The organism is Streptomyces sp. NBC_00005, from assembly GCF_045160215.1.
Lineage (GTDB): Bacteria > Actinomycetota > Actinomycetes > Streptomycetales > Streptomycetaceae > Streptomyces.
On the sequence record NZ_CP108316.1, the window covers coordinates 4,330,708 to 4,386,147 of the forward strand.

The 55,440-nt window shown below is 71.0% G+C and carries 54 protein-coding genes (2 of these 54 cut by a window edge); 29 read left to right on the forward strand and 25 right to left on the reverse strand.

Annotated elements, in window-relative coordinates; translation table 11 throughout:
• The 3 genes from OG303_RS19810 to OG303_RS19820 all read left to right on the forward strand — a co-directional run.
• A protein-coding gene (locus tag OG303_RS19810) for an ABC transporter substrate-binding protein (RefSeq protein WP_405877368.1) crosses the window boundary here: on the forward strand, positions 1-985 show its 3' portion. 50 nt of this gene lie to the left of the window's left edge; only the last 985 of its 1,035 coding nucleotides appear in the window; the start codon falls outside the window, past its left edge; the stop codon is at positions 983-985.
• A gap of 16 nt (positions 986-1,001) precedes the next feature.
• Positions 1,002-1,988 (forward strand): FecCD family ABC transporter permease, encoded by a 987-nt coding sequence (locus tag OG303_RS19815; protein ID WP_405877370.1) that lies wholly within the window; start codon positions 1,002-1,004, stop codon positions 1,986-1,988.
• Positions 1,989-2,194: 206 nt separating this feature from the next.
• On the forward strand, positions 2,195-3,253 hold the full coding sequence (locus tag OG303_RS19820; RefSeq protein WP_405869737.1) for a FecCD family ABC transporter permease: 1,059 nt from the start codon (positions 2,195-2,197) through the stop codon (positions 3,251-3,253).
• A gap of 54 nt (positions 3,254-3,307) precedes the next feature.
• Here OG303_RS19820 and OG303_RS19825 read toward each other — a convergent pair whose 3' ends face one another.
• Positions 3,308-4,348 (reverse strand): NAD(P)-dependent alcohol dehydrogenase, encoded by a 1,041-nt coding sequence (locus OG303_RS19825; protein ID WP_405869738.1) that lies wholly within the window; start codon positions 4,346-4,348, stop codon positions 3,308-3,310.
• Between the two features lie 171 nt (positions 4,349-4,519).
• Between OG303_RS19825 and OG303_RS19830 the strand changes: the two genes are divergently transcribed.
• Positions 4,520-5,437, forward strand: coding sequence for a helix-turn-helix domain-containing protein (locus tag OG303_RS19830; protein WP_405869739.1), 918 nt, complete (start codon positions 4,520-4,522; stop codon positions 5,435-5,437).
• Between the two features lie 36 nt (positions 5,438-5,473).
• On the opposite strand, the gene OG303_RS19835 is transcribed toward OG303_RS19830, so the two are convergent.
• From OG303_RS19835 to OG303_RS19865, 7 genes are all read right to left on the reverse strand, one after another.
• Positions 5,474-5,986, reverse strand: a complete 513-nt coding sequence (locus OG303_RS19835; RefSeq protein ID WP_405869740.1) for a hypothetical protein — start codon at positions 5,984-5,986, stop codon at positions 5,474-5,476.
• A 76-nt stretch (positions 5,987-6,062) separates the two neighbouring features.
• Positions 6,063-6,833, reverse strand: a complete 771-nt coding sequence (locus tag OG303_RS19840; RefSeq protein ID WP_405869741.1) for a group II truncated hemoglobin — start codon at positions 6,831-6,833, stop codon at positions 6,063-6,065.
• A gap of 87 nt (positions 6,834-6,920) precedes the next feature.
• Complete coding sequence (locus tag OG303_RS19845) at positions 6,921-10,238, reverse strand: S8 family peptidase (RefSeq protein WP_405877372.1); 3,318 nt, start codon at positions 10,236-10,238, stop codon at positions 6,921-6,923.
• 175 nt (positions 10,239-10,413) lie between these two features.
• Positions 10,414-11,097 (reverse strand): ABC transporter ATP-binding protein, encoded by a 684-nt coding sequence (locus OG303_RS19850; RefSeq protein WP_405869742.1) that lies wholly within the window; start codon positions 11,095-11,097, stop codon positions 10,414-10,416.
• A 155-nt stretch (positions 11,098-11,252) separates the two neighbouring features.
• The gene (locus tag OG303_RS19855; RefSeq protein WP_405869743.1) at positions 11,253-12,731 is read right to left on the reverse strand and encodes an ABC transporter permease; all 1,479 of its coding nucleotides are present in this window, start codon (positions 12,729-12,731) and stop codon (positions 11,253-11,255) included.
• Positions 12,732-12,888: 157 nt separating this feature from the next.
• The gene (locus OG303_RS19860; RefSeq protein WP_405869744.1) at positions 12,889-14,151 is read right to left on the reverse strand and encodes an Ig-like domain-containing protein; all 1,263 of its coding nucleotides are present in this window, start codon (positions 14,149-14,151) and stop codon (positions 12,889-12,891) included.
• A 205-nt stretch (positions 14,152-14,356) separates the two neighbouring features.
• Positions 14,357-14,710, reverse strand: coding sequence for a hypothetical protein (locus tag OG303_RS19865; protein ID WP_405869745.1), 354 nt, complete (start codon positions 14,708-14,710; stop codon positions 14,357-14,359).
• A gap of 109 nt (positions 14,711-14,819) precedes the next feature.
• Between OG303_RS19865 and OG303_RS19870 the strand changes: the two genes are divergently transcribed.
• The gene (locus OG303_RS19870) at positions 14,820-15,134 is read left to right on the forward strand and encodes a hypothetical protein (protein ID WP_405869746.1); all 315 of its coding nucleotides are present in this window, start codon (positions 14,820-14,822) and stop codon (positions 15,132-15,134) included.
• A gap of 42 nt (positions 15,135-15,176) precedes the next feature.
• Entirely contained in the window at positions 15,177-15,983 is an 807-nt protein-coding gene (locus tag OG303_RS19875; RefSeq protein ID WP_405869747.1) for a hypothetical protein, read from the forward strand.
• A 78-nt stretch (positions 15,984-16,061) separates the two neighbouring features.
• Here the strand turns inward: OG303_RS19875 and hutH are convergent, their stop codons facing one another.
• The 3 genes from hutH to OG303_RS19890 all read right to left on the reverse strand — a co-directional run bounded on the left by hutH (position 16,062) and on the right by OG303_RS19890 (position 19,826).
• A complete protein-coding gene (gene hutH / locus OG303_RS19880) occupies positions 16,062-17,600 on the reverse strand; it encodes a histidine ammonia-lyase (RefSeq protein WP_405877374.1) in 1,539 nt (512 codons plus the stop codon).
• Positions 17,601-17,762: 162 nt separating this feature from the next.
• Positions 17,763-18,914: a diguanylate cyclase domain-containing protein gene (locus tag OG303_RS19885; protein WP_405869748.1), complete on the reverse strand. Its 1,152-nt coding sequence runs from the start codon at positions 18,912-18,914 to the stop codon at positions 17,763-17,765.
• A gap of 102 nt (positions 18,915-19,016) precedes the next feature.
• Positions 19,017-19,826, reverse strand: a complete 810-nt coding sequence (locus tag OG303_RS19890; protein WP_405869749.1) for an enoyl-CoA hydratase/isomerase family protein — start codon at positions 19,824-19,826, stop codon at positions 19,017-19,019.
• A gap of 176 nt (positions 19,827-20,002) precedes the next feature.
• Between OG303_RS19890 and OG303_RS19895 the strand changes: the two genes are divergently transcribed.
• Entirely contained in the window at positions 20,003-20,536 is a 534-nt protein-coding gene (locus OG303_RS19895; protein ID WP_405869750.1) for a hypothetical protein, read from the forward strand.
• A 7-nt stretch (positions 20,537-20,543) separates the two neighbouring features.
• Here the strand turns inward: OG303_RS19895 and OG303_RS19900 are convergent, their stop codons facing one another.
• Both OG303_RS19900 and OG303_RS19905 read right to left on the reverse strand, forming a co-directional pair.
• Complete coding sequence (locus OG303_RS19900; protein ID WP_405869751.1) at positions 20,544-21,668, reverse strand: adenylate/guanylate cyclase domain-containing protein; 1,125 nt, start codon at positions 21,666-21,668, stop codon at positions 20,544-20,546.
• A gap of 122 nt (positions 21,669-21,790) precedes the next feature.
• A complete protein-coding gene (locus OG303_RS19905; RefSeq protein ID WP_405869752.1) occupies positions 21,791-22,651 on the reverse strand; it encodes a biotin--[acetyl-CoA-carboxylase] ligase in 861 nt (286 codons plus the stop codon).
• A 111-nt stretch (positions 22,652-22,762) separates the two neighbouring features.
• Here OG303_RS19905 and OG303_RS19910 point away from each other — a divergent pair, with 111 nt between their 5' ends.
• The 4 genes from OG303_RS19910 to OG303_RS19925 all read left to right on the forward strand — a co-directional run bounded on the left by OG303_RS19910 (position 22,763) and on the right by OG303_RS19925 (position 25,450).
• The gene (locus OG303_RS19910; RefSeq protein WP_405869753.1) at positions 22,763-24,355 is read left to right on the forward strand and encodes an acyl-CoA carboxylase subunit beta; all 1,593 of its coding nucleotides are present in this window, start codon (positions 22,763-22,765) and stop codon (positions 24,353-24,355) included.
• Positions 24,356-24,363: 8 nt separating this feature from the next.
• On the forward strand, positions 24,364-24,573 hold the full coding sequence (locus OG303_RS19915) for an acyl-CoA carboxylase epsilon subunit (RefSeq protein WP_405869754.1): 210 nt from the start codon (positions 24,364-24,366) through the stop codon (positions 24,571-24,573).
• Between the two features lie 96 nt (positions 24,574-24,669).
• Positions 24,670-24,798, forward strand: a complete 129-nt coding sequence (mmpB, locus tag OG303_RS19920) for a morphogenic membrane protein MmpB (protein ID WP_351351856.1) — start codon at positions 24,670-24,672, stop codon at positions 24,796-24,798.
• A 31-nt stretch (positions 24,799-24,829) separates the two neighbouring features.
• Positions 24,830-25,450 (forward strand): Maf family protein, encoded by a 621-nt coding sequence (locus tag OG303_RS19925; RefSeq protein WP_405869755.1) that lies wholly within the window; start codon positions 24,830-24,832, stop codon positions 25,448-25,450.
• Here the strand turns inward: OG303_RS19925 and OG303_RS19930 are convergent.
• Positions 25,419-25,916: a hypothetical protein gene (locus OG303_RS19930; protein ID WP_405869756.1), complete on the reverse strand. Its 498-nt coding sequence runs from the start codon at positions 25,914-25,916 to the stop codon at positions 25,419-25,421. The two genes, OG303_RS19925 and OG303_RS19930, sit on opposite strands and share 32 nt — an antisense overlap.
• Positions 25,917-26,299: 383 nt before the next feature.
• On the opposite strand from OG303_RS19930, the gene OG303_RS19935 reads away from it, so the two are divergent.
• Complete coding sequence (locus tag OG303_RS19935; RefSeq protein WP_405869757.1) at positions 26,300-28,072, forward strand: acetyl/propionyl/methylcrotonyl-CoA carboxylase subunit alpha; 1,773 nt, start codon at positions 26,300-26,302, stop codon at positions 28,070-28,072.
• Between the two features lie 290 nt (positions 28,073-28,362).
• Positions 28,363-28,911, forward strand: a complete 549-nt coding sequence (locus OG303_RS19940; RefSeq protein WP_405877376.1) for a TetR/AcrR family transcriptional regulator — start codon at positions 28,363-28,365, stop codon at positions 28,909-28,911.
• Between the two features lie 124 nt (positions 28,912-29,035).
• Here OG303_RS19940 and OG303_RS19945 read toward each other — a convergent pair whose 3' ends face one another.
• On the reverse strand, positions 29,036-30,007 hold the full coding sequence (locus tag OG303_RS19945) for a DeoR/GlpR family DNA-binding transcription regulator (RefSeq protein ID WP_405869758.1): 972 nt from the start codon (positions 30,005-30,007) through the stop codon (positions 29,036-29,038).
• A 166-nt stretch (positions 30,008-30,173) separates the two neighbouring features.
• Positions 30,174-31,622: an NAD(P)H-quinone dehydrogenase gene (locus tag OG303_RS19950; RefSeq protein ID WP_405869759.1), complete on the reverse strand. Its 1,449-nt coding sequence runs from the start codon at positions 31,620-31,622 to the stop codon at positions 30,174-30,176.
• A gap of 106 nt (positions 31,623-31,728) precedes the next feature.
• Between OG303_RS19950 and OG303_RS19955 the strand changes: the two genes are divergently transcribed.
• From OG303_RS19955 to OG303_RS19965, 3 genes are all read left to right on the forward strand, one after another.
• The gene (locus tag OG303_RS19955) at positions 31,729-32,166 is read left to right on the forward strand and encodes a gamma-glutamylcyclotransferase (RefSeq protein WP_405869760.1); all 438 of its coding nucleotides are present in this window, start codon (positions 31,729-31,731) and stop codon (positions 32,164-32,166) included.
• A 143-nt stretch (positions 32,167-32,309) separates the two neighbouring features.
• Positions 32,310-33,146, forward strand: coding sequence for a purine-nucleoside phosphorylase (locus OG303_RS19960; RefSeq protein ID WP_405869761.1), 837 nt, complete (start codon positions 32,310-32,312; stop codon positions 33,144-33,146).
• An 81-nt stretch (positions 33,147-33,227) separates the two neighbouring features.
• Positions 33,228-34,859: a phospho-sugar mutase gene (locus OG303_RS19965; protein ID WP_405869762.1), complete on the forward strand. Its 1,632-nt coding sequence runs from the start codon at positions 33,228-33,230 to the stop codon at positions 34,857-34,859.
• Between the two features lie 65 nt (positions 34,860-34,924).
• On the opposite strand, the gene OG303_RS19970 is transcribed toward OG303_RS19965, so the two are convergent.
• The 3 genes from OG303_RS19970 to OG303_RS19980 form a co-directional block, all read right to left on the reverse strand.
• The gene (locus OG303_RS19970) at positions 34,925-35,266 is read right to left on the reverse strand and encodes a hypothetical protein (RefSeq protein WP_405869763.1); all 342 of its coding nucleotides are present in this window, start codon (positions 35,264-35,266) and stop codon (positions 34,925-34,927) included.
• Positions 35,267-35,352: 86 nt separating this feature from the next.
• Positions 35,353-37,020 carry a hypothetical protein gene (locus OG303_RS19975; RefSeq protein WP_405869764.1) on the reverse strand — a complete coding sequence of 556 codons (1,668 nt, stop codon included), beginning with the start codon at positions 37,018-37,020 and terminating at the stop codon, positions 35,353-35,355.
• 878 nt (positions 37,021-37,898) lie between these two features.
• A complete protein-coding gene (locus OG303_RS19980; RefSeq protein WP_405869765.1) occupies positions 37,899-38,618 on the reverse strand; it encodes a PH domain-containing protein in 720 nt (239 codons plus the stop codon).
• Between the two features lie 124 nt (positions 38,619-38,742).
• Here OG303_RS19980 and deoC point away from each other — a divergent pair, with 124 nt between their 5' ends.
• Genes deoC through OG303_RS19995 form a run of 3 tightly spaced genes read left to right on the forward strand, consistent with a single transcriptional unit; the run spans position 38,743 to position 42,056 of the window.
• Positions 38,743-39,702 carry a deoxyribose-phosphate aldolase gene (deoC, locus tag OG303_RS19985; RefSeq protein WP_405877378.1) on the forward strand — a complete coding sequence of 320 codons (960 nt, stop codon included), beginning with the start codon at positions 38,743-38,745 and terminating at the stop codon, positions 39,700-39,702.
• Between the two features lie 5 nt (positions 39,703-39,707).
• Positions 39,708-41,165 carry an aldehyde dehydrogenase family protein gene (locus OG303_RS19990; RefSeq protein WP_405869766.1) on the forward strand — a complete coding sequence of 486 codons (1,458 nt, stop codon included), beginning with the start codon at positions 39,708-39,710 and terminating at the stop codon, positions 41,163-41,165.
• Positions 41,166-42,056: an aldehyde dehydrogenase family protein gene (locus tag OG303_RS19995; protein WP_405869767.1), complete on the forward strand. Its 891-nt coding sequence runs from the start codon at positions 41,166-41,168 to the stop codon at positions 42,054-42,056.
• A gap of 120 nt (positions 42,057-42,176) precedes the next feature.
• Here the strand turns inward: OG303_RS19995 and OG303_RS20000 are convergent, their stop codons facing one another.
• Entirely contained in the window at positions 42,177-42,554 is a 378-nt protein-coding gene (locus OG303_RS20000; protein WP_405869768.1) for a hypothetical protein, read from the reverse strand.
• Between the two features lie 127 nt (positions 42,555-42,681).
• Between OG303_RS20000 and OG303_RS20005 the strand changes: the two genes are divergently transcribed.
• Complete coding sequence (locus OG303_RS20005) at positions 42,682-43,359, forward strand: uridine kinase (RefSeq protein ID WP_405869769.1); 678 nt, start codon at positions 42,682-42,684, stop codon at positions 43,357-43,359.
• 222 nt (positions 43,360-43,581) lie between these two features.
• On the opposite strand, the gene OG303_RS20010 is transcribed toward OG303_RS20005, so the two are convergent.
• Positions 43,582-44,325, reverse strand: a complete 744-nt coding sequence (locus OG303_RS20010) for a SigE family RNA polymerase sigma factor (protein WP_405869770.1) — start codon at positions 44,323-44,325, stop codon at positions 43,582-43,584.
• Positions 44,326-44,578: 253 nt separating this feature from the next.
• Here OG303_RS20010 and afsQ1 point away from each other — a divergent pair, with 253 nt between their 5' ends.
• The 5 genes from afsQ1 (at position 44,579) to OG303_RS20035 (ending at position 48,410) form a co-directional block, all read left to right on the forward strand.
• A complete protein-coding gene (gene afsQ1 / locus OG303_RS20015) occupies positions 44,579-45,256 on the forward strand; it encodes a two-component system response regulator AfsQ1 (RefSeq protein ID WP_046261189.1) in 678 nt (225 codons plus the stop codon).
• On the forward strand, positions 45,253-46,836 hold the full coding sequence (locus OG303_RS20020) for an ATP-binding protein (RefSeq protein WP_405869771.1): 1,584 nt from the start codon (positions 45,253-45,255) through the stop codon (positions 46,834-46,836). Before afsQ1 ends, OG303_RS20020 begins: the two co-directional genes overlap by 4 nt.
• A complete protein-coding gene (locus OG303_RS20025; protein WP_405869772.1) occupies positions 46,833-47,435 on the forward strand; it encodes a hypothetical protein in 603 nt (200 codons plus the stop codon). Before OG303_RS20020 ends, OG303_RS20025 begins: the two co-directional genes overlap by 4 nt.
• A gap of 126 nt (positions 47,436-47,561) precedes the next feature.
• On the forward strand, positions 47,562-48,113 hold the full coding sequence (locus tag OG303_RS20030; RefSeq protein WP_405869773.1) for a VanZ family protein: 552 nt from the start codon (positions 47,562-47,564) through the stop codon (positions 48,111-48,113).
• A gap of 93 nt (positions 48,114-48,206) precedes the next feature.
• Positions 48,207-48,410 carry a PspC domain-containing protein gene (locus OG303_RS20035; RefSeq protein ID WP_405869774.1) on the forward strand — a complete coding sequence of 68 codons (204 nt, stop codon included), beginning with the start codon at positions 48,207-48,209 and terminating at the stop codon, positions 48,408-48,410.
• 77 nt (positions 48,411-48,487) lie between these two features.
• On the opposite strand, the gene OG303_RS20040 is transcribed toward OG303_RS20035, so the two are convergent.
• Both OG303_RS20040 and OG303_RS20045 read right to left on the reverse strand, forming a co-directional pair.
• A complete protein-coding gene (locus tag OG303_RS20040) occupies positions 48,488-48,832 on the reverse strand; it encodes an ATP-binding protein (RefSeq protein ID WP_405869775.1) in 345 nt (114 codons plus the stop codon).
• 140 nt (positions 48,833-48,972) lie between these two features.
• The gene (locus OG303_RS20045) at positions 48,973-50,136 is read right to left on the reverse strand and encodes an adenosine deaminase (RefSeq protein ID WP_405869776.1); all 1,164 of its coding nucleotides are present in this window, start codon (positions 50,134-50,136) and stop codon (positions 48,973-48,975) included.
• 113 nt (positions 50,137-50,249) lie between these two features.
• Between OG303_RS20045 and OG303_RS20050 the strand changes: the two genes are divergently transcribed.
• A complete protein-coding gene (locus tag OG303_RS20050) occupies positions 50,250-51,011 on the forward strand; it encodes a prolyl oligopeptidase family serine peptidase (RefSeq protein ID WP_405869777.1) in 762 nt (253 codons plus the stop codon).
• A gap of 32 nt (positions 51,012-51,043) precedes the next feature.
• Here the strand turns inward: OG303_RS20050 and OG303_RS20055 are convergent, their stop codons facing one another.
• Positions 51,044-52,006: a LysR substrate-binding domain-containing protein gene (locus tag OG303_RS20055; protein WP_405869778.1), complete on the reverse strand. Its 963-nt coding sequence runs from the start codon at positions 52,004-52,006 to the stop codon at positions 51,044-51,046.
• 63 nt (positions 52,007-52,069) lie between these two features.
• On the opposite strand from OG303_RS20055, the gene OG303_RS20060 reads away from it, so the two are divergent.
• Together OG303_RS20060 and OG303_RS20065 are read left to right on the forward strand one after the other, a co-directional pair.
• On the forward strand, positions 52,070-53,365 hold the full coding sequence (locus OG303_RS20060; RefSeq protein ID WP_405869779.1) for an MFS transporter: 1,296 nt from the start codon (positions 52,070-52,072) through the stop codon (positions 53,363-53,365).
• A gap of 175 nt (positions 53,366-53,540) precedes the next feature.
• The gene (locus OG303_RS20065) at positions 53,541-54,569 is read left to right on the forward strand and encodes a sigma-70 family RNA polymerase sigma factor (protein ID WP_405869780.1); all 1,029 of its coding nucleotides are present in this window, start codon (positions 53,541-53,543) and stop codon (positions 54,567-54,569) included.
• On the opposite strand, the gene OG303_RS20070 is transcribed toward OG303_RS20065, so the two are convergent.
• On the reverse strand, positions 54,453-54,839 hold the full coding sequence (locus OG303_RS20070; protein ID WP_405869781.1) for an STAS domain-containing protein: 387 nt from the start codon (positions 54,837-54,839) through the stop codon (positions 54,453-54,455). The genes OG303_RS20065 and OG303_RS20070 overlap by 117 nt on opposite strands.
• Before the next feature lie 161 nt (positions 54,840-55,000).
• On the opposite strand from OG303_RS20070, the gene OG303_RS20075 reads away from it, so the two are divergent.
• Positions 55,001-55,440, forward strand: the start of a protein-coding gene (locus tag OG303_RS20075) for an AEC family transporter (protein ID WP_405869782.1). The gene runs 481 nt beyond the window's last position; only the first 440 of its 921 coding nucleotides appear in the window; it begins with the start codon at positions 55,001-55,003; the stop codon falls past the right edge of the window.

Consider the following 55,440-nt stretch of genomic DNA (forward strand, 5'->3'; position numbering starts at 1 on the left):
CTCGACCGCGAGCAGCGGCGCGGGTGATGCCAAGAAGGGGGACGGCTCGCGCAACCAGGTCATCGGCGCCTCCGAAGGGCCGTCCGCCGCGCCCAGCGCGCTCGCCGACGGCATGGGCGCGGACACGGACAAGGACGGGGCGTTCCCCCGGACCGTCACGCACTTCGAGGGGAAGACGACCATCAAGGCCGCCCCGAAGAAGATCGCCGTGCTCAGCACCGGGCAGCTCGACGACCTGCTCTCCCTCGGGATCGTGCCGACGGCCACCACTCGCGCCGACAACGCGGGCCTCGTCCCCGACTACTTGGCGGACGCCTTCCCGATGTACAAGTCGAAGCTCGCCGGCATGACCGACGCGGGCACGCGGCAGGCGCCCAATCTGGAGACGCTCGCGGCGGCCCAGCCGGACCTGATCCTGGCCAACGACTCGCTCGGCGACCTCTATCCCAAGCTGTCGAAGATCGCGCCCACGGTGATCACCGCCGGCAACGGCGTCAACTGGAAGCGCGACCTGCTGCTCGTCGGCGAGGCGGTCGGCAAGGGGCAGCGGGCGCAGGGGCTGCTGGATGACATCGTTGCCGACGCGGCGAAGAAGGGGCAGGGCGTCGAAGGCGATCCGGTGGTCTCCATGGTGCGGTTCACCCCGGACCGTACGCGCATGTTCGGTGTCTCGTCCTTCACCGGGTCCATCGCCGTGGACATGGGGCTGAAGCGGCCCAAGTCGCAGCAGTTCAAGGCGATTTCGCAGGACATCGGTGCGGAGAGCATCGACACCGCGGACGGGGACTGGATCTTCTACTCGGTGCAGGGGGACGCGGGCAGGACGGATGCGGCGAGCGTGGTGGCCGGGCCGCTGTGGAAGTCGATGAAGGCCGTGAAGGCGGGGCACGCGGTGAAGGTCGACGACGACCCGTGGTACCTCAACGCCGGTCCGGCCGCCGCGCGTCTGGTCGTACGTCAGCTCGCCGAGCGCCTCGGCAAGTGAGGCGTCCGTGAGGCTTGTGAGCCGGCGTCTCGCCTGGCCCGCGGCCGTCCTGGCACTGGTGGTCGCGGCGCTGCTCAGCCTCGCCGTCGGCACCCGTTCCGTGCCGCCGTCCGCCGTGCTCGACGCCCTGCTGCACGGCGGGAGTTCGCCGGACGCGCTCGTCGTACGGTCGCTGCGGCTGCCGCGCACGGAGGTCGGGCTGACGGCGGGCGCCGCGCTGGGGGTCGCGGGAGCCGCACTGCAGGCCGTCACCCGCAACCCGCTCGCCGACCCGGGGATCCTGGGACTGAGCCAGGGTGCGGCGGCGGGCGTCGTGGCAGCCATCGCCCTCGGCCTCGCGAACGGCTTCGGCGGCTACGTCTGGTACGCCTTCGCCGGCGCCGTCGTCGCCGCGTGCCTGGTGTACGGGATCGCCGCGCGCGGGCGGGGCGGGGCGTCGCCGGTGAAACTGGCGCTCGCCGGGACCGCGTTGTCCGCGATGACGGCCGGCGGGACGACCGTTGTGCTGACGTCGAGTTCGGCGACGCTGGACCAGTTCCGGTTCTGGCAGGTGGGGGCGTTGAGTGGCCGGGACGCCGACACCGTCGTACGGATGCTGCCGTTTCTGGCGGTCGGCGCGGTGCTGGTGCTGGCCTGTGCACGGGGGTTGGACGCGCTGGCCCTCGGCGACGAGACGGCGCGGGCGCTGGGGCATCGGGTGCATCTCGTACGAGGGTGTGCGGCGCTCGGGGCGACGCTGCTGACGGCGGCCGCGGTCGCCGCCGCCGGACCGATCGCGTTCGTGGGGCTCGCGGTGCCGCATCTGGCTCGGCGGCTGGTGACCGGGGGGCAACGGGTGGTGCTGCCCCTGTCCGGGTTGCTCGGGGCTGCGCTGCTGCTGGGAGCGGATGTGGCGGGGCGGGTGGTGCGGGCTCCCGCGGAGGTGCCGGCGGGGGTCATGACGGCGTTGGTGGGAGTGCCGGTGCTGGTGGTGCTGGTGCGGCGGAAGGGGGCCGTCGCGTGAAGAGGACCCGGCGGCGGGGCTGGGCGGGAGTGGGTTCCGCTCGCCCGCACCCGCGGGGTGCCGCTCGCTCGGGGACGGGCGCCACCACGGCGGCACGACCGCCCACAGCTGCGGAACCTCTGGCGGACCACGACCCGGGAGCGGCGACTGCCCGCACCGCGACGGCATCGGCCGGCCTCGGCCTGCGAGCAGCGACCGTCTCCGGCGTGACGGCACCGGCCACCCGTAGCCTGGCCGGCGGCCACACCGTCCTCCGTCCCCACTCCCGCGTCTCCCTCCTCCTTCACCGCCGCTCAGCCGTCGTCGCCGTCGGGCTCCTCGTCCTCCTCGCAGCCCTCATGCTCGCCTCCGCCTGTCTCGGGCAGACGTACATCTCGCCGGGCGAGGTGTGGCGCACGATGCGTACCGGAGCGGGGCCGTACGAACTCGTCGTCGGTGAGCTGCGCGTCCCCCGGATCGTGCTCGGGGCCCTCGTCGGCGCTGCCCTCGGGCTCGCCGGAGCGCTGGTGCAGAGTGTCACGCGGAATCCGCTCGCCAGTCCCGACGTGATCGGTGTCGGGCACGGGGCCGCCGCCGCGACCGTGCTGGCGCTCGCCACCGGGGCCGTCGCCTCGCCCGGTGCGCTGCCCGTCGTGTCCGTCGCGGGCGGGCTCGCGGCGGCCGCGCTCGTCTATGTGCTGGCCTGGCGGCGCGGGATGCAGCCGAGTCGGTTCGTGCTCATCGGGGTCGGGATCGGCGTCGCGCTGTCCGCCGTCGTGCAGCTGTATCTCACCGACAGCGAGCTCGAGGCCGCCGAGCAGGTCAAGCTGTGGCTGACCGGCAGTCTCAACGGACGGGGCTGGGAGCAGGCGGGGCCCCTGGGCGTCGTACTCCTGCTGTCGGTGCCCGCGCTGGTGTGGGCCGGGCGGATGCTGCGGCCCCTCGGGCTCGATCCCGAGACCGCTGCCGGGCTGGGGGTCCGCGTCGACCGGGTGCGGCTCGGGCTCACCGTCCTCGGTGTCGTCCTCGCCGCCACCGCGACCGGCGCCGCGGGACCCATCGGGTTCGTCGCGCTCACCGCGCCGCAGCTGGCCCGTCGGCTCACCCGGACAACCCAACTACCGCTTCTCAACGCCGCGTTGACGGGTGCTGTGGTGCTCGTCGCCGCCGATCTCGCCGCCCGTACGCTGCTGCCCCCGCTGGAGATCCCGGTCGGGGCGCTCACCTCGCTCGTCGGCGGGCCGTATCTGCTGTGGCTGCTGGGGCGGCGTACGGCGACGCGCTGAGGGGCCCCGACAGCCGTCGCGTCGGGGCCCCTCAACCACCATGGACCGGATGGATCAGATCGTCGCGGTGTCGATCACGAAGCGGTAGCGGACGTCGCTGGAGAGCACGCGCTCGTACGCCTCGTTGATCTCGTCCGCGCGGATCAGCTCGATCTCGGAGCCGAAGCCGTGCTCGGCGCAGAAGTCCAGCATCTCCTGGGTCTCCTGGATGCCGCCGATGCCGGAGCCGGCGAGGGTCTTGCGGCCGCCGATCACCGAGAACAGGTTGAGCTTGACGGGCTCCTCGGGGGCGCCGACGTTCACGAACGCGCCGTCCGTCCTCAGCAGGGACAGGAACGCGTCCAGGTTCAGCGGGGCCGAGACCGTGGAGAGGATGAGGTCGAAGGTGCCCTTCAGCTCCTTGAAGGTGTCCTCGTCGCTGGTCGCGTAGTAGTGGTCGGCGCCCAGCTTCAGGCCGTCGTCCTTCTTGCGCAGGGACTGCGAGAGGACCGTGACCTCCGCGCCCAGCGCGTGCGCGATCTTGACGCCCATGTGGCCGAGACCGCCCATGCCGAGGATCGCGACCTTCTTGCCGGGGCCGGCGTTCCAGTGCTTCAGCGGGGAGTACGTGGTGATGCCGGCGCAGAGCAGGGGCGCGGCCACGTCGAGCGACAGGCCCTCGGGGATGCGGACGACGAAGTTCTCGTCGACGACGATCTTCTCCGAGTAGCCGCCGTAGGTGGGCTCGCCCTGCTTGTCGAGGGCGTTGTACGTGCCGACGCTGCCGCCGGTGCAGTACTGCTCCAGGCCGGCCTTGCAGTTGTCGCACTCACGGCAGGAGTCGACGAGGCAGCCGACGCCCACGCGGTCGCCGACGGCGTGCTTGGTGACACCGGAGCCGACCTCGGAGACGATGCCCGCGATCTCGTGGCCCGGGACCATCGGGAAGATCGCCTTGCCCCAGCCCTCCTGCGCCTGGTGGATGTCGGAGTGGCAGATGCCGGCGAACTTGATGTCGATCAGGATGTCGAACTCACCGACCGCGCGGCGCTCGATCGTGGTGCGCTCCAGCGGAGCCTTCGCGGCGGGGGCGGCGTACGCAGCAACAGTGGTCATGCCGAGGGGTCTCCTAGCAGTGGTTACGCGCCCGGCTGCCTTCTGACCGGGCATGTCGCCCAGCTTGCCGGACCGTACGGGATTCACCCAGCCCCCGCCTCTGCGTACGTCCGCTGTGCCTACTACTGGCGGGGTCAGGATGGTGGACGTACGACGGTGAATACTTGAGCCATGGACGAACAGCCCGATCGCATACATGAGCCGACCGGGGCTCTGGACCGGCGTGCCGAGCTCAGCGAGTTCCTGCGCACCCGGCGTGCCCGGCTGAAGCCGGAGGACGTGGGGCTGCCGGACTTCGGGCGGCACCGCCGGGTGCCCGGGCTGCGGCGCGAGGAGCTGGCGCAGCTGGCGGGCGTCTCGGTGGCGTACTACACGCGCCTGGAGCAGGGCAACGGGCGGAACGTGTCGGCGGAGGTGCTCGACTCCATCGCGCGCGCCCTGCGGCTGACGGACGCCGAGCAAGCGCACCTCACACACCTCGCCAAGCCGAAGCAGCACAAGAAGAAGCCGGCGGGGCGGACCCAGCAGGTGCGCGGGGCGCTGCGGCAGCTGCTGGACACGATGGACGGGGTGCCGGCGTACATCGTGGGGCGGCGCTCGGACATCCTGGCGTGGAACAGGATGGCGGCCGCGGTCTTCGGCGACTGGGCGGAGCTGCCGGTGCAGGAGCGGAACTGGGCGCGGCTGGTGTTCCTGCGGCCCGAGTACCGGGACCTGTACCTGGAGTGGGAACAGAAGGCGATCGACATCGTGTGCGCGCTGCGCATGGACGCCGGCTGCCATCCGGACGACCCCCGGCTGTCGGCTCTCGTGGGCGAACTGTCCGTGAAGAGCGAGGACTTCCGGCGGCTGTGGGCGACGCACGACGTCAAGGAGAAGAGCCACGGCATCAAGCGCCTGCGCCATCCGCTGGTGGGGGAACTGTCCCTGAACTTCGAGTCGTTCAAGGTCAACGACGACCGGGACCAGTCACTGGTCGTCTACCACCCGGAACCGGGCTCCCCGTCCGCCGACGCGCTGCGCCTGCTGGCGAGCTGGGGGACGGACGCGACGCGCGCGGGCACGGGGTCGGCGACCGGGCAGGTGTGACCGGCCGCCGGGTCGTGCACCGGATCGGTCGCCGGATCAGTCCGCGACGCCCAGGTCCTCCCGCATCAGCAGCCGCATCGCCGACAGCCGGGGCTCGGCGTCCTTCAGGTCGAGCAGGGCCTGCTCGGCGCTCTCGCCCTCGCGGGCCAGCCCCCTGTCGAGCCGCTTGAGCTCGGCGTCGATGCCGGCGAGGACCGAGTTCAGGGTCCGCGAGGCGTCCAGGATGCGCTCGGGCACCACCATCTGCGCCTCCGCGTACCGGTCCCGGTAGTCCCGGCGCGCCTCCTCCAGCTGGTCGCGGTCCTGCTCCGTGTAGACGCCGTCGCGGAGCCGGTGCAGCCCGTCCTTGAGGAGGGTGTGGAACTGGCGTGAGGCGCGGTTCATCGCCGTGTACGCGGACCGCCGGTCCTCGAACCCCCGCCTGTGCTCGGCGAGTTCGGCCTCGTCCGCCCGCTGCCGTGCGGTGAGCCGCTGGCTGAGGACCGGGGCGAAGAGGGTACCGAGGACACCGACGACGGCGGTGATCATGGCGGTGACGGCGGCGGTCATGCGGCGACCCTAATGGACCGGCCGCGGCCTCCGGTATGACGGATCACCCCTGATGCGGATCACGCTCCGACACGGATCACCCCTGATACGGCGGCATCGCCCCCCAGTTCCACCTCGGCACCGGCTGCTCGGCGGGCGGCTTCGCGTCCGGGCCGGAGAAGTACACCGCGAGCCTGGTCCCCCACTCCACGTAGGCGACGAACGCCGAGCGGAACTCCGCGTCCGTCGGCAGGCCGGCCTCGTCCGCCGCGTCCTGGATGAGGTTGACCCAGCGGCGGCGCTGGGGCTCGGTGATGTTCTTGCCGAAGTGCTTGGCGACCATGTGGCCGTGGCCGCCCTGGGTCAGGGAGTAGGAGGCGGGGCCGCCGAAGACCTCGCCGAGCCAGAGCGCGACGTGTTCCGCGTGCTCGGGGGCCAGGTCCGCGAAGAGCGGTGCCAGGAGGTCGTCCTTGAGGACCTTGTCGTAGAAGGCCTCGGTGAGTCGGGAGAAGGCCTCCGCGCCGCCCGCCCAGTCGTACAGCGTGGGGACCGACGCGCCCGTGCCGCGGACCGTGGTCGGCTTGTAGTGGCGCATCTCGTCGATGTTGTCGATGTACGGGCGGATCTCCGCGAGGAAGTCGGGGAACAGCTCCGACGTGCGGAAGCCCTCCGTGTGGGCCTGCGAGGACGTCCAGGTGATGCGCAGGACGTAGTGCTCGAAGTCCTCCTCGCAGCGCGCCAGTTCGTAGTCCACGCACTGCGGTGCCGCCGCCAGCTGGACCGCGGCGCGCGTGTAGGCGGCGAGGAACTCCGCCGAGCGGTCTTCCGGGATGCGGTAGCGGATGTACTCGACGGTCTGTGTGGTCATGCGCCCACGGAAACACGAACGGCCCGCCGGAAGCTGTACTTCCGGCGGGCCGTTCGCTCATGGCCTACTGCAGCGGACTACGGGGACTCACTTGCCGTAGTACGCGTTGTAGATCGAGATCGTCGACTTGTTGTTCTTCTTGTCGGTGATCTTGGCGTGGAAGGAGATGGCCTTCCCCTTCTCCGGGTTCTTCACCTTGATCTTGCCGCCCACCACGCTGACCTTCTTCCAGGTCTGGCCGTAGTCGTACGACACGTACACCGACAGCGACTTGAGGTTGCTGCCCTTGGCGGAACCCTCGACGACCACCGGGACGGAGACCGTCTTGCCGGCCTCGACCTTGCTGCCCAGGTCCGTGGCCGCGTCGAAGCGGGCCGTGGACGCGGGGAGCTTGGTCAGGTCGGACGGCTTCTTGGAGCGGAACGTCCAGCTCGCGTCGATGCGGGTGGAGGCCGCCGCGACCTTGACGCTGCGCTTCACCGAGGTGGTGAGCTTGTAGTCGGCCTCGCCGGCCGGGACCTTGAACTCGCCGTCGCCGAACAGCGGGTCGGTGTTGGAGCCGACCTTGGTGCCGTTGCGGTAGAGGGTCGTGTTGACCGAGGTGAAGACCGAGGAGCCCGCGTGGGTCTTGCCGTCGGCGAACAGCGGGACGATGCCGTAGATGCTGTTGCCGTCGCGGTACAGGCCGAAGTCGGCGTTCAGATGCGGTCCGAAGACGGCCGTGTTGAACGTCTTCGAGTAGGTCTGGCCCGCCTTGAAGGTCTGCGCGGCGCCGATCGTGTAGCCCGCCTCGCCGATCGGGAAGCCGTCCGCGTCGGTACCGCCGTACTGCTCGAACTCCAGGTTCCACCGCACGCCGCCCGCGGTGGACAGGTGCAGCTTCCGGGTGCCGGGCAGGGTCTGCGGGACGCCGACCGAGGAGGCGGAGCTTGCGATGGGCAGCCAGCCCATGGCGCTGAGCGCACCCTTCTTGCCGCTCGCCGCGGCGCCGAGGCCGACCTTCACCGTGGCCAGCTCGGACGCCTTGTAGTGCTTGGTGTAACCGGTGGCGAGCTGCTTGACCACCGCGCCGGCCGTGGTGTCGTACTCCTCGTCGGTGCCCTTGGTCCAGTGACCCTCCCACTGCTGGGTCAGCGAACCGTCGGTGATCTGCGGGCCGAGGCCCTTGGAGTGGAAGTTGTCGTACGAGTCGAGGAACCAGCCGAAGCTCCAGCCGGAGTTGCCGACCTCGCGGTCGTAACCGGGCGACGCGAACACCGACTTGGCGGCCGCGTCCGGCACGGTGATGTCGACCGGCTTCGCGGTCCGCGCGTCCAGCGTGATCGTCGTGTTCTTGGTGACGTCCAGCTTCGGCTGGGCCAGCCAGTCGATGCCCTTGGTGGCGTCCGTCGGGTCCACGATGACGCTGGTGTCGAGGATGTAGCCGCCCTTGGGCAGCCGCACGGTGACGGTGCCGGAGGCGTCGTAGGGCGAGTAGAACTTCTCCTTGCCGAGGCCGGAGACGCCGGCCAGGCTCGCGTCGTAGTTCTTCGCCGGCTGACCGTCACGCCCGATGAACTTCAGCGTGACGTCGTACGACTCGACCTCGCGCTGCACGGCAGCGGCCGTCCGCACGCTCTGCCCGTCGCCCGTCGCCGTGACGTACGCGGAGTACGCGCCGTCGAGAGTGCCGCCCAGCTTGGTGTCGACCGACAGGTCCACGGAGGCCTTGCCGCCCGCCGGGACCGTGACCGTGGTGGCACCGAGCTTGAAGAAGCCGACGGGTGCCGCCTGGCCCTTCGGGTTGGTGGCGGTCGCCGCCAGCTTCAGCGTGACGTCCTTTGTACCGAGGTTGCGGTACGTCAGCTGCTTGGTGACCGGCTTGTCGTCGGTGTGCGGCCACTGCTGGGTGCCGAAGCTCACCGACACCGGGTCGGCGATCACGGACTGCTTGATGGCCTTGTCGACGGCGATACGGCCCGAACCCTGCTGGAACGGCGTGTACTTGCCGCCCTTCGCGGACCCGGTCAGCGCGCCCTTGAGCTCCGAGAACTTCCAGTCGGGGTGCTGCTGCTTGAGCAGCGCCGCCGCGCCCGCGACATGCGGGGTCGCCATCGACGTACCCGAGATGGTCAGGTAGCCGGCCGGCTTCTCGCCGACCTCCTTGTCGATGAGGCTGCCCGGGGCCGCGGCCGCCGTGATGTCCACGCCGGGAGCGGTCACGTCGGGCTTGATCTGCCCGTCGAGGCCGGGGCCGCGGCTGGAGAAGGACGCCAGCTTGTCGTTGTCGTCGACCGCGCCGACGGTCAGGGCGTCGGCCGCGCTGCCCGGGGAGCCGATGGTCTGCTCGCCGAAGTCGCCGTCGTTGCCGGCGGCGATCGCGAACAGGATGCCCTTCTCCTCCGAGAGCTTGTTGACCTCGGCCTCGAGCGGGTCGATCTCCGGGGTGTCGCCGCCGCCCAGGCTCAGGTTGATGACGTCGGCGCCCTGATCGGCCGCCCACTCCATGCCCGCGAGGATCTGGGAGTCGTCGCCGAAGCCGTCGTCGCTGAGCACCTTGCCGTTGAGCAGCTTGGCGTCCGGGGCGACACCCTTGTACTTGCCGCCCGACTTCGCGCCGGTGCCGGCCGCGATGGACGCGACATGCGTGCCGTGACCGAACTTGTCGGTGGCGTCGGGCGAGGTGGAGAAGTTCTTCTCGGCGACGACCTGGCCCTTGAGGTCCGGGTGGGTCGCGTCGATGCCGGTGTCGAGGACGGCGATCTTGACGCCCTTGCCGGTGTAGCCGGCGGCCCATGCCGTGGGGGCGCCGATCTGCGGCACGGACTTGTCGAGGCTGGCCTTGCGGACGCCGTCGAGCCAGACGTGCGCGATGCCGGAGGCGGCCTTGTCGCCGTTGGTGACCGCGTCCCACAGCTCGGGCGCGTCCTGCTTGGGCGTCTGCACCGCGTCCGCGTTCAGGGACGTGAGGCTGTCGCGGAGCCTGCCCGCGTCACGGACGTCGGCCTTGGCGGCCGAGGCGGCGCCCTGGTAGCCGACGATGACCTTCAGGCCCTGCTTCTGGGACTTGCGGGTGGTGGCCTTGTTGAGCTCGGTGACGTCGAACAGCCGCTGGTCGACCTTGCCGGTCGCGATCATGCGGGCGACGTCGGCCGGTACGACCAGGGTGTGCCCGTCGGCCTTGCGTATCTGCACGGGTATGTGCTCGCGGCCCTTCGCCGGTTCCAGCCCGACGACCCGGCCCTTCGCGTCGACGGCGACACGGTCACCCGTGATCAGTGTGATGCGGTGCTTCGTGGCGAGCGAGGCGGCCTTCGAAGTGGCGCTCGCCTGCTCGGACTTGGCCGCCTGCGCCGGGCTGGTCATTCCCGCCGCAAGGGCAACTGCCGCCGCTGTGGCGATCGTTGCCGCGCATGCTCTTTTCACTTGTCTGCGCAAGTCTCCCCCTGGAGATGAAGTGCCGGGCGCATTCCCCTCGTCACCCGGCCGGGGGTGGTCTCGCACGCATGCGCGTACACCCCCCGGAACACGCAGTATGCCGGGGGGTGATCGGACTCCTCAAGAGATATGAGAGAAAGGTAAGAGGCGGGTCTCTCGACCGTTACGCGCCCGCGTTCTCCTTCACGGAGATCCGGCCCTTGCGGATCGTGGCCACGCGCGGGGCCTTCTTCGCGATCGCGGAGTCGTGGGTGACCATGATGAACGTCAGCCCGAGCTCCTTCCACATGCGCTCCAGCACCTCCATGATCTCGTCGCGCATCGACTCGTCGAGATTTCCGGTGGGTTCGTCGGCGAGCAGCACCTTCGGCTCCTTCACCAGCGCGCGGGCGATGGCGACGCGCTGCTGCTGACCGCCGGACATCTCGCCGGGCAGGTGCCCGAGCCGCTCCCCCAGACCGACCGACTTCAGCGCCTCGGCGGCCCGTTCGCGCCGGTCCTTCCCCTTCACGCCGAGGGGTACGAGGGCGGTCTCGACGTTCTCCTGGGCGGTGAGCGTCGGGATCAGGTTGAAGGACTGGAAGACGAAGCCGATGTTCTCGCTGCGGACGTCGGTGAGGCGGGCCTCGGAGAGCTTGGCCAAGTCGGTGCCGTCCAGGACGACTTCACCGGCGGTGGGCCGGTCGAGGCCGCCGAGCATCTGCAGGAGGGTGGATTTGCCGCCGCCGGTGGGGCCCTGGATGACCAGGCGGTCGCCGTCGGCGATGGTCAGGTCCACGGCGTCCAGTGCGGTGACGGTGTCCTTGGCTCGGGTGTAGCGCTTGGTGACGCCTTTTAGTTCGTACATGTGGCTGGCTCCTGGGTCGGGTTCGTGAGTGGTGCGGGTGGTCGGCCGGCTGCGGGCCGGTGGGGGCTTGTGTCGCCCGCGCGCGGCGGAGCCGAATGTCGGACGGAGCCCCGCGCCCCTGGGTGGCTGCGGTCCCCGCCGGCCGGGACGGACCGTTACTCGACGCGGCGCAGTGCGTCCGCCGGACGGAGCCGTGATGCGCGCCAGCCGCCGAAGGCTCCGGCAATCAGGCCACCGGCCACCGCGAGAGCCACCGCCAGCGCGATGGTCGTGAGACTCACCGGCGCGGTGAGGGCGACCTCCAGAGACTTCGCCGCCTGCCGGCCGGGGCCGCCGAAGCCGCCGCCACCGCCGAACCCGCCGCGGCCCCCCGCATCGCCGCCGCCACCGCCCAACTGGGCTTGCAGCGTGGGGCTGATGGCCGTGACGACGTAGGCGCCCGCCAGGCCGAGCGCGATGCCCAGCGCGCCGCCGACCAGGCCGTTGACGACGGCCTCGCCGACCACCTGCCGGGTGACCCGGCCCGACCTCCAGCCCAGCGCCTTGAGCGTGCCGAACTCGCGCACCCGGCGGGACACCGCCGAGGAGGTCAGCAGACCGGCCACCAGGAAGGCGGCGACCAGCACCGCGATCGACAGCCACTTGCCGACGTTGGTGGCCAGGGAGGACGCGGTGGACAGCGAGCCGGAGACCGTCTTCGCGAGGTCGGTGGACGTGGTGACCGTCGTGCCCGAGACGTTCTTCTGGATGGTCGACTTGACGGAGTCGATCTGCTGGGAATTGCTCGCCTTGACGTAGATCGTGGTGACCTTGTTCTTCTCGCCGGCCAGCGTCTGCGCCTGCTTCAGCGGGACGTACAGGTTGGCCGCCGCGTCACCGCTGTCCGCGGTCGCGATGCCGATCACCTTGAACTTGACGCTCTTGATGGTGACGGTCGAACCGACCTTGTACTTCTTCTCCTTGGCGTAGGCGGAGTCGGCCACCACCACCTTGGCGTTCGTCTCGGTCGTCTTGAAGGTACGGCCGCTGGTGAGCTTGGAGGAGGTCAGCGGGCCGAGGCCGGTCCTGGTGACGTCGGTGCCGTAGACCGAGTACGTGTTGAGGCTGAAGTCGGCGCCGCCGCCCCGCACTTCGCCCTGCGGCTGCCCGCTGCTGCCGCCGTTGCCCTGGCCGCGGCCACCCTGCTGACCGCTGCCGGAGTTCTGGTTCTGCTGGAACTGCCCGCGGGTGAACTGGCCGTTGACCTTCACCACGTTGAGGCTCAGCCCGCCCACCGCGGACGAGACGCCCTTCTGGTCACCGACTTTGCCGACGGTCGAGGAGGCCAGGGTCGTGAAGCCCTGCACCATGACCCGGTCGCTGCTCTGCTTCGAGTCGTCGCCGCTGCCCCGCGCGTCGAACTGGAAGCGCGGGCGCTGCGAGTTGCTCGCGGTCGGTGTGGCCGCCTTGGTGACCGTCATGTCCGTCCCGAGGCCGTAGAGCGACTGGAGGACCTTGTCCTGGGCCTTCCCCATTCCGGACGACACGGAGCTGACCACGATGACCAGCGCGATACCCAGCGCGAGGCCGGAGGCGACGACGAGGGCCGCCTTTCTGCGGCGGCGCAGTTCGCGCCTCAGGTAGGTGAAGAACATGGCCGCACGGTAGGGACGCCCCGTGATGACTGAATAAGCCAGACATAAGAGCTGCATGAGAAGGCTGTGGCGAACCCCAGAAAGGGCCCAGAAAGGCCCCAGAAACACCGATGCCGCCCCTGGGGGCGGCATCGGAAAGCTGTGAACCGGCGGTGGGTCAGACGGCCGAACCGGCCTTCCAGTCCGCCCAGCTGAGGTTCCACCCGTTGAGGCCGTTGTCCGGCTGGACCGTCTTGTCGCCGGTGTTGGAGACCACCACGACGTCACCGACGATCGAGCCGTTGTAGAACCAGTAGCCCGGCGTGCCCTTGTCGTTGGCGCCCTTGGTGTCCGACAGGCCCACGCAGCCGTGGCTGGTGTTGACGCTGCCGAAGACGGACTTCGCGCCCCAGTAGTTGCCGTGCACGAAGGTGCCGGAGTTGGTCAGCCGGATGGCGTGCGGCACGTCCTTGATGTCGTACTCGCCCTTGCCGTCGTCGTCGGTGAAGCCCACGGTCGCGCCGTTCATGCGCGTCTCCTTGAACTTCTCGGACATCACCATGACGCCGTTGTACGTCTTGTTGTCCGGCGAACCGGCCGAGATCGGGATGGTCTTGACGGTCTTGCCGTCCTGCGTGACCTTCATCTGTTTGGTCTTCGCGTCGACGTAGGAGACCTGGTTGCGGCCGATGTGGAAGGTGACCGTCTTCTGCTGCACGCCGTAGACACCGGAGGCGCCCTCGACGCCGTCGAGCGCGAGCTTCAGCGTGATGGTCGAGTTCTCCTTCCAGTAGTCCTCGGGGCGGAAGTCGATGCGGTTGGCGTTGAACCAGTGACCGACGACCTCCTGACCGGTGCTGGAGGTGACCGTGATGCCCTTCTGGACGGCGGCCTTGTTGGTGATCGCCTTGTCGAAGTTGATCGACACCGGCATGCCCACGCCGACGGTGGAGCCGTCCTCGGGCGTGAAGTTGCCTATGAAGCTGTTGGTCGGGGAGACCGTGGTGAACGAGGCGTTCTCGTGCGCGACGCGGCCGTTGGAGTCCTTGGCCTCGGCGGCGACCTTGTAGGTGGTCGAGCGCTCCAGCTGGGCGCTGGGCTTCCAGGTCAGCTTGTCGGCGGACAGCTGGCCGGCGACCGCGCCGCCGTCGGCGGTCTTCATGGTCACACCGGTGAGCGTGCCCTTGCTGACAGTGACGGCCGCGGAGTTGTTGATGGAGGCGTTGTCCGAGCCGTCCTTTGGCGTGATCTTGATCTCCGCCGCGGAGGTCTTCTTGGCCGCGGCCTCGTCGGCCTTGGCCTGCGAGGTGTCCTCGCTGCTGCCGGAGGCCTTGTCGTCGCCGCCGGAACAGGCCGAAAGCACCAGCACACCGCCGAGCAGTGCGGACGCGGCCACCAGGACCCTGCGCCGCTTACTGTTCGTCATCACACGCTTCTCCATCGTTGCCGTATCCCCAAAAACCCCGAGAGACCCCGTTGACGCACTTCAACGCTACGACCGGTTCGTCCCGTTCCACATGCCTGAGATGTGTGGGGCACACCACGTCCGCCGGGGCGGTCGGTGCGGATGACGGTCAGTGCGCCACCTGAGACGACGAAACCCCGGACGGCGGTTGCCACCCGGGGTCACCATTTCCCCAAGCTGCTCAGGAGACGCCGTCGGCCCCCTCGTCTTCGTCGTCCGCGTCCTCATCATCCCCGTCCAGGTCCCATTCCGGCGAATCCGGGTCGTAGTCGATCGGCTCGCTCGACCAGGAGGCCTGCGCGAGTTCGATCCCCGGCACCGCGTTGACCAGGTCGAACGGATCCACGAGACAGGCGAGGGCCTCCGCGGTGTCTTCCGTCACAGCGTCCTCGGCGTGGACCCGCTCCTCGGCCGGCATGTCGTTCTCCTCGGAAAGACGCCGCAAGGCCGCCTTGGTCAGCGCGCCGGGATCGTCGACCTCGAGGACGAGTTCCACCCGTAGGCGGACAAAACGTGATGTCTCTTCAGTGCTCATGCCCGGAGCGTAAAGCCCATCGCCCCCGTGACTTTCCTGTGACCCGCGCCTTTCACTAACATCGCTCCACACGGCCAATTCGCCAGCGCCACAAGGGGATCGATATTCCGTGTCATCCGCTCGCCGTCCGTTGCTGACCGCCACCGCCGCAGGCACCCTGCTGTGCGCCCTGTGGTTCGTTCCCACCGCCAAGGCGACGGGGGACGAGCCGGCGAGAACAGCGCCTTCGGCGACCCCGAGTTCACAGGTCACGACGCAGGCGCGGGTCGCGTCGGCGACCACGGACTCGGCCGGCGCCGAGACCCAACTCGCCGACACGGGAGCCTTCGACACCACTCCCTACGTCATCGGCGGCACCCTCTTCCTCGGGGTCGGCGCCGGGTTCGTGGTGTATTCGGTGCGCCGGGAACGCCTCGGTTTTTGAATTCGCTTGACGTTTCTTTGACGAGGACTTCATAGTCCGCTCATGAAGAGATCATCGAGGGTGCGCACGAGCGCCACGGTTGCCGTGAGCGTGCTGTCGCTCGCCCTCATCACGGGATGCGGCGGGGATTCCGGCTCCGAGGACTCCAAGGACTCGGCGGACAAGGGCTCCTCGTCGACTGCGGCCGCGAAGGCGTTCAGCGCGGCCGAGCTGAAGAAGCTGATCATCGGCAAGGCGGACCTCGACGGCTACGAGGTCCAGTCCGCCGACACCGGCGGCAAGTTCGCCGAGTCCAAGGACCAGGTGACGGCCACCGACGCGAAGTGCGAGCCGCTCGGCTACGTCCTGACCGGCTTCGCACCGGGCGACGAGAGCGCGTACGTCAACCGGATGGCCACCGAGAAGAGCACCGAGCCGACGTCCACGAGCACCTCCGACGAGTCGCTCGACGACCTCGAGGACAGCCTCCAGGACATCATGGGCTCCACGATGACGATCGTCTCGCTCTCCTCGTACGACGGCGGGGCGGCCGAACAGACCATGAAGTCCGTCGCGGACGCGGTCGCCGGCTGTGCGAGCGGGTTCACGGTGTCGGCGAAGGGCCAGGACACCCAGAAGTTCACGAAGGTCGCCGAGGAGAAGTCCTCCAAGACCGGTGACGAGTCGGTGGCGTTCGCCGTGACCGGCAAGGTCGACGGCGACACGACGACGGTGCACGGCGAGGTCGTGCGCCACGGCTCCACGGTCGCCACGTACTACTCGATCAGCCTGGCGGCCCTGGCCGGCAAGCAGGACAAGTACAGCATCCCCGCCGAAGTCATCAAGGCGCAGGCGGCCAAGCTCAGTTGACGCTTCGGGGCCCTGTCGTACGGACGACAGGGCCCCTCCGTGTTGAGCGCGACTGCTGTTGACTGCTGTTGATCGCCGCTACTGCAGCGGCCCGGTCACCGTCTCGACCGCGGCGACCAGATGCCCGGCGCGCACGAACGCGTCCGCGGCGGCGAGGTCGGGCGCGAGGAACCGGTCGGGACCGGGACCCTGAACTCCCGCCGCCCGCAGGGCCGCGATGGCCGCCTGCGAGGCGGGCGCCGGGGTCAGGCCCTCGCGCAGTTCGACGGCGCGGGTGGCGGCGTACAGCTCGACGGCGACCACGCGCGTGAGGTTGTCGACGGCGGTGCGCAGCTTGCGGGCGGCCGACCAGCCCATGGAGACGTGGTCCTCCTGCATGGCGGAGGAGGGGATCGAGTCGGCGGACGCCGGTACGGCGAGCCGCTTCATCTCGCTCACCAGCGCGGCCTGCGTGTACTGGGCGATCATGAGCCCGGAGTCCACACCGGCGTCGTCCGCGAGGAACGGCGGCAGGCCGTGGCTGCGGTTCTTGTCGAGCAGCCGATCGGTGCGGCGCTCGGCGATGGACGCGAGGTCCGCGGCGGCGATGGCGAGGAAGTCCAGGACGTACGCCACCGGGGCGCCGTGGAAGTTGCCGTTGGACTCGACGCGCCCGTCGGGCAGGACGACCGGGTTGTCGACGGCGGACGCCAGCTCGCGCTCCGCGACCAGCCGGGCGTGCGCCATGGTGTCCCGCCCGGCACCGGCGACCTGCGGCGCGCAGCGCACCGAGTAGGCGTCCTGGACGCGCGGGGCGTCGTCCTGGTGGTGCCCGGTGAGCTCCGAACCCTTCAGCACGGCCAGCATGTTGGCGGCGGCGGCGCCCTGTCCGGGGTGCGGGCGGATGGCGTGCAGCTCGGGGGCGAGGACCTTGTCCGTGCCGAGGAGCGCCTCCAGCGACAGGGCCGCGGTCACGTCGGCCGACTTGTAGAGCATGTCCAGGTCGGCGAGGGCCATGACCAGCATGCCGAGCATGCCGTCGGTGCCGTTGAGCAGGGCGAGGCCCTCCTTCTCGCGCAGCTCGACGGGGGCGATGCCGTGCTCGGCGAGCAGCTCACCGGCGGGCCGTACGACGCCGTCCGGACCCTCAGCGTCCCCCTCGCCCATGAGCGTGAGGGCACAGTGGGAGAGCGGGGCGAGGTCGCCGGAGCAGCCGAGGGAGCCGAACTCGTGGACGACGGGGGTGATGCCGGCGTTGAGGACGTCGGCCATGGTCTGCGCGACCTCGGGCCGCACGCCCGTGTGTCCGGAGCAGACGGTCTTGAGCCGCAGGAACATCAGGGCCCGTACGACTTCCCGCTCCACCCGCGGCCCCAGGCCCGCGGCGTGCGAGCGGACGATGTTGCGCTGCAGCTGGGCACGCAGCTCCTGGCTGATGTGCCGGGTCGCCAGGGCGCCGAAGCCGGTGCTGACGCCGTAGACGGGCTCGGGCTTGGCGGCCAGCGCTTCCACGATCTCGCGGGCGGCGGCGAGGGCCTGCGCCGCCTCCGCGGAAAGCTCGACCCGGGCGCCGCCGCGCGCCACGGCGAGCACGTCGGACGCGGTCACCCCGGACGTCCCCACCACCACAGTGTGCATATCCATATTCAGGAGCGTACGCAGTGAAGACGAAGATGTCACTAGTGGGTGGGGGTTACACCCCTTACACGTCGGTCACGCCACAGGACGAGGCCGTTCAGGCCATGAGCGGGGGTCTGAGGGCGGCACCCCTCAGCGAGGCCGCACGACCGCTGGGTGCCTTCACGGCTGCCGCCCACGGAACCGCCGACGCTCACCGGCCCCCTCCCCGGAGGGCTCCGCGTCGGCCAACCGCACGACCGGATCGTCGGGCCCTTCCCGCCCGGCCACCACCGGCCTGCCCGCGCGGAGCGCCTTCGCCCTGTACTGCGCCGCGTCGGCCAGCCGGAACAACCGCCGAGCGGACCGCACCGGCCCGATCGCATCCTCCGTGGACGCCACCCCGCAGGCGACCCCGTCCCCGAGCTCCAACTCGGCGGCGCGGCGGCACAGTTCGTCGGCCGCCTTGACGACCTCGTCGGCGGACGGCCCGACCGCGAGCAGGCAGAACTCGTCACCGCCGAGGCGGGCGGCGAGCGCGCCGGGCAGCATGGCGCCGCACAGGGACAGGACCGAGCCGAAGCGCTCCAGGAGGCGGTCGCCGACGGCGTGCCCCTGGGTGTCGTTGACGCGCTTGAGCCCGTTGAGGTCGCAGACGACGAGGCTGACCACGACGCCGTCGGCGCGGTGCCGCTCGACGGCCTCGTCGAGCCGCACGTCGACGGCACGGCGGTTGGCGAGCCCGGTGAGGGCGTCGGTGTAGGCGAGCCGTCTCGCCTCCTCCAGCCGCTCGGCCTGGGCGATCCCGGCGGCCACGACGGCGGCCAGGACGGTGGCGAAGTCGGCGTCGGCCCGGTCGAAGACGGGGTCACCGGCGGGCCGGGCGACGTAGAGCTCGCCCCACGCCCTCCCGTTCAGCACGATCGGGGCGACGACACAGGAGCCGCGCCCCCGGCGGCGGAGGGCGGCGACGCGCTGGTGGACGTAGCCGGGGCGGCCGCCCGCCGCGGGCCCCTGTGCCGTCTCGACCCAGGCGTCGGGCTCGCCACCCCCGGCCCAGCGCTCGTGCAGGAACTCGGTGATCTCGGGGAACTGGTGCACCGGGTACGACTCGTACTCCGGGAACTCGTCCTCCCCCTCGGCCCGCTCCCCCACGTTCACGAGGACCCGCAGCCGGCCGAGCTCCCGCTCCCACACCGAGAGCGCGGCGAAGCTGCCGCCGAGCGCCCGACAGGCCCCGGCCGCCGCGGAACGCCATGCCTCGCGCGAGCCGTGGGCCGCCGCCATGCCCTGCGCCAGCGCGACGACGGCCGCGAGCCGCTTGTCCTCACCCATCACTCCAGGTTAGGGAGGTTTTGGGTGATTCGTTCTATTGATACGGCGGTGGGGTGACCGACCCCCACGACGGGCCGACTGCCGCCGACCGGCACTCAGGAGCTACTCCCCCGGCCACTGGGGCTTCCGCTTCTCGCTGAACGCCGCCACACCCTCCGCCCGGTCCCCCGAGAACGCCACCGACCGCCATGCCGCGTCCTCGACCTCCAGGCCGGCCCGCAGGTCGAGCCCGTGACCGAGGCGCAGCGCGCGCTTGGCGGCCCGCAGGCCGACCGGCGAGTTCGCCGCGATGCGGGACGCCAGGGCCAAGGCCTCCTCCCGGTCCCGGCCCTCCTCCACCAGCTCGTCCACGAGCCCCAACTCCCGCGCCTCGGCGGCCTCCAGGCGCCGCGCCGTGAAGATGAGCTCGGCGGCCCGCGCGGCGCCCACCCGCCGCGGCAGCAGCTGCGTACCGCCACCGCCCGGGATGACGCCCACGGACACCTCCGGCAGCCCCACCACGGCCGTGCGGTCGGCCACGATCAGGTCGCAGGACAGCGCCAGCTCGAAGCCCCCGCCGAGCGCGAACCCGTGCAGCGCGGCGATCGTCGGCACGGGCAGCTCCAGGACCCCGGTGTAGGCGGCCCGCGCGACCGGGCGCTGCCGGACCAGATCGGCGTCGGTGAAGGAGTTCCGCTCCTTGAGGTCGGCCCCGACGCAGAACGCCCGCTCGTGCGTGGACGTCACCACGACGACCCTCACGTCACGGTCGGCGCCCAGCGCGGCACACGCTCCGGCGATCGACCGGGCCATCTCGCTGGAGACGGCATTCATGGCCTTGGGCCGGTCGAGGACGAGCTCCGCGACATGCCCGACGTCCCCGTCGCCGTGCCGCCGCACCACCACGAACTCGCCGAACCGCTCGTCGCCCATGACACCCTCCGGTTAACGCGGGTTAACTGCCTTCGGCCCGATCATCGCAGGGTTTTCTCCCGCTGTCCCCGTTCGGGTGACATCCCGCCCAACTCCCGCTCCACCGCCCACGGGAGCACATAACGTGCGTCCGCCACGGCGCACAGGGGGCGCGAGCGCAACGGGGAGGGATCGCTATGGCGGAGACATCGGTGAGGCGCGGTCGGCACCGCAGGCCCCGCCCCCGCAGGGTTCTGTACGCCGCCGGCGGGCTGGCGCTGGCCGCCGGTGTGCTGAGCCTCGTACGGATGACTCCCGAGTCCGGGGTCGGCGGGGTCGGGACCGCGGAGGCCGATCCCCGGCAGGATCCGGGTGCCGGGACCGACCGGTCGAGCAACGCCGTCGCCACGGTCGAGGCCGTACCCCGGGTGAGTCCGTCGGCGACGTCCGTGATGGGCGGCGTGAGCGCGACACCGACGGCGCCTTCCACCCTCGTACCCCTGCCGACCACGACCACGGCAGCGTCGCCGACCGCCGTCGCCACGACCATCCCGGAGGCGCCGAACAGCCCGGCGCCCACGCTCCCACCGCGGCCACCCGCGACGACGGCCCCCGTGCCACGGCCGACCCCGGCACCCGGCCGGTCCACGCCCCCGCCCACCCCGCGGCCGGACGAGCCCGGCCTGTGTGTGCCGGTCATCGGTCTGTGCGTGGGCCCGCTCGGCGGCTGAGGACCGCCTACGAGGGCTCGCTCCGGCGGTTCAGCAGCCACGGCTCGACCACACCGAGCCCGCGGACCGGGCGCTGCCACATCGGCTGGAGTGCGAAACGGTACGTCGGGGGCTCCTCGCCCTCCTTCTCCGCGGTGGCGGCGGCCTCGGCCGCCTCCGCCTCGGAGGCCGGCGCCTCGCCGGTGCGGATCAGCTCCTGGGCGAAGTCGCTGTCGACGAGGACGGCGTCGCGTGGGGCTATCGACGTCAGCCGGGAGGCGAGGTTCACCGTCGTTCCGAAGACGTCGCCCATGCGCGTGGTGACCGTGCCGAAGGCGATGCCGACGCGCAGTTCGGGCATCGTCTCGTCGTTCGCCATCGTCTCGATGAGGCGCAGCGCGATCTCGGCGGCGATCCCGGCGTCGTCGGCCGCGTACAGCACCTCGTCGCCCAGCGTCTTGACCAGCCGGCCGCCGTGCGCGGCGACCAGGTCGGCGGCGGTGGTCTCGAAGGCCTCGACGAGTTCGCCGAGCTCCTCCTCCTCCATGCGGCGGGTGAGCCGGGTGAAGCCGACGAGGTCCGCGAAGCCGACGGCGAGGCGCCGGTCGACCATCTCCTCGTCGTCGGCGGCCTGCACGACCCGCCCGGCCGAGGCGGCGAGCTGGCGCCGCCAGACGTAGACGAGGAACTCCTCCAGCTCGGGCAGCAGCAGCTCGACGATCGGGTACGTCACCTCGGTGCGCGTCATCCCCGGCTCGGGCGGCTCGGTCAGGCCCTCCAGGAACGAGTCGATCTGCCACTCGGCGAGCCGGGCCGTGGTCTGCCCGGTGGACCGGGCCACCTGCACCGCCATCGCCTCGCTCAGCAGCCCCGCCTCGACGAGGCCGGACAGGCGGCGCAGCGCCAGCACGTCGGCCTCGGTGAGCGCCTTGGCCTGCCCGATGTCGGCGAAGCCCATCGCCCGCCAGAAGCGGGTGGCCAGCTCCACGGAGACGCCCGCGCTGCGGGCCGCCTGGAAGGGGGTGTAGCGCCGCTCGGCGCCGAGGATCAGATGCTCCAGGCGCAGGGCGAGCGGGTCCTCGCCGGACTCGGCGGCATGGGGGTCCACCCGGCCGTCCGCGTCCGCGCCGGAGCCCGTGTCGTCGACGGTCACGCCTGCTGCCCTTCCGATCTGCCACGGTCAGGTATCGACCGGCCTCAACTGTACGGCAGGTGTGCGTTAGCTCACTCCCGTCAGGCGCGCCCAGCTGCAGGCAGCCGTACACCCACTCTCGGCTAAGCGGGCCGCAGGTGCACGATGTCGCCCGCCCCCACAGGCTCCTGCACCCCTGCCTCCGTGGCGATCACGAGCCTCCCGTCCCCGTCGACCGCCACCGCCTCCCCGGTGATCGAGCGGTCCCCGGGCAGCTCGGCCCGAACGACCCGTCCCAGCGTCGCGCAGCCCGCCGCATACGTCTCCTGCAGACCGCAGGCCGCCGGATCGCCCCCGGCGTCGCGCCAGCGTCCGTACCACTCCTCCAGGGACCGCAGCATCGCCCTCAGCAGGGGATCGCGGTCCGTGCTGACCGCCCCGGCCAGCGCCAGCGAACCCGCCTGGGGAACCGGCAGCTCGTTCTCGCGCAGCGTGACGTTGATGCCGACGCCGACGACCACTGCGTCGTCCCCGGCCCGCTCGGCGAGGATCCCGCCGGCCTTGCGTTCCTCGCCGCCGATGGAAACGAGCAGGTCGTTGGGCCACTTGAGTGCCGTGTCCACGCCCGCCGAGCGGGACAGGCCCGTCGCCACGGCGACCCCGGTGAGCAGCGGCAGCCAGCCCCAGCGGGCGACCGGCACCTCGCCCGGCTTCAGCAGGACGGAGAAGAAGAGGCCCGAGCGGGCCGGTGCGGTCCACTGGCGGTCCAGGCGGCCGCGCCCGGAGGTCTGCTCCTCGGCGACCAGGACCGTGCCCTCGGCCGCCTTGCCGGCGCCCGCCAGGGCGACCAGGTCGGAGTTGGTGGAGCCGGTGCTCTGCACCACCTCCACCTCGCGCCACAGCCCGCCCTCCTGCACGAGCCCGCGCCGCAGCGCGGTGACGTTGAGGGGAGGCCGGTCCAGATCGGACCAACGGTTGTCGTCTGAGGCATCTCGCGGCGTCATGCAAGCCACCCTAGGTGTGTGAAACGCCGCACTGCCGATTGGTAAGGCCCCCACTACTCTACGGATGAGTAACCGTCCCCCCTTTTGAGCAGGCAGGGAGCCGCGATCCCGATGTCCGAGCCGGAAGCGATCGACATTCACACCACCGCGGGCAAGCTCGCGGATCTTCAGCGTCGTATTGACGAGGCGACGCACGCCGGCTCCGCACGCGCCGTCGAAAAGCAGCACGCCAAGGGCAAGTTGACGGCCCGTGAGCGCATCGAGCTCCTCCTCGACGAGGGCTCCTTCGCCGAGCTCGACGAGTTCGCCCGCCACCGCTCCACCAACTTCGGCCTGGACACCAACCGCCCCTACGGCGACGGCGTCGTCACCGGATACGGCACCGTCGACGGCCGCCCCATCGCCGTGTTCTCCCAGGACTTCACCGTCTTCGGCGGCGCGCTGGGCGAGGTCTACGGCCAGAAGATCGTCAAGGTCATGGACTTCGCGCTGAAGACCGGCTGCCCGGTCATCGGCATCAACGACTCCGGCGGCGCCCGCATCCAGGAAGGCGTCGCCTCCCTGGGCGCCTACGGCGAGATCTTCCGCCGCAACACCCACGCCTCCGGCGTCATCCCGCAGATCTCCCTGGTCGTCGGCCCCTGCGCGGGCGGCGCGGTCTACTCCCCCGCCATCACCGACTTCACCGTCATGGTCGACCAGACCTCGCACATGTTCATCACCGGCCCCGACGTCATCAAGACCGTCACCGGCGAGGACGTCGGCTTCGAGGAACTGGGCGGCGCCCGCACCCACAACTCCGTCTCGGGCGTGGCCCATCACATGGCCGGCGACGAGAAGGACGCCATCGAGTACGTCAAGCAACTCCTGTCCTACCTGCCGTCCAACAACCTCTCCGAGGCCCCGGTCTTCCCCGAAGAGGCCGACCTCGCCGTCACCGCCGAGGACCTCGAGCTGGACACCCTCGTCCCGGACAGCGCCAACCAGCCCTACGACATGCACACGGTGATCGAACACATCCTGGACGACGCCGAGTTCTTCGAGACGCAGGCACTGTTCGCGCCGAACATCCTCACCGGCTTCGGCCGCGTCGAGGGCCACCCCGTCGGCATCGTCGCCAACCAGCCGATGCAGTTCGCCGGCTGCCTGGACATCACCGCCTCCGAGAAGGCCGCCCGCTTCGTGCGCACCTGCGACGCCTTCAACATCCCGGTCATCACCTTCGTCGACGTGCCCGGCTTCCTGCCCGGCGTCGACCAGGAACACGACGGCATCATCCGCCGCGGCGCCAAACTCATCTACGCCTACGCCGAGGCCACCGTCCCCCTCATCACCGTCATCACCCGCAAGGCCTTCGGCGGCGCCTACGACGTCATGGGCTCCAAACACCTGGGCGCCGACCTCAACCTCGCCTGGCCGACCGCCCAGATCGCCGTCATGGGCGCCCAGGGCGCGGTCAACATCCTGCACCGCCGCACCATCGCCGAGGCCCAGACCAACGGCGACCTGGACGCCACCCGCGCCCGCCTCATCCAGGAGTACGAGGACGCCCTCCTCAACCCCTACATCGCAGCCGAACGCGGCTACATCGACTCCGTGATCATGCCGTCCGACACCCGCCGCCACGTCGTCCGCGGCCTGCGCCAGCTCCGCACCAAGCGCGAGTCGCTGCCCCCCAAGAAGCACGGCAACATCCCCCTCTAGGAGCCGCCATGACGATCAAGGTCGTACGGGGCAACCCGACCCCGGAGGAACTCGCCGCCGCCCTGGCGGTGGTCCGCGCCCGCGCCGCCGCGGCAGCGTCCGTCCCGCCGGGCGCGAAGCGAGACAGGGACTCCTGGTCCGACCCGGCCCGCATCGCGGGCCACCGCCTGCCGCAGGCGGGGCCGACGGCATGGAGCCGCACCTACTGGCCGGGCTGATGTGCTTACTGGGAGCACGCTCGCGCGACCGTGCTCCCAGCAAGTTGAGTACGCGTACTCAGGCGCTGCTCGAGCCTTCCGCCGCACGCTGGAAGCATGCTGTGGTCCGACCCCGAGAACGAGCCGCCCAAGGAACTGCGGGACATGCAGGACATGTTGCGGCGGCTCGGCCTCCTCATGGCCCTGGCCATGGTGCTGGCCATGATCGTGATCGGGCTGAGGTGAACGCCGGCGGGCCCGCCGATACGCTGGCCGCATGACAGAAGCGCCCCGCCGCCGCCTCGTGCTCGCCTCCCAGTCCCCCGCCCGCCTGAACCTGCTGCGGCAGGCCGGCCTCACGCCCGAGGTCATCGTCAGCGGGGTCGACGAGGACGCCGTCACCGCGCCCACCCCCGCCGACCTCGCCCTCGCGCTGGCCGAGGCGAAGGCATCCGTCGTAGCCGCGAAGCCCGAGCTCAAGGGCGCCCTGGTGATCGGCTGCGACTCGGTCCTCGACCTGGACGGCGAGGCGCTCGGCAAGCCCGCCGACGCCGAGGAGGCGACGGCCAGGTGGAAGGCGATGCGCGGACGGGCCGGGACGCTCCAGACCGGCCACTGCGTCTACGACACCGCCACCGGCCGGTACACCTCCGCCACCGCCTCCACCGTCGTCCGCTTCGGCGAGCCCACCGACGAGGAGATCGCCGCCTACGTCGCCTCGGGCGAACCCCTCCACGTCGCGGGGGCGTTCACGCTCGACGGCCGTAGCGCGCCGTTCATCGAGGGCATCGACGGCGACCACGGCAACGTGATCGGCATCAGCCTGCCCCTCGTTCGCCGGCTGCTCGCTCAGCTGGGCGTCGGCATCACGGAGTTGTGGGCGCCGGCGGAGAAGTGACGGGCGAGGGGCCCCCGTCGCCCTTCCCGCCCTCGGGACCCGGTGCCTGCGCGGGCGGGGCGTCGCTCGGTTCGGCCGGGCTGTCGTAGGTCATCAGGAGCAGCACGATCAGTGCGAGCACGATCACCATGAACAGGAACGCGGGCCAGCCCACCAGCCCCCACACGAACGCCCCCAACAGCCCGTGCACGACGGCCGCGCTGATCAGCAGGATGCGCCCGAAGCCGGCCGGCGGCCGGTTGCGGATGGCCACGAGAAGCGCCACCAGGCCGCACAGGGCGTAGTAGAGGCCGAAGACTATTCCGCCGATCTTCGACGACGTCGCCATCATGTCGGAGTCGAGGCCGGCCAGGGACATGTCCTGCCGGTCGACGACGATCCCCAGGAACCAGTTCAGTGCCGCGATGCCGAACGCCTCGACGAAGAGCACGACCGCCACGACCCACGCCACCGGTCTGCGTATCACCGGTCCCACCCACTTTCGACTGGCCCCCGAGCGGGACGGCCAAGGCTGCTGTTACCTCAAGTACGTTCGATACACCGTGAACGCTACTAACGGGTAAACCCCGGGACAAGTGTTCTGCGGGCGGCAAAGATTCGTTGGGCCATTCGTAGGGACTCCACAAAGAAACCGAGTGGCCCGCAGCACGCTCTCACAGAGACCTTGACCACATGGGAGAGCTAGGGTTTTCGGGAGGAGTCCTGCGTACCGAGGTGCGACAAGGGATTTCGCGGGTCGAGCGAGCCTCGTATCACGCTCCGTGTGGGCAAGCTCACCAGTGGGGACGGGTCGTAGTGCCGTGTAGCCAGTCCCTAAACTCGGCTTGTTTCAAGGAGGGAGCCTCAATCGTGCGCAAGGTGCTCATCGCCAACCGTGGCGAAATCGCTGTCCGTGTGGCCCGGGCCTGTCGGGACGCGGGGATCGCGAGCGTGGCCGTCTACGCGGAACCGGACCGGGACGCTCTGCATGTCCGCGCCGCGGATGAGGCGTTCGCCCTGGGCGGTGACACCCCGGCGAGCAGCTACCTGGACATCGGCAAGGTCCTCAACGCGGCGCGTGAGTCGGGGGCGGACGCGATCCATCCCGGCTACGGCTTCCTGTCCGAGAACGCCGAGTTCGCCCAGGCGGTCCTGGACGCGGGTCTGATCTGGATCGGCCCGCCGCCGCAGGCCATCCGCGACCTCGGCGACAAGGTCGCCGCCCGCCACATCGCCCAGCGCGCCGGCGCCCCCCTCGTCGCGGGCACCCCCGACCCGGTCTCCGGCGCGGAGGAGGTCATCGCCTTCGCCGAGCAGCACGGCCTGCCCATCGCCATCAAGGCCGCCTTCGGCGGCGGCGGCCGCGGCCTCAAGGTCGCCCGCACCCTCGAAGAAGTGCCGGAACTGTACGAGTCGGCGGTGCGCGAGGCGGTCGCCGCGTTCGGCCGCGGCGAGTGCTTCGTGGAGCGCTACCTCGACAAGCCCCGCCACGTGGAGACCCAGTGCCTGGCCGACACCCATGGCAACGTGGTCGTCGTCTCCACCCGTGACTGCTCGCTGCAGCGCCGCCACCAAAAGCTCGTCGAGGAGGCCCCCGCCCCGTTCCTGTCCGAGGCGCAGGTCGCGGAGCTGTACTCCTCGTCGAAGGCGATCCTGCGCGAGGCGGGCTATGTCGGCGCCGGCACGGTGGAGTTCCTGGTCGGCACGGACGGCACGATCTCCTTCCTGGAGGTCAACACCCGCCTCCAGGTGGAACACCCGGTCACCGAGGAAGTCGCCGGCATCGACCTGGTCCGCGAGATGTTCCGCATCGCCGACGGCGAGCACCTCGGCTACGGCGATCCCGAACTGCGCGGCCACTCCCTCGAGTTCCGCATCAACGGCGAAGACCCCGGCCGAGGCTTCCTCCCGGCCCCCGGCACGGTGACCGTCTTCAACCCGCCGTCGGGCCCGGGCGTCCGCCTGGACGCCGGCGTCGAGTCCGGCTCCGTGATCGGCCCGGCCTGGGACTCGCTGCTGGCCAAGCTGATCGTCACCGGCGCCACCCGCGCCCAGGCGTTGCAGCGGGCCGCCCGCGCCCTGGCCGAGTTCCAGGTCGAGGGCATGGCCACCGCCATCCCCTTCCACCGCAAGGTGGTCACCGACCCGGCCTTCGCCCCCGAACTGGCCGGCTCCGCCGAGGCGTTCACGGTCCACACCCGGTGGATCGAGACCGAGTTCGTCAACGACATCAAGCCCTTCGCCGCCCCCACGGATGCGGAGACGGACGAGGAAGAGGGCCGCGAGACGGTCGTCGTCGAGGTCGGCGGCAAACGCCTGGAGGTCTCCCTGCCCTCCTCGCTGGGCATGTCCCTGGCCCGCACCGGCCTGGCCGCCGGCGCCCGCCCCAAACGACGCGCCACCAAGAAGTCCGGCCCGGCCGCCTCCGGCGACACCCTCGCCTCCCCGATGCAGGGCACCATCGTCAAGGTCGCCGTCGAGGAGGGCCAGGAGGTCAAGGAAGGCGACCTCATCGTCGTCCTCGAGGCCATGAAGATGGAACAGCCGCTCAACGCGCACCGCTCCGGCACCATCAAGGGCCTGTCCGCCGAAGTCGGCGCCTCCCTCACCTCCGGCGCAGCCATCTGCGAAATCAAGGACTGACGTACGACATCACGAGGCGCCCGGCGGACTGAAGCAGTCAGTCCGCCGGGCGCCTCGTTTTCCCCCGCCCCCCGTCTCCCTCCCCCGGGATGGCGGTCCGAAGCGGCGCCGCTCCCGCCCGAGACGACGTACGGTCTGCGCACGGACCGGAGGCCCGCTCGCGCATCCTCGATGGCATGCTGGAGGCAGACGGGAGCGCGCGAGGGCAGGTGGGAGGCATGGTGGGCACGACGTCGGCGGAGACGGCGGCGAACGGCGACACGACGCCGACGCCCGCGACCCCGCGCGCCATGCGTGCCGACGCCCGCCGCAACTACGAGCGGCTGCTGGCCGAGGCCCGCTCCGCCTTCGCCGCGCACGGCACGGACGCGTCCCTGGAGGACGTGGCCCGGCGCGCGGGCGTCGGCATCGGCACCCTGTACCGCCATTTCCCCAACCGGCACGCCCTGTTGAGCGCTGTCTTCGAGGACGCGGTGGGCGACCTGCTGGACCGCTCCCACGAACTCCTCGACGCCCCCGAGCCGTGTACGGCACTGGTGACCTGGCTGCGCGAGATCGTCACGCACGCCGGCGAGTACCGGGGTCTCGCACGCGCCCTGATGTCCGTCACGTCCGACAACACCTCTGCCCTGTCCCGGTGCAGCGCCCCCATCCGGGAGGCGGGCAACGCACTGTTGCTGCGCGCACAACAAGCGGGAACGGTACGACCGGACGTGGCGATCGGCGACCTCTTGCAACTGACGCACGCCATCGCACTGGCAGCGGAGGAGTCCCCCACGGACCCAGACCTGGCAGACCGCCTACTGACCCTCACCTTGCGGGGCTTGACACCCGCCTGAAGTACAGTCGCCCCCATAGGGGCGCGGGGGTGTATCGATATGCGGCTCCGCCGCGTGTGCGCGACAAGCCACAACACACTCGCAGCCGCACAACAGCCCAAGCCCCTACGGCGAATGGGCGACCCTACCGCCGACGCAGATCCGCGACCCGAGCCCGCTCGGCCCGCTCACCGCCGGAGGCAGCCTCACCGAGAACCGTCGCCGCCCGAAGGCCGGAGGCCCCCGCGCCGGGGACCTGACCGCGCCTCGGACCCGGCAGGGCCACGTCCCGGCGCGGCTGACGCGGGGGGACGGAATCACCGCCCGAGTTCCCCGCCGCCCCGGCCACGGCGATCTGCACACCTTGGTCGGCGAGAGCCTGCAACTCGGTGCCGGCGCGGTCGTCATGGGGCGGCGGCTCGTCCGTCACGAGACGGGTGATCACATCCGTGGGCACGGTCTGGAACATCGTGTCCGTACCGAGCTTGGTGTGATCGGCGAGCACGACGACCTCGGCGGCGGCCTGCACGAGCGCCCGGTCGACCGACGCCGAAAGCATGTTGGACGTGGAGAGCCCGCGCTCGGCGGTGAGCCCGCTCCCGGAGAGGAAGGCCCGTGAGACCCGCAATCCCTGCAGGGACTGCTCGGCGCCGGAGCCCACCAGGGCGTAGTTGGAGCCGCGCAGGGTGCCGCCGGTCATCACGACCTCCACGCGGTTGGCATGGGCCAACGCCTGGGCCACCAACAGGGAGTTGGTGACGACGGTCAGCCCGGGCACCCGGGCGAGCCGGCGGGCCAGCTCCTGTGTGGTGGTTCCCGCCCCGACCACGATGGCCTCGCCCTCTTCGACGAAGTTGGCGGCGAGATCGGCAATGGCCGTCTTCTCGGCGGTCGCGAGATGTGATTTCTGCGGAAAGCCGGACTCCCGCGTGAACCCGCCCGGCAGTACCGCACCGCCATGCCGGCGGTCGAGGAGTCCTTCTGCCTCCAGTGCGCGCACGTCCCGCCGTACGGTCACTTCGGAGGTCTGGACGACGCGGGCGAGCTCACGGAGCGACACGGCCCCGTTCGCTCGCACCATTTCGAGGATCAATTGGCGACGTTCTGCAGCGAACACGAAACTGACAGTAACCCCAACGACCGTCTGCTTTCAGCAGTTTGCGCCGAATAACAGAAGTTGTTCGCACACAAGGGCGGGAAGTGGTATAGGGCCTACTCGCCCCGCCTATGCCGTACGCATGCTCGACAACTCCCCGTGACCAGCGAGGAGTCGGTTTCGGCCGTCAGACTTCGCCACCGGCCTTACGCGTGTGGAGTTGCCGCGCGACCTCCGCGATCGACCCCGAAAGGGACGGATAAACGGTGAATGCGTTCGCGATCTGTTCGACCGTCAGATTGTTGTCGACAGCGATCGAGATCGGATGGATCAGTTCCGAAGCGCGCGGCGAGACGACCACACCGCCGACCACGATGCCGGTGCCGGGACGGCAGAACAGCTTCACGAAGCCGTCGCGGATGCCCTGCATCTTCGCGCGCGGGTTGCGGAGCAGCGGCAGCTTCACGACGCGGGCGTCGATCTTGCCGCCGTCGACGTCGGCCTGCGTGTAGCCGACGGTGGCGATCTCCGGGTCGGTGAAGACGTTGGAGGAGACCGTCTTGAGGTTCAGGGGGGCCACCGCGTCGCCGAGGAAGTGGTACATGGCGATGCGTCCCTGCATGGCGGCCACGGAGGCGAGGGCGAAGACGCCCGTCACGTCACCGGCGGCGTAGACGCCCGGGGCGGTCGTCCGCGAGACCTTGTCGGTCCAGATGTGACCCGACTCGCGCACCCTGACACCGGCCTCCTCCAGTCCCAGGCCCGCGCTGTTCGGGATGGCGCCGACCGCCATGAGGCAGTGGGAGCCGGTGATGACGCGGCCGTCGGAGAGGGTGACCTCGACGCGGTCGCCGACCCGCTTGGCGGCGGCGGCGCGGGAGCGTGCCATGACGTTCATGCCGCGGCGGCGGAAGACGTCCTCCAGGACGGCGGCGGCGTCCGGGTCCTCGCCGGGCAGCACCCGGTCGCGGGAGGAGACCAGGGTGACCTTCGAACCGAGGGCCTGGTAGGCACCGGCGAACTCGGCACCGGTGACGCCGGAACCGACCACGATGAGCTCCTCGGGGAGCTCGGTCAGGTCGTACACCTGCGTCCAGTTGAGGATGCGCTCGCCGTCGGGCTGGGCGTCGGGCACCTCGCGCGGGTGGCCGCCGGTCGCGATCAGGACGGCGTCGGCGACGAGGGTCTCCTCGGTGCCGTCGGCGGTCCTGACGACGACCTTGCGGGAGCCGTCGAGGCCCTGCATGCCCTCCAGGCGTGCGCGGCCGCGCATGACCCGGGCGCCGGCCCGGGTGACGGAGGCGGTGATGTCGTGCGACTGGGCGAGGGCGAGCCGCTTCACACGCCGGTTCACCTTGCCCAGGTCCACGCCGACCACCCGGGCCGCCTCCTCCAGCGGCGGGGTGTCGTCGGCGACGATGATGCCGAGCTCTTCGTACGACGAGTCGAAGGTGGTCATCACCTCGGCCGTAGCGATAAGAGTCTTCGACGGCACGCAGTCGGTCAGCACCGACGCTCCGCCCAGACCGTCGCAGTCGACGACGGTCACCTCCGCGCCGAGCTGGGCGGCCACCAGGGCCGCCTCGTATCCGCCGGGTCCGCCACCGATGATCACGATCCGAGTCACGTACCCCATTGTCCCGCACCTGACGAGGTGCTCCTGCCGGGGGGCGGGTCAATGGGTGGGCAAGGGGCTCCGGATACCGCCGGGGCCTGTGTGTCGGCTGCCGTACTCTCGACGCATGTCGCTCTACGCCGCGTACGCCGGCAACCTCGACGCGCGGCTGATGACCCGCCGCGCCCCGCACTCGCCGATGCGCGCCACCGGCTGGCTGAACGGGTGGCGGCTGACGTTCGGGGGCGAGCACATGGGCTGGGAGGGCGCGCTGGCGACGATCGTCGAGGACCCCTTGTCGCAGGTCTTCGTCGCGCTGTACGACATCGCGCCGCCGGACGAGGAGTCCATGGACCGCTGGGAGGGCGTCGGCCTCGGCGTCTACCGGCGGATGCGGGTGCGGGTGCACACCCTGGAGGGCGAGGAGTCGGCCTGGCTGTACGTCCTCGACGGTTACGAGGGCGGCCTGCCGTCGGCGCGCTACCTGGGCGAGGTCGCCGACGCCGCCGAGTCCGCGGGGGCGCCGCACGACTATGTGATGGAACTGCGCAAACGCCCCTGCTGACCCGGAAGGGCACACAGCGGACTCACAGAGGGCACGGAAACACCCCCCGTCACATTCTTCGTTGGAAACGACAAGACAACGATCGCCAACCCGTGAGCTCTGTCATCTACGCGCGTAGGCCCTGACCGGCTACTCTCGACCGCGTGAACGCATCTCTTCTTCCGGACGACATCCAGGGCGCCACCCCGAACGATCCACGGGTCGCCGCCGACGCCGCCGCCTCGCGCCTGCGCGAACTGACCGGCGCCGAGACCCACGACGTCGCCCTCGTGATGGGCTCCGGCTGGGCACCGGCCGTCGACGCCCTCGGCGCCCCCGACGCAGAGTTCCAGGTCACCGAGCTGCCCGGCTTCCCGCCGCCGGCGGTGGAGGGGCACGGCGGCAAGGTCCGCTCGTACACGATCGGCGAGAAGCGGGCGCTGGTCTTTCTGGGCCGTACGCACTACTACGAGGGCCGCGGCGTCGCCGCCGTCGCGCACGGCGTCCGTACCGCCGTCGCCGCCGGCTGCAAGACCATCGTCCTCACCAACGGCTGCGGCGGTCTGCGCGAGGGCATGCGCCCCGGGCAGCCGGTGCTGATCAGCGACCACATCAACCTGACGGCGACCTCGCCGATCGTGGGCGCGAACTTCGTCGACCTCACCGACCTGTACTCCCCGCGCCTGCGCGCCCTGTGCAAGGAGATCGACTCCACCCTGGAGGAGGGCGTCTACGCGCAGTTCCCCGGCCCGCACTACGAGACGCCGGCCGAGATCCGGATGGCCCGTGTCATCGGCGCGGACCTGGTGGGCATGTCGACGGTGCTGGAAGCCATCGCGGCGCGTGAGGCAGGTGCGGAGGTGCTGGGTATCTCCCTGGTGACGAACCTCGCCGCGGGGATGACGGGTGAGCCGCTGAACCACGAGGAGGTTCTGCAGGCGGGGCGCGACAGCGCGACGCAGATGGGCTCTCTGCTGGCGCAGGTGCTCGAGCGGATCTGAGCGCCGTTGCCGGGGGCTGCCGACCGGCGCTGAGAACACACAGTCCGGGAACCACAGAACACAAGGAGAGGTTGACCGACGGTGCACGACGATCTCATCGCCCGGGCCAGGACCTGGCTCGCCGAGGACCCCGACCCGGAAACCCGCGACGAGCTCGCCAAGCTCATCGAGGCCGGCGACGTCGCGGAGCTCGGCGAACGCTTCGGCGGCACCCTCCAGTTCGGCACGGCGGGCCTGCGCGGTGAGCTCGGTGCCGGGCCCATGCGCATGAACCGTTCGGTCGTCATCCGTGCCGCCGCCGGTCTCGCGGCGTACCTCACGAAGAACGGCCGGGCCGGCGGTCTCGTCGTCATCGGCTACGACGCCCGCCACAAGTCCGCCGACTTCGCCCGCGACACGGCGGCCGTGATGACGGGCGCGGGGCTGAGGGCCGCCGTCCTTCCCCGGCCGCTGCCCACCCCGGTCCTGGCGTTCGCCATAAGGCACCTCGGCGCGGTCGCCGGCGTGGAGGTCACCGCCAGCCACAACCCGCCCCGCGACAACGGCTACAAGGTCTACCTGGGCGACGGTTCGCAGATCGTGCCGCCCGCCGACGCGGAGATCGCCGCCGAGATCGACGCGATCGCCTCGCTGAACGACGTTCCCCGCCCGGAGGGCGGCTGGGACGGCCTCGACGACTCCGTCCTCGACGCCTACCTCGCGCGCACGGACGCCGTGCTCGCCGCCGGTTCCCCGCGCACCGCCCGCACCGTGTACACGGCGATGCACGGCGTCGGCAAGGACACCCTCCTCGCCGCGTTCGCCCGCGCCGGGTTCCCGGAACCCGCCCTGGTCGCCGAACAGGCCGAGCCCGACCCGGACTTCCCCACCGTCGCCTTCCCCAACCCGGAAGAGCCGGGCGCCATGGACCTCGCCTTCGCGAAGGCCCGCGAGACCGACCCCGACCTGATCATCGCGAACGACCCGGACGCCGACCGCTGCGCCGTGGCCGTGCGGGACGGCGGACAGTGGCGCATGCTGCGCGGCGACGAGGTCGGCGCGCTGCTCGCCGCGCACCTCGTCGGGCGCGGCGCCCAGGGCACCTTCGCGGAGTCGATCGTCTCGTCCTCCCTCCTCGGCCGCATCGCCGAGAAGGCGGGTCTGCCCTACGAGGAGACGCTCACCGGCTTCAAGTGGATCGCCCGCGTCGAGGGCCTGCGCTACGGCTACGAGGAGGCCCTCGGCTACTGCGTGGACCCCGACGGCGTACGCGACAAGGACGGCATCACCGCCGCCCTGCTCATCACCGAGCTGGCCTCCGAGCTGAAGGAACAGGGGCGGACCCTGCCGGATCTCCTCGACGACCTCGCCGTGGAGCACGGGCTGCACGCCACCGATCAGCTCTCGGTCCGGGTGGAGGACCTGTCGGTCATCGCCCGCGCCATGGAGCAGCTGCGCCGGCGGCCCCCGACCGAGCTCGCGGGACTGGCCATCACCAGGGACGAGGACCTCACCCAGGGAACCGAGAAGCTGCCGCCCACCGACGGGCTGCGCTACACGCTCGACGGCGCCCGGGTCGTCGTCCGCCCGAGCGGCACCGAGCCGAAGCTGAAGTGCTATCTGGAGGTCGTGGTCCCGGTCGCCACGCACGCCGACCTGCCCGCGGCCCACGCGAACGCGGAGGACCTGCTCGCGGCGATCAAGCGGGACCTGTCGGCGGCGGCCGGCATCTGAGCCGAGGGGCGCCCCCGCGGGAGAGGGGCGCCCCCGCGGGAGAGGGGCGCCCCTCGTTCACGGGGTCAGCCCGCCTTAACGGTGAAACGGTCCACCTCCGCCCCGGTCGCGGCCGGCGCCCGCACGGTCAGCGTGGAGGTCCCGTGCGGGTGCGCGGGCTTCACGTCGACGCGGATGAAGGAGTGGCCGGTGTACCGCACCCGCGACCAGTCGACGTTCTCGGTGACCTGGCCGCCGGCGCCGGTGCAGTACGTCGGCACCGAGTCGACCCGGTCCTCGTGGCCCTCGTAGCTGTCGGCGACGGGAAAGCTGTAGACGCTCTCTGGGTGCGCGGCTCCCGCGGGCGACCGCGCTGCCGCGCAGCAGGCCGCGCCGGGACAGGGCGCGACGGAGGTTCCCCAACCCATGCACGAGTCCGGATCACCCCATCCGGCGGAACACCGAGCGCGGTCGACCGGGCTCCACGCCCTGTTCCCCGACACCCGGTCAGTCACTACGGCAACAGGAAGAGCGCGGTCGTCCAGGCCACGGCGACCAGCACGGCCAGCGGCCACAGCGTGCGCTCGCGTTCGCGTGCGCCGGCCACGAGGAGGGGCCGGTACGCGGGCTCCCGCCACATCGCCGTGATCTCGGCGGCCGTCCGCTCATAGGGATGATCGAAGCCCGACTTCCGCTCCAGCCAAGGCCATCGGAAGCCGAGCACCGACCACTCGTCGAAGGAGGCGCGGCGGCTGTCGATCTTCAGTTCCTGGCCCTTGCACTCGACGATCCGTATGTCGTCCCAGGCGATGTGCCGGGCGCGGCGCAGCCCGTTGAACCACAGTCCGTCCCGGTCGGCGGTAACGCGCCAGGCGAGCCAGTTCGGCAGCATCAGGACGCCGACGATCCCCAGGAGGCCACCGGCGCCGTACCGCCACACACCGGTCTCGCCCCAGAAGACGTGCCCGGCCCACAGCACCGCCAACGCGGCGGTCACCCAGTCCGCGCCCCCCGCCCGCCACCGCCGTACGCCCTTGCCGCTCACCCCGTACGGAGCCCGGGCCACGGTCTCGGCGGCCGCGCGGCTGCGTTCCTCGTACACCGCGTCGCGGGCGACCCTGCTCCGCTCCGCGCGCCGCCCGCGCCGGACGTGGGCGTCCGACAGGGGCCGTACGGGCCCCACCGACCGCTCGACGACGGGCGGCTCGTCGTCCTGCTCGGCGGCACTGACGATCAGCACTTCGGCGCCGTCGAATGGGGCTCCGTAAAGGACGGCCTCGCGAAGCGGCCCCGGTTCGTCGCCCCCGACCCGGCCGAGGACGTCGTCAAGATCCTCGTCATCGGAATCCTCATCGTCCTCGTCCTCGTCGTCGTCGGTTTCGTCCTCGTCGGCGACGTCCGTCAGGGAGACGGTGAACAGGGGCCGCAGCGCTTCCGCGTCGTCGGCCGCGAAGACCTCCGTGTCCAGCCCGCTGCCCTCGCGCACGAGCACGCGCAGGACGGGCGCCGGCTCCCGGTGCAGGGCGGCGGCCCTACGGCGGCCCAGGACCCCGGAGAGCAGCGCGGTCAGGCCGAGTCCGGCGAGGAAGAACCCTGCCGCCGCACCCACCTGGCGGTCGTCGGCGGCATCGGCGACACCGGCGAGGAGGCCCGCCGCGGCCCCCACCACGAACAGCACGATCCCGACCACGGCGAAGAACCTCCCGCGCCGCGGCGGCACGTCCGGCACGCGGGCGGTGACACCGCCGGCCGCCGCGAGCGCCGCGCGAAACTGCCGCTGCCGGGACTCCATGCGCAGGTGGGCGGCCAGGGCGCAGGCCCCCGCCAGCAGGACGCCGCAGGCAGCCACCCTCCAGGGCGGTGCCAGAGGCGATGCGACGACCATGAGGGCCTGCATCGCCGCCGTCGTCCGTACGACTTCGGGGCGCACCAGCAGCCACACCGGCTGGAGCGCGAGGAACGCGGCGAGGAGGGGGCGAATCCCGGAGTCGGCCAGAAGACAACAGGCGACGAGAGCGCAGAGGTCCACCCCCAGAACGACCCGCCTGGGCACCCGCACCGGCACCCAGCATGCCGACAACGCCTGCGCCCAGCGGCGCGCCTGCACACCGTCCCAGGACAGGCACCCGTCGGGCACCGCGGCAGCGGGCAGCGGTCTCGCCCGCCGAGAGATCGCACTCATTCGTTTCCAGACACTCGGACCACAGAGGTGGTTGCGGCCCTCGGTTCCGTCCGGGTGGGGGGTGGCCGTGTCGGCCGAGGCGTGAACGGTGAGCATGCACAACCAAGCTGTGAGGTGGGGGGTGGGTGGCTCGGCAGCACGGCGGCTCGGCGGTCCGGCGGCCGGGCGGCCGGGCGGTCCGGCAGCTCAGCGGTCCGGCGGCTCAGGCGGTCCGGTGGTCCGGCGGCTCAGCAGCTCAGCGGTCCGGCGGCTCAGCAGCTCAGCAGCTCAGCGGTCCGGCGGCTCAGCAGCTCGGCGGGAAAGCGGTCCGGCGGGACAGCGGGACAGCGGTCCGGCAGCTCGGCAGCTCAGCAGCCTGGTAGCTCGGCGGTCCGCCAGCTCAGCAGCTCGGCGGGAAAGCGGCCCTGCGGTCCGGCAGCTCAGCGGCTCAGCGGCCTGGTAGCTCGGCGGTCCGCCAGCTCAGCGGTCCGGCGGTCCGGCGGTCCGGCGGTCCGGCAGCGCAACGGCCTGGTAGCTCGGCGGTCCGCCAGCTCGGCGGCCCGGCAGCTCGCAAGCGCGTCGGCCCCACAGCACGCCAGGCCGGAAGCCCGGTAGTCCGAGAGCCTGTCAGCCCGACAGCGCTCCACCCCGCCAGTCCGGCAGTCCGGCAGTCCGGCAGTCCGGCAGTCCAACAGTCCAACAGTCGACAACGCACCAGCTCAGCAGCGCGGCAACCCAGGAACCCGTCAGCGCGGCAACCCGGCACCCCGGGAAGCCATCAGCGCTCCACCCCGCCAGTCCAACAGCCCACCAACCCGACAGCGCGCCGGCTCAGCAAGGAGCCCGCCGGCCCGGCTGCGCGCCGCCCCGGCACCCCGGCACCCCGCCACCCCCACAGATCACCCCACCGCCACCAAAATCGCCAACAGCACCGCCCCCGCCACCGCCGGCCCCGCGACCTCGTACGCCCAGCGCACCGTCACCTCGCCCTGCGCGGTCTCCGCCTCGCCGCGGGTCTCAAGGAGTTCGCGCAGGTCGTCCATGACCTTGTCGGACTCGGCGCGCATCGGACCCTCCGGGACCGTGGCGCCGCCCGAGAACCCGCCGAGCGCGCCGCCCCCGAAGGCGCCGCCGAAGCCGCCCATACGGCCCCGGCCGCCCCGGCCGCTCGCCTCCGCGCGCCGGTCCGCCGTCGCCTTGGCCTCCCGGCGCGCCGCCCTCTTGCGTGCCCGCAGCGAGACGGGGACGGCCCACAGCTGGTACTTGCGGCCGGACTTCGCGACGACCTCGTTGGAGTAGCTGGACCGCAGCGAGACGATCTGCCCCCAGGGCACCACGACGACGCGGAAGGGGTTGCGGATGCGCAGCCGCTCCTCGTTGGCGTAGACCGCGGGGCGCAGCGTGAAGGCGGCGATCAGCGGGACGATCAGGATCAGCGCGGCGAGCGCCAGCCAGGGTGTGTGGCCGTGTCCGGAGACGATCGCGTCGATGCCGAGCCAGGCCGCGATGCCCAGCAGCAGGACACCGCCGACGATGCCCGCGGGCGATCGGTAGACCCGGTCCGGGGACTCGGATACCGAGGGCTGCGGCGAGGGTGACTGGGGCTCGGGCGTCGTCATGGTCCCGATTCTGCCCGACGGGCTCGGCGATGCTCATCCGCGGTGCCGCCGTGAAGGATGAGCACACGGCAGGTACTCCGGGGTGTACAGCCGCTACGCGCGTAGATATGCTCGTCTGGTGACCATGCCCACCAATGCATCCACCGCAGCTCACACCCTCTCGGACGTGACCGCGTCCGACAGCACGCTGCGCCGCTTCCTCCACGGGCTGCCCGGCGTCGACACGGTCGGCCTGGAGGCGCGCGCCGCCTCGCTCGGCACCCGTTCCATCAAGACGACCGCGAAGGCGTACGCCATCGACCTCGCCATCTCGATGGTCGACCTGACGACGCTGGAAGGCGCGGACACCCCGGGCAAGGTCCGGGCGCTCGGCGCCAAGGCGGTCCACCCCGACCCGACCGACCGCACGACCCCCGCGACCGCGGCCGTCTGCGTCTATCCCGACATGGTGCCCGCCGCCAAGGAGGCCGTCGCCGGCTCGACCGTGAAGGTCGCCTCGGTCGCCACCGCCTTCCCGGCGGGCCGCGCCGCCCTCGACGTCAAGCTGGCGGACGTCCGTGACGCCGTCGCCGCGGGCGCCGACGAGATCGACATGGTCATCGACCGCGGTGCGTTCCTCGCGGGCAAGTACATGAAGGTGTACGACGAGATCGTCGCCGTGAAGGAGGCCTCCGGGGCGGCCCGCCTCAAGGTCATCTTCGAGACCGGCGAGCTGTCGACGTACGACAACATCCGGCGCGCGAGCTGGCTCGGCATGCTGGCCGGGGCGGACTTCATCAAGACGTCCACCGGCAAGGTCGCCGTCAACGCCACCCCCGCCAACACCCTGCTCATGCTGGAAGCCGTACGCGACTTCCGGCAGCAGACCGGCGTCCAGGTCGGCGTGAAGCCCGCCGGCGGCATCCGCACCTCCAAGGACGCGATCAAGTTTCTCGTTCTGGTCAACGAGACCGCGGGCGAGGACTGGCTGGACAACCACTGGTTCCGGTTCGGCGCCTCCTCGCTCCTGAACGACCTGCTGATGCAGCGTCAGAAGCTGGCCACCGGCCGCTACTCCGGCCCCGACTACGTGACGGTGGACTGATCACCATGGCATCCGCATTCGCATACGCGCCGGCGCCCGAGTCCCGCTCGGTCGTCGACATCGCCCCCTCCTACGGCCTGTTCATCGACGGCGAGTTCGTCGAGGCGGCCGACGGCAAGGTCTTCAAGACGGTCAGCCCCAGCACCGAGGAAGTGCTGTCGGAGATCGCCCGGGCCGGCGCCGAGGACGTGGACCGCGCCGTGAAGGCCGCCCGCAAGGCCTTCGAGAAGTGGTCGGCGCTGCCCGGCACCGAGCGTGCCAAGTACCTGTTCCGCATCGCCCGCATCATCCAGGAGCGCAGCCGCGAGCTCGCCGTCCTCGAGACCCTCGACAACGGCAAGCCGATCAAGGAGACGCGCGACGCCGACCTCCCCCTGGTCGCCGCGCACTTCTTCTACTACGCGGGCTGGGCCGACAAGCTGGGCCACGCCGGGTTCGGCGCCGACCCCAGGCCCCTCGGCGTCGCGGGCCAGGTCATCCCCTGGAACTTCCCGCTGCTGATGCTGGCGTGGAAGATCGCCCCGGCGCTGGCGACCGGCAACACGGTGGTACTGAAGCCCGCCGAGACGACCCCGCTCTCCGCTCTCTTCTTCGCGGACATCTGCCGCCAGGCAGGCCTCCCCAAGGGCGTCGTCAACATCCTTCCCGGCTACGGCGACACGGGCGCCGCGCTCGTCGCGCACCCGGACGTGAACAAGGTCGCCTTCACCGGCTCCACGGCCGTCGGCAAGGAGATCGCCCGCACGATCGCGGGCTCCCGCAAGAAGGTCACGCTCGAACTGGGCGGCAAGGGCGCCAACATCGTCTTCGACGACGCCCCGATCGACCAGGCCGTCGAGGGCATCGTCAACGGGATCTTCTTCAACCAGGGCCAGGTCTGCTGCGCCGGCAGCCGACTGCTGGTCCAGGAGTCGATCCAGGACGAGCTGCTGGAGTCGCTCAAGCGCCGCCTGTCGACCCTCCGCCTCGGCGACCCGCTCGACAAGAACACGGACATCGGCGCGATCAACTCCGAGGAACAGCTCTCCCGTATCACCTCGCTCGTCGAGCAGGGCGAGGCGGAGGGCGCCGAGCGCTGGTCCCCGGCCTGCGAACTGCCCACCTCCGGCTACTGGTTCGCGCCGACGCTCTTCACGAACGTCACCCAGGCCCACAAGGTCGCCCGCGACGAGATCTTCGGCCCGGTCCTGTCGGTCCTCACCTTCCGCACCCCGGACGAGGCCGTCGCCAAGGCCAACAACACTCCCTACGGCCTGTCGGCGGGCATCTGGTCGGAGAAGGGCTCGCGCATCCTCGCCGTGGCGGGCAAGCTCCGCGCGGGCGTCGTCTGGTCCAACACGTTCAACAAGTTCGACCCCACCTCGCCGTTCGGCGGCTACAAGGAGTCGGGCTTCGGCCGCGAAGGCGGCCGTCACGGCCTGGAGGCGTATCTCGCCCCGTCGAGCCCGGAGGGTGAGCGATAAATGAGCACAGTTGACCGTTTGAGTGTCTTCAAGACCTACAAGCTGTACGTCGGCGGGAAGTTCCCGCGTTCCGAGAGCGGCCGGGTTTACGAGGTGACCGACAAGAAGAGCAACTGGCTGGCGAACGTGCCTCTTTCGTCCCGCAAGGACGCCCGTGACGCGGTGGTCGCCGCACGCAAGGCGTTCGGCGCCTGGTCGGGAGCCACGGCCTACAACCGGGGCCAGATCCTCTACCGAATCGCCGAGATGCTGGAGGGCCGCCGCGACCAGTACGTCCGCGAGGTGGCCGACGCCGAGGGCCTGTCCAAGTCCAAGGCCGCCGTCCAGGTGGACGCCGCGATCGACCGCTGGGTCTGGTACGCCGGCTGGACCGACAAGATCGCCCAGGTGGTCGGCGGCGGCAACCCGGTCGCGGGCCCGTTCTTCAACCTCTCCTCGCCGGAGCCGACGGGCGTCGTCGCCGTCCTCGCGCCGCAGGAGTCGTCGTTCCTGGGTCTGGTCTCGGTCGTCGCCCCGGTGATCGCGACCGGCAACACGGCGATCGTGATCGCGAGCGAGAAGTCCCCGCTCCCGGCGCTGTCGCTGGGCGAGGTCCTGGCCACCTCCGACCTTCCCGGCGGTGTCGTCAACATCCTGTCCGGCCGTACGGCGGAGATCGCCGCACCGCTGGCCTCGCACCAGGACGTCAACGCGATCGACCTCGCGGGAGCCGACGACGTACTGGCGAAGGAACTGGAGATCGCGGCGGCCGACAACCTGAAGCGCGTTCTTCGTCCACAGCCTGTGGATTATTCGGAGACGCCGGGCATCGACCGCATGACGGCGTTCCTGGAGACGAAGACGGTCTGGCACCCGACGGGTGCGCTGGGCGCGTCCGGCTCGTCGTACTGAGTGTCCGACTGAGCAAGGCGCCCGCCGCAACGAGCGGACCCACAAGCCGAGAACCGCGCCTTCCCTCCGTCCGGGGAAGGCGTGGCTCTCTCGTCCGCCCGTCGGGCCCGCGGCCGGGGTTCAGGCCAGGCCGCCGCCGAACAGCCCCTGCAGCCCCTCCAGCGTCGGGACGGCGCCGATCGGTCCCGTCTGGGTGACCGGGCCGGTCAGTCCGGAGAGCGGGATCTCGGTGCCGTTGCCCTTCGGGTCGACGCCGGCGGGCTTGAGCCCCTGGCGGGAGCCGGTGACGTACTTCACCGAGCTCGTCGGGCCCTGAAGGTCGTTCACCTGCGGGTTGATCTTGCTGAGCGAGGCGGGCTGGACGCCCAGCAGGCTCACCGACGGCTCGGTGTTCGCGGAGGCCGTCGCCGCGCCCGCACCCAGTGCCGCCGAGGCGGTCGCGAGGGCGATCAGGGCGCGCGTGGCGGTGGGGTTGAGGGGGGACGCGTGTCGTGCCATGGCAGGAGCCACCTTCGAATTCGCTGGGTAATCAGGTCGACACGAAGGGTAGTTGAGGTGTGATGCGCGCTCCAAAGTCGACCCGCGGGGTCGGCAGGGCGTACGGAATACGTCAAACTGATGTCCCGTGAGCATCCATCCCTCCTCCCCCGCCCGCGTCGTGCTGCTCTGCGGCCCCTCGGGCTCGGGCAAGTCCCTCGTCGCCGCCCGCTCCGGCCTCCCCGTGCTGCGCCTCGACGACTTCTACAAGGAGGGCGAGGACCCGACGCTGCCGCTGGTGACGGGGAGTTCCGACATCGACTGGGACCACCCGGACTCCTGGGACACGGACACGGCCGTCGCCGCGATCGCGGAGCTGTGCCGCACGGGCCGTACGGGCGTCCCCGTGTACGACCTCTCGCTCAGCGCCCGCACGGGCGAGGAGAGTGTCGACATCGGGCGGACCCCGCTGTTCATCGCGGAGGGCATCTTCGCGGCCGAGGTCATAGAGCGCTGCCGGGAGTTGGGACTGCTGGCAGACGCGCTGTGCCTGAACCGCGGCCCGGTCCGCACCTTCCGCCGCCGCTTCCTGCGCGATCTCAAGGAGGGCCGCAAGTCGGTCCCGTTCCTGCTCCGCCGCGGCTGGCGCCTGATGCGTCTGGAGCGCACGATCATCGCCCGCCAGACCGCCCTCGGCGCGTACGCCTGCGACCGGGACGAGGCCCTCGGCCGCCTCGCCGCAGCCGCGGTGGGCCGCCGCCCGGCGGCCACCCCCGCCAACCGAGCCCGGCGCACGACAGCGAACAGCACCGCAACCATTGATTGAGGAACCACGACGGCGAGCAACCAGCTCCGCGAGAGCGGCGCCGGCTCAGGCGCAAAAAGGCGAAGCGGGACTGGACGGACCCCCCGGCCCTCCAGTCCCGCTTCCCCGTTCCCCCGTGATCCCCCGTGGTGCTTCCCTCCGTTGGTCCCCCGTGACCCCCGTTGGTCCCCCCGGTTACCGCTCCCCCGTACTTCCCCCGTTACTTGCTTCCCCCCACATCCTTCAGGCGACGAGCTCCCCGAAGGCGTCCTCCTCGTCACGGCCGAAGCTGAGGACCTCGTCCTCGCGCAGGCGGCGCAGGGAGCGCCAGATGCTGGACTTCACCGTGCCGACACTGATGTCGAGGATCTCCGCGATCTCCGGGTCCGTGCGGCCCTCGTAGTAACGGAGGACCAGCATGGTGCGCTGGAGTTCGGGCAGCCGGGCGAGCGCCTGCCACAGGACCGCGCGCAGTTCCGTGCCGCGCATCGCGTCCGTGTCCCCGGGCGTCTCCGGCAGTTCCTCGGTCGGGTACTCGTTGAGCTTGCGGCGCCGCCAGGCGCTGATGTGCAGGTTGGTCATGGTGCGGCGGAGGTATCCGCCGACCGCAGCCTTGTCGCTGATCCGGTCCCACGCCCTGTACGTCGAGAACAGCGCGCTCTGCAGCAGGTCCTCGGCCTCGAAGCGGTCGCCGGTCAGGTGGTAGGCGGTTGCGTACAGGGAGGCGCGGCGCTCCTGGACGTAGGCGGTGAACTCCGCCTCCGACAGCGAACGACGCTCCCCCGTGTCCTCCCTGTACCCGCTTCCCCCGTGTGCCTCCCCCGTGAAGGTGTCAACCACCGACATGTACGCGGTGTGCTGACGCCCAGTGCCGCGAGCGCACCCCCGCCCGCTCACGGCACCGGACTTCTCAGAACCCCGGCCCCCGTTCACGTCGTGCAGACGCGTGATTACTGCGCTGGTGCTGTTGCTGTTCAGCGTGTTCATCTCGCGCCCCCCGTCGTGGACTTCCGGTGTTCGGCTTGCTCAGGCGGTGGTTCCTTGCCTGTGCCGAGAAGCTTGCCCTCGCACCTTCATCGCCGTGTCCGCCGACTGTCACAGACCTGTCACAGGGGTCGGTCGTACGCGCGGCACAGCACGGTCACAGAAAAGAGCTGTACGTGCACTCGGAGCCCGCCCGGGCAGGCCCTGGATGTACAGGAGTCGAAACCCCACCCCACCATGGGCCAGAATGACCCCCGTGCCTTCCCTGTTGCTGATCGAAGACGACGACGCCATCCGTACGGCCCTGGAGCTGTCTCTTACGCGCCAGGGTCACCGGGTTGCCACCGCTGCCACCGGTGAGGACGGACTGAAGCTGCTGCGCGAGCAGCGTCCGGACCTGATCGTGCTGGACGTGATGCTGCCCGGCATCGACGGGTTCGAGGTGTGCCGGCGCATCCGGCGCACGGACCAGCTGCCGATCATCCTGCTGACCGCGCGCAGCGACGACATCGACATCGTCGTCGGACTGGAGTCCGGTGCCGACGACTATGTGGTCAAGCCGATCCAGGGGCGGGTGCTGGACGCCCGGATCCGGGCCGTACTACGGCGCGGGGAACGCGAGTCGACCGACGCGGCGAGCTTCGGCAGCCTGGTCATCGACCGCGCGGCGATGACCGTGACGAAGAACGGCGAGGACCTGCAGCTGACCCCGACCGAGCTCAGGCTGCTGCTCGAGCTGAGCCGGCGGCCCGGTCAGGCGCTGTCGAGGCAGCAGCTGCTGCGGCTGGTGTGGGAGCACGACTACCTCGGTGACTCCCGGCTGGTGGACGCGTGCGTGCAGCGGCTGCGCGCCAAGGTCGAGGACGTGCCGTCGTCCCCGACGCTGATCCGTACCGTGCGGGGCGTGGGCTACCGGCTGGACACGCCTCAGTGACACAAGTGCAGGGGGGGGTGCGCGGCTGGGCCGCGGCCCGCAGGGGTCATCTGTCACGGCTGCGCTTCACCAGTCTCCGGCTGCGTCTGGTCGTCGTCTTCGGCCTGGTGGCGCTCACCGCCGCCGTGTCCGCGTCCGGGATCGCGTACTGGCTCAACCGCGAGGCCGTGCTCACCCGCACCCAGGACGCGGTGCTCGGAGACTTCCGGCAGTCGATGCAGACCCGGGCGGGCACGCTGCCCGGGCACCCCTCGCAGGACGAACTGCAGCACACCGCGGGCCAGATGGCGAACAGCAGCCAGCGCTTCAGCGTGCTGCTCGTCGCGCAGGACGCCGACGGCAAGACCGTGTACGGCAGTTCGGACGGCCTGGACGGCTTCTCGCTGCAGGACGTGCCCGCCTCGCTGCGAGCCGCCGTGAACAAGAAGCAGCAGGTCGACTCCGGCAACAAGTACGCGTACCACCTGTACTGGCAGCGCGTCGTCGACCACGGCACCCCGTACCTGGTGGCCGGCACGAGGGTGATCGACGGCGGGGCGACCGGCTACATGCTCAAGTCGCTGGAGCCGGAGGCCAAGGACCTCAACTCCCTTGCCTGGTCGCTGGGGATCGCCACCGGGCTCGCGCTGGTCGGCTCGGCGCTGCTCGCGCAGGCCGCCGCCTCGACCGTACTGAAGCCCGTGCAGCGGCTGGGCGTGGCCGCCCGGCGGCTCGGCGAGGGCAAGCTGGACACCCGGCTGAGGGTGTCCGGGACGGATGAACTCGCCGACCTTTCAAGGACGTTCAACGACGCGGCCGCCGCGTTGGAGAAGCGTGTGGACGACATGGCCGGACGGGACGAGGCGTCACGGCGGTTCGTCGCGGACATGAGCCATGAACTCCGTACGCCGCTCACCGCGATCACCGCGGTGACGGAGATCCTGGAGGAGGAGCTCGAGGCGGAGTCCGGGTCCATGGACCCCATGATCGAGCCCGCCGTACGGCTCGTCGTGAGCGAGACCCGGCGGCTCAACGACCTCGTCGAGAACCTCATGGAGGTCACCCGCTTCGACGCGGGCACCGCACGGCTGGTCCTGGACGACGTCGACCTCGCCGACCAGATCACCGCCTGCATCGACGCCCGGGCCTGGCTGGACGCGGTGGACCTGGACGCCGAGCGCGGCATCCACGCCCGCCTCGACCCGCGCCGCCTGGACGTGATCCTGGCCAACCTGATCGGCAACGCGCTCAAGCACGGCGGATCGCCGGTGCGGGTGTCGGTACGGACGTCCGACGCGACGGGCGAGGCGGGCGCCGAGATCGTCATCGCCGTACGCGACCACGGCCCCGGCATCCCCGAGGACGTCCTGCCGCACGTCTTCGACCGCTTCTACAAGGCGAGCGCGTCCCGGCCGCGTTCCGAGGGCAGCGGCCTGGGCCTGTCCATCGCCATGGAGAACGCCCACATCCACGGCGGCGAGATCAGCGCCGCGAACTCCCCCGACGGGGGTGCGGTGTTCACGCTGCGGCTGCCGCGGGACGCGTCGGCGCTGACGGAGGAGACCGAGAAGGACACGGGGAAGGACCAGACCCCCTCATGACCGTACGACGCCTGCTGGCGCTCCCCGTCCTGGCCGCGCTGCTCACCGGGTGCGGCATCCGGGCCACCGAGGTACCGACGGACTTCGGGGCGGCGCCCTCGCAGGTGATGTGCTCGCTGGCCGAGCCGGACGTCTCCACGCAGGCCTCGCGGGGTCTGCCGGTGCAGGTCTTCCTGCTGTGCGGCTCGTCGCTGGTCGCCGTGGACCGGACGGTACGGGTCCCCGACGGCACCGCGGACTCGCAGCGGCGGGTGCTGGTGGCGCAGGGGCTGCTCGACCAGCTCGCGGCGACGCCCTCGCCCGCCGAGAAGGAGGCCGGGTACACGACGGACGTACGCGGCGGCATGAACGTGAGCGGCCCGCGCTCCGGCGACCCCGACGACACGCTCCGCCTGAGCAGCCCGCCCGACGACCTCACGTCCTACGCCCTCGCCCAGGTCGTGTGCACGTTCTCCGACTCGGCGGCGGCCGAGGGCGACGGCTCGGTCATCCTCGGCGGCCCCGGCCGCGAGCCGCTGCACCGCTACGAGTGCACGGACGAGGTCCGCTCCCGCCCGGGCACCGAGAAGCCGCCGGCCGGCCAGGTGACGGACGGCTGAGAGCCGGTACGCGGGTCCCGGCCGGGGCCGCCCGCGGGCTCTGCCGTACGGGTGTGGCGCAGGCCTCACCCAGGTGCCTGGGGACAAGGCGGAACCGATCGTGCCGAAGGCCGCGTCTAGGGGGGCGTGCAGCGTCAAGGCTCCATCGGCGGCAGCGCCGCGATCCGCATCCGTGTGACAGGGGGTGTCCTCCTCGTCGCACACCTCGCGTTCGTCGCCTGGCTCACGCTGCGTCCGCTGGACGTGCCCTGGGTGATGCCACCCAATCTGCGTCCGCTCGCCGGCATCCGGGCGGACCTCGCCCTGGGCGGGCCGGAGGCGGTCCGCCGCATCGGTGAGGGCCTCGGGCTCCTCGCACCGCTCGGCGTGCTGCTCCCGATGGCGCACGGCAGGCTCTGGGCCTTCCCGCTCGCCTCCCTGGTCCGTACGGCCGTCGCGGGCGCCCTGGTGTCCCTGGGCATCCTGCTGCTGCAGACCGGTGTGCCGGGCCGGGTCCCGGACATCGACTCGCTGCTCCTGAACACCGTGGGGGTGGCCCTCGCCCACCTCGCCGTCGTCCCGGCGGCCCGTTCCTGGCTCCGCCGCAGGTCGGAGCGCAAGGAACGCGCCGCCGTCCGCCAGGAGGAAGCGGCTCAGGGTCGGACCCCGACGTTTCCCAGGGTCGGCATCGCACCGTAGAGCGACGCTTTGCCCCCTTCGTCTCCGTAGCGTTGAAGGCAGATGAGGAAGCCGCACGGGCCGCCTCGTACCGACGCTCACGAAGGAGCCGCAATGACCGCCCTTGCCCGCCCCACCAACGGCCGCATGATCGGCGGAGTGTGCGCCGCGCTGGCACGGCGCTTCGGCACCTCCGCGACGACGATGCGCGTGATCTTCCTGCTCTCCTGCCTACTGCCGGGCCCGCAGTTCCTGATCTACATAGCGCTGTGGATCTTCCTGCCCTCGGAGGACAAGGCGGCCCACACCGCCTGGTGACCCTGGTCGTGCATACGCCGATGGGGCGCACCCCGTGTCCAAGGGGTGCGCCCCATCGGCGCGTTCAGTGGTGCGGGTCAGCCGAGCGGACCGGCGTGCACGGGCAGGCCGCCCGGCGACACCGGCAGACCGCCGAGCAGCCCGGAGACCGGCGTGGCCGGACCGTCGGCCAGCGCCTTCTGGGCGGCCGGCTGCGCGGCGGCCAGCCCCTTGGCGAGCGCGGGCTGACCCTGGGCCACCGCCGCCCCGGCACCCGGCAGCGCCTGGGAGACGTTCTCCGCCGGGAGGGTGCTGGTGACGGTGTCCAGCGCCCCGGAGGCGTCCGGAACCGCCGGGGCCGCGTTCGCGGCGCCCGCGCCCGTGGCGGCGAAGGCGGCACCGAGAGCGGCGACACCGAGGGTCTTGGCAGCAGACTGCTTCATGAAATGCGTCCTCGAAATGGGGTTACGGGGATTTGAGCGGTGTCCATGACCGTAAACATGCGCACCCGCCCGCCGCAAACATCGAAATGCGGACGGGTTGTGAATACCCGTCCGCATTCCACACACCCCGATATCCCCTGTCACCCCTCCGAAGGCACAGAACCGCTGGTGGAGGCGGTTTGCTGGAACAGCCATTCGGACTTCAGCTCGGCATATCCGGGCTTGACGACGTCATTGATCATCGCCAGTCGTTCATCGAAAGGAATGAACGCTGATTTCATCGCATTGACGGAGAACCACTGCATGTCGTCGAGCGTGTAACCGAAGGCGTCGACAAGGTGCTCGAATTCCCGACTCATACTGGTGCCGGACATGAGCCGATTGTCCGTATTCACGGTCGCACGGAAGTGCAATCGACGCAGCAGCCCGATCGGATGCTCGACATACGAGGCCGCCGCACCGGTCTGGAGGTTGGAGCTGGGGCACAGTTCGAGCGGGACACGCTTGTCCCGTACGTACGAGGCGAGCCGCCCGAGCTTCACCGAACCGTCGGCCTCCACCTGGATGTCGTCGATGATGCGCACGCCGTGGCCGAGCCGGTCGGCGCCGCACCACTGCAGGGCCTGCCAGATGGACGGCAGCCCGAAGGCCTCGCCTGCGTGGATGGTGAAGTGGTTGTTCTCGCGCTTGAGGTACTCGAAGGCGTCGAGGTGCCGGGTGGGCGGGTAACCGGCCTCCGCCCCCGCGATGTCGAAGCCGACTACGCCCAAGTCCCGGTAGCGGTTGGCGAGTTCCGCGATCTCCAGGGCACGGGCGGCGTGCCGCATGGCGGTGAGCAGGGCGCCGACACGGATCCGGTGACCGCTCGCCCGCGCCAGCTGCTCCCCTTCCCGGAAGCCCTCGTTGACGGCCTCGACAACCTCTTCGAGGCTGAGCCCGCCCTCCAGATGCTGCTCGGGGGCGTATCGCACCTCGGCGTACACGACGCCGTCCTCGGCGAGGTCCTCGGCGCACTCGCGGGCGACCCGGACCAGCGCGTCGCGGGTCTGCATGACGCCGACGGTGTGGGAGAAGGTCTCCAAGTACCGCTCCAGCGAACCGGAGTCGGCGGACTCCCGGAACCAGACGCCGAGTTTGTCGGGGTCGGTCTCCGGGAGACGGGAGTAGCCCGAGTCACGGGCGAGTTCGACGATCGTCCCCGGGCGGAGGCCGCCGTCGAGGTGGTCGTGCAGCAGAACCTTGGGGGCCCGGCGGATCTGGTCCGAGCTCGGGGTGTTCCCCTTCGGGGCAGTCTGGCTCGTCATTTCCGCACTCTAACTCCTACGCGCGTAGATCGCTCGCTGTACAACTCCGTCGATACGTAACGGTGACCGCAGGGACGGAGCGTGTACACCCACCCTTCTGACACTGTTCTGTCATGGCACACCAAGCGACGCCGGTTCGACGGGCCCGGCTGGGGAGGGCGCTCGGCCCGGAGCCGACGGCGGTGAGCGGAGTGGTTCTGCTGCTCCCCGGCGGCAACGAGGAGTCGGCCCGCAGACCGTCCCCCATGCTGGCGACCGCATCCGTACGCGCCCTGGGCCGACGCCTGGCCCGAGCGGGGCGGGAGGAGGGGCTCGCCACGCATGTCGTCCACTACCGCTACCGCGGCTGGAACGGCAGCGAGGCTCATCTGGCGCACGACGCGTCCTGGGCCGCGGATGAAGCCGTACGCCTGTACGGGGACGTGACCGTCTGCCTCGCCGGCGTCGACATGGGCGGCCGGGCCGCTCTGCGCGCGGGCGGGCACGAGGCCGTCAACTCCGTGCTGGCGATCGCCCCTTGGCTGCCGGAGGAGGACGTCGCGGCCTCGCCTGAACCGGTGAAGCAGCTGGTGGGGCGGCGGGTACTGATCGTGCACGGCACGCACGACGAGCGGACCGATCCCGAGTTGTCGTTCCGGTTGGCGACCCGGGCGAAGAAGGCGAACCGGGATGTGTGCCGGTTCGAAGTGCACGCCGACGGCCATGGGTTGAACCAGTACCGGAGTGAAGTGCACGCGCTGGCACAGGACTTCGTGATGGGGGCGCTGTTCGGGCGTTCCTTCTCACGGCCGGTGGAGGACGCGCTGGCGGCTCCGCCTCCGCTGGGCCTGCGGATGCCGTTGGCTGCGGGGTTCGGCAAGTCGTTGCGCCGGTGAGCGCGCCCTTCGGGTGGCCGGTGGGCGCGCCTTCAGGTGGGCAGCAGGCTTCCCCTTCTCGAGAGCAGGAACTTCTTGAAGGCGGCCACCGGCGGTGTGTCCGGGTGGCCGTCGAGCCAGGCGACGCCGATCTCTCTCGCCGCCTTCGGAGCGGTGACCGTCAGGTCCACAACTCCCGGACGGGGAAAGACGGGTGGGGGCAGGAGGGCGACTCCGAGCCCCGCCGCCACCAGGCCCCGTAGCGTCTCCGCCTCCTCGCCCTCGAAGGCGACCCGGGGACGGAAGCCGGCCTCCTTGCACAGGTCGTCGGTGATGCGGCGCAGGCCGTAGCCGGGTTCGAGGGTCACGAAGGTCTCGTCGGCCGCTTCCGTCAGGCGGATGCGTCTGCGGGCCGCGAGGCGGTGGTCGGCGGGGACGACCAGGCGGAGTTTCTGTTCGTCGAGGCGGCGGGCCACGAGGTCGGGGGCGTCCGGGACCGGGGCGGTCAGGCACAGGTCGAGCTCCCCCGCCCGCAGCTTCTCCAGCATCGCCTCGCCGTGGTTCTGGACGAGGCTGAAGCGGACGCGGGGGTGGTCGACCCGGAAAGCCTGGATCAGGCCCGGGACCGTCTCCGCGCCCATGGTGTGGAGGAAGCCGAAGGCGACCTTGCCGGTGGCGGGGTCGGCGTCGGCGCGGACCTCGTCGGCGGCGCGCTCGATCTCCGCGAGGGCGCGTTCGACGGAGCCGAGGAAGGTGCGGCCGGCCGGGGTGAGGGAGACGGTGCGGCCGCGGCGGGCGAACAGGTCGACGCCCAGGTCCTGTTCGAGGCGGGCCATGGCCCGGGAGAGGGTGGACTGCGGGACCTGCATCTCGTGGGCGGCGCGCGTGACGTGCTCGGTGCGGGCGACGCCGGCGAAGTGGGCGAGCCGCGGGGCGAGCAGCGTGACGATGCCGTCGGTGTCTTTTGTGTCACTGGACGGTGACAGGCGAGCCTGTGACCTCTGCTGATGCACCATGGGAACGATTATGACGATTCCATGCATTGGACGGATGAGCGGGGCCGTACGTAGCTTCGAGGCATGTCTCCCGCCAGTACCGGGGCGTCCACCGTCGTGGACGCCGCACCGCAGGTTCCCGCTTCCGACTCCCGTTTGACCCCGGGCGGCCCCGGCTACCGCCGGATGAGCTTCGCCCTCTTCCTCGCGGGGGTCGCGACCTTCGCACTGCTCTACTCCACACAGGCTCTGCTGCCGCTGATCTCGGGCGAGTTCGGGGTGGCGGCGAGCGACGCGAGCTGGACGGTGGCGGCGGCGACCGGTGGTCTGGCGCTGTTCGTCCTTCCGATGAGCGCGCTGTCGGAGCGGTTCGGCCGCCGTACGGTGATGACGGCGTCGCTGGCGGTCGCCGTGACGGTGGGGCTCCTGGTCCCCTTCGCGCCCTCGCTGACCGCGCTGGTCGTGCTGCGGGCGGTGCAGGGGGCGGCGCTGGCCGGGCTTCCGGCGTCCGCGACCGCGTACCTGGCCGAGGAGGTCAGGCCCAAGGCGCTGGTCACGGCGATCGGTCTGTTCGTGGCGGGCAACAGCGTCGGCGGGATGAGCGGCCGGGTCATCACCGGGTGGGTCGCGCAGGAGTGGGGCTGGCGGGTCGCGGTGGGCGTGATCGGCGGGATCGCGGTGGCGTGTGCGGTCGCGTTCCGGCTGCTGCTGCCCGCTCCGCGTCACTTCAAGACGGGCTCGCTGCGTCCGCGGGTCCTGGCGGGTACGGTCCGCGACCATCTGTCCAACCCGCTGCTGCGCCGGCTGTACGCGATCGGCGCGCTGTTCATGACGGTGTTCGGCGGGGTCTACACGGTGATCGGCTACCGCCTGACGGAGGCGCCGTTCTCCCTGCCGCAGGGCATCATCGGGTCGATCTTCCTGGTGTACCTGGTCGGTACGGTGTCGGCGTCGACGGCGGGACGACTGGTGGGTCGTCTCGGCCGCCGTGGGGCCCTGTACCTGGGCGGCGGTACGACGGCGGCGGGCCTGCTGCTGTCCCTGGCGGACTCCCTGCCGCTGGTCCTGCTGGGCCTGGTCCTGATCACCGCGGGCTTCTTCGCGGGCCACGCCGTCGCCTCCTCGGCGGTCAGCAAGACGGCGACGCAGGGGCGCGCCCAGGCGTCGGCGCTGTACCAGTCGGCGTACTACATCGGATCCAGCGCGGGCAGCACGGTGGGGGCGATCGCCTTCCACGCGGGCGGCTGGGCCGGAACGGTGGGGGTCGGGCTGCTGGCGGTGCTGGGCGTGGTGACGATCACGGTGGCCGGGACACGGGCGGCGCGGGTCACCGCGCGGCGGGAGCGCCGGTCCGCGTCCATCAGCCCGTCCGGCGTCTGAGGACGAGGCCCTTCGGGCCGAACGGAGGTCCGGGGGGCAGCGCCCCCTGGCGACAGCAGGCCCCACCCACCTGCACGTTTCCCCGCTCGGCACGCCATTGTCAGTGGCCTGCGCTAGCTTCGAACGTGCTGGGCGCAAAGGCGCGCGACAGGAATGCCACAGGGGTGGGTGGACGATGAGCGACGGTACGGCTACGACCACGACGACAGATCTCGACGTCAGGCTCGAGAAACACCGCGTCGAGCTGACGGGGTACTGCTACCGCATGCTCGGCTCCTCCTTCGAGGCCGAGGACGCGGTGCAGGACACGATGGTCCGCGCCTGGCGCAGCTACGAGAAGTTCGAGGGCCGCTCCAGCCTCCGTTCCTGGCTGTACCGGATCGCGACGAACGTCTGCCTGGACATGCTGACCGCCGGCAACAAGCGCGCCCGCCCGATGGACCTGAGCGAGTCCACGCCCCTCGCCCAGGCCGCCCTCTCCCCCCGCCCCGACAACACGTGGCTCGAGCCGATGCCGGACACCCGTGTGCTGCCGGCCGTCGAGGACCCCGCGGAAGCCGCCGTCGCCAAGGAATCCGTGCGGCTCGCCTTCATGGCGGCCCTGCAGCAGCTGCCGCCCAAGCAGCGCGCGGTGCTGATCCTGCGCGAGGTGCTGGCCTGGAAGGCGAGCGAGGTCTCCGAGCTGCTCGACACGTCGGTCGCGTCGGTCAACAGCGCACTGCAGCGGGCCCGTGCCACCCTCGCCGAGCGCGAGCAGAGCGACAAGGGCACCGCCGCGGCCGTCTCCGACCCGCTCGACGAGGAACAGCAGAAACTCCTCGACCGCTATGTGGCGGCCTTCGAGGGCTACGACATGGCCGCGCTGACGGCGCTGCTGCACGAGGACGCCGTGATGACGATGCCGCCGTTCGACCTGTGGCTGACAGGCCACGACGACATCACCGGCTTCATGACGACCCTGGGCTCGGCCTGCGAGGGCTCCCGCCTGCTGCCGGTCCGGGTCAACGGCCTGCCGGGGTTCGCCCAGTACAAGCCGGACCCGGACAAGGGCGGCTTCAGCCCGTGGGCGGTGCAGGTGCTGGAGATATCAGACGGCGGGCTCACCGGGTTCCACTTCTTCCTCGACACGCAGCGCTGGTTCCCGCTGTTCGGCCTGCCCCTCCATCTCGAAGCGGAGCCCGACCAGGTCGAGGAGGGCGTGTAGGGAGGGGGCGGGGTCGCGCAGCCGTATCCGGCCCCCGGCCCGGCGGGCGGCCAGCTCCAGCCGGGCCAGCAGGTCCACGGCACCGAGCCCGGGCGGCCCGATCGCGGCGACGTCGACCACCACGGTCCCGCCGCCGGTGGACTCCAGCAGCGCGCGCACGTCGTCGCACAGCCCGGTCACCTCGTCACGGGTGACGGGGCCTGGCAGCACGAGTACGGCGGGTGTCATGAAGTCCACGAGCGGTAGACCGGGCGGGCGGACGGAACTCATCGGGGTGCGCAGGCCCGCGTTCCCCGTCGTCCCCCCGCGGTTGTCCGCCGACCGGGATCACATTGACCCGCTCCCCTCCTTCCCCGGAGGGTTGGGTGTATGCCCCAAGCATCAGCACCGCCCTGGATACCCGACGGCCGCCTCCTCGCCAAGGAGACGCCGTGCAGGGAGTGCTGACGGGCTTCGCGGTCATCGCGGTCGTCATCGGCGTCGGCTATGTGATCGGACTGCGGGGTCACCTCGGCGAACACGGCCGCGAGGTGCTCACCAAGCTCGCCTTCCACGTGGCCTCCCCCGCCCTGCTGTTCACGACCCTCGCACAGGCCGACCTGTCGGTGATCTTCTCCAGCCGGCTCCTGGTCACGGCGATGAGTACGGCCGCGGCGGCCGGAGTCTTCGTCGCGATCGGTGTCGTACGGGGCTGGGGCGTGGGCCGCACCACGATCGGCGCCCTGTGCTCCAGTTACGTCAACTCGGGCAACCTCGGCATCCCGATCGCCGTGTACGTGCTGGGCGACGCCTCGCTGGTGGCGCCGGTGCTGCTGTTCCAGATCATCGCGGTCACGCCGATCGCCCTGACGATCCTGGACCTGTCGGGCAA

What these genes read in the sequence shown, in the direction of transcription:
- OG303_RS19825 (WP_405869738.1), bottom strand. Translation starts at nt 4,348, where the DNA reads ATGACCACTGTTGCTGCGTACGCCGCCCCCGCCGCGAAGGCTCCGCTG.
- OG303_RS19830 (WP_405869739.1), top strand. Translation starts at nt 4,520, where the DNA reads ATGGACGAACAGCCCGATCGCATACATGAGCCGACCGGGGCTCTGGAC.
- OG303_RS19835 (WP_405869740.1), bottom strand. Translation starts at nt 5,986, where the DNA reads ATGACCGCCGCCGTCACCGCCATGATCACCGCCGTCGTCGGTGTCCTC.
- OG303_RS19840 (WP_405869741.1), bottom strand. Translation starts at nt 6,833, where the DNA reads ATGACCACACAGACCGTCGAGTACATCCGCTACCGCATCCCGGAAGAC.
- OG303_RS19850 (WP_405869742.1), bottom strand. Translation starts at nt 11,097, where the DNA reads ATGTACGAACTAAAAGGCGTCACCAAGCGCTACACCCGAGCCAAGGAC.
- OG303_RS19855 (WP_405869743.1), bottom strand. Translation starts at nt 12,731, where the DNA reads ATGTTCTTCACCTACCTGAGGCGCGAACTGCGCCGCCGCAGAAAGGCG.
- OG303_RS19860 (WP_405869744.1), bottom strand. Translation starts at nt 14,151, where the DNA reads ATGGAGAAGCGTGTGATGACGAACAGTAAGCGGCGCAGGGTCCTGGTG.
- OG303_RS19865 (WP_405869745.1), bottom strand. Translation starts at nt 14,710, where the DNA reads ATGAGCACTGAAGAGACATCACGTTTTGTCCGCCTACGGGTGGAACTC.
- OG303_RS19875 (WP_405869747.1), top strand. Translation starts at nt 15,177, where the DNA reads ATGAAGAGATCATCGAGGGTGCGCACGAGCGCCACGGTTGCCGTGAGC.
- hutH (WP_405877374.1), bottom strand. Translation starts at nt 17,600, where the DNA reads ATGCACACTGTGGTGGTGGGGACGTCCGGGGTGACCGCGTCCGACGTG.
- OG303_RS19885 (WP_405869748.1), bottom strand. Translation starts at nt 18,914, where the DNA reads ATGGGTGAGGACAAGCGGCTCGCGGCCGTCGTCGCGCTGGCGCAGGGC.
- OG303_RS19890 (WP_405869749.1), bottom strand. Translation starts at nt 19,826, where the DNA reads ATGGGCGACGAGCGGTTCGGCGAGTTCGTGGTGGTGCGGCGGCACGGC.
- OG303_RS19895 (WP_405869750.1), top strand. Translation starts at nt 20,003, where the DNA reads ATGGCGGAGACATCGGTGAGGCGCGGTCGGCACCGCAGGCCCCGCCCC.
- OG303_RS19905 (WP_405869752.1), bottom strand. Translation starts at nt 22,651, where the DNA reads ATGACGCCGCGAGATGCCTCAGACGACAACCGTTGGTCCGATCTGGAC.
- OG303_RS19910 (WP_405869753.1), top strand. Translation starts at nt 22,763, where the DNA reads ATGTCCGAGCCGGAAGCGATCGACATTCACACCACCGCGGGCAAGCTC.
- OG303_RS19915 (WP_405869754.1), top strand. Translation starts at nt 24,364, where the DNA reads ATGACGATCAAGGTCGTACGGGGCAACCCGACCCCGGAGGAACTCGCC.
- mmpB (WP_351351856.1), top strand. Translation starts at nt 24,670, where the DNA reads ATGCTGTGGTCCGACCCCGAGAACGAGCCGCCCAAGGAACTGCGGGAC.
- OG303_RS19925 (WP_405869755.1), top strand. Translation starts at nt 24,830, where the DNA reads ATGACAGAAGCGCCCCGCCGCCGCCTCGTGCTCGCCTCCCAGTCCCCC.
- OG303_RS19940 (WP_405877376.1), top strand. Translation starts at nt 28,363, where the DNA reads ATGCGTGCCGACGCCCGCCGCAACTACGAGCGGCTGCTGGCCGAGGCC.
- OG303_RS19950 (WP_405869759.1), bottom strand. Translation starts at nt 31,622, where the DNA reads ATGGGGTACGTGACTCGGATCGTGATCATCGGTGGCGGACCCGGCGGA.
- OG303_RS19955 (WP_405869760.1), top strand. Translation starts at nt 31,729, where the DNA reads ATGTCGCTCTACGCCGCGTACGCCGGCAACCTCGACGCGCGGCTGATG.
- OG303_RS19970 (WP_405869763.1), bottom strand. Translation starts at nt 35,266, where the DNA reads ATGGGTTGGGGAACCTCCGTCGCGCCCTGTCCCGGCGCGGCCTGCTGC.
- OG303_RS19975 (WP_405869764.1), bottom strand. Translation starts at nt 37,020, where the DNA reads ATGAGTGCGATCTCTCGGCGGGCGAGACCGCTGCCCGCTGCCGCGGTG.
- OG303_RS19980 (WP_405869765.1), bottom strand. Translation starts at nt 38,618, where the DNA reads ATGACGACGCCCGAGCCCCAGTCACCCTCGCCGCAGCCCTCGGTATCC.
- deoC (WP_405877378.1), top strand. Translation starts at nt 38,743, where the DNA reads ATGCCCACCAATGCATCCACCGCAGCTCACACCCTCTCGGACGTGACC.
- OG303_RS19990 (WP_405869766.1), top strand. Translation starts at nt 39,708, where the DNA reads ATGGCATCCGCATTCGCATACGCGCCGGCGCCCGAGTCCCGCTCGGTC.
- OG303_RS19995 (WP_405869767.1), top strand. Translation starts at nt 41,166, where the DNA reads ATGAGCACAGTTGACCGTTTGAGTGTCTTCAAGACCTACAAGCTGTAC.
- OG303_RS20000 (WP_405869768.1), bottom strand. Translation starts at nt 42,554, where the DNA reads ATGGCACGACACGCGTCCCCCCTCAACCCCACCGCCACGCGCGCCCTG.
- OG303_RS20010 (WP_405869770.1), bottom strand. Translation starts at nt 44,325, where the DNA reads ATGAACACGCTGAACAGCAACAGCACCAGCGCAGTAATCACGCGTCTG.
- OG303_RS20025 (WP_405869772.1), top strand. Translation starts at nt 46,833, where the DNA reads ATGACCGTACGACGCCTGCTGGCGCTCCCCGTCCTGGCCGCGCTGCTC.
- OG303_RS20035 (WP_405869774.1), top strand. Translation starts at nt 48,207, where the DNA reads ATGACCGCCCTTGCCCGCCCCACCAACGGCCGCATGATCGGCGGAGTG.
- OG303_RS20040 (WP_405869775.1), bottom strand. Translation starts at nt 48,832, where the DNA reads ATGAAGCAGTCTGCTGCCAAGACCCTCGGTGTCGCCGCTCTCGGTGCC.
- OG303_RS20045 (WP_405869776.1), bottom strand. Translation starts at nt 50,136, where the DNA reads ATGACGAGCCAGACTGCCCCGAAGGGGAACACCCCGAGCTCGGACCAG.
- OG303_RS20050 (WP_405869777.1), top strand. Translation starts at nt 50,250, where the DNA reads ATGGCACACCAAGCGACGCCGGTTCGACGGGCCCGGCTGGGGAGGGCG.
- OG303_RS20055 (WP_405869778.1), bottom strand. Translation starts at nt 52,006, where the DNA reads ATGGTGCATCAGCAGAGGTCACAGGCTCGCCTGTCACCGTCCAGTGAC.
- OG303_RS20060 (WP_405869779.1), top strand. Translation starts at nt 52,070, where the DNA reads ATGTCTCCCGCCAGTACCGGGGCGTCCACCGTCGTGGACGCCGCACCG.
- OG303_RS20065 (WP_405869780.1), top strand. Translation starts at nt 53,541, where the DNA reads ATGAGCGACGGTACGGCTACGACCACGACGACAGATCTCGACGTCAGG.
- OG303_RS20070 (WP_405869781.1), bottom strand. Translation starts at nt 54,839, where the DNA reads ATGAGTTCCGTCCGCCCGCCCGGTCTACCGCTCGTGGACTTCATGACA.